Annotated in this window: 39 protein-coding genes, 1 tRNA gene, 1 rRNA gene and 1 pseudogene; 19 read left to right on the top strand and 23 right to left on the bottom strand. The window is 72.0% G+C overall.

What is annotated here, in order from left to right:
- From AB0946_RS40180 to AB0946_RS40170, 3 genes are all read left to right on the top strand, one after another.
- The coding region (locus AB0946_RS40180) for a glycosyl hydrolase family 18 protein (RefSeq protein ID WP_366765681.1) at positions 1–993 on the top strand (993 nt) is incomplete at its 5' end.
- Between the two features lie 246 nt (positions 994–1,239).
- The gene (locus tag AB0946_RS40175) at positions 1,240–1,599 is read left to right on the top strand and encodes a DUF6204 family protein (RefSeq protein ID WP_366765680.1); all 360 of its coding nucleotides are present in this window, start codon (positions 1,240–1,242) and stop codon (positions 1,597–1,599) included.
- Between the two features lie 59 nt (positions 1,600–1,658).
- Positions 1,659–2,102 carry a MarR family transcriptional regulator gene (locus tag AB0946_RS40170; RefSeq protein ID WP_366765679.1) on the top strand — a complete coding sequence of 148 codons (444 nt, stop codon included), beginning with the start codon at positions 1,659–1,661 and terminating at the stop codon, positions 2,100–2,102.
- 13 nt (positions 2,103–2,115) lie between these two features.
- Here AB0946_RS40170 and AB0946_RS40165 read toward each other — a convergent pair whose 3' ends face one another.
- Positions 2,116–2,547 carry a MazG nucleotide pyrophosphohydrolase domain-containing protein gene (locus AB0946_RS40165; protein ID WP_366765678.1) on the bottom strand — a complete coding sequence of 144 codons (432 nt, stop codon included), beginning with the start codon at positions 2,545–2,547 and terminating at the stop codon, positions 2,116–2,118.
- 127 nt (positions 2,548–2,674) lie between these two features.
- Between AB0946_RS40165 and AB0946_RS40160 the strand changes: the two genes are divergently transcribed.
- A complete protein-coding gene (locus AB0946_RS40160; RefSeq protein ID WP_366765677.1) occupies positions 2,675–3,673 on the top strand; it encodes a TAXI family TRAP transporter solute-binding subunit in 999 nt (332 codons plus the stop codon).
- An 85-nt stretch (positions 3,674–3,758) separates the two neighbouring features.
- Here AB0946_RS40160 and AB0946_RS40155 read toward each other — a convergent pair whose 3' ends face one another.
- Positions 3,759–5,189 (bottom strand): HAMP domain-containing sensor histidine kinase, encoded by a 1,431-nt coding sequence (locus AB0946_RS40155; RefSeq protein WP_366765676.1) that lies wholly within the window; start codon positions 5,187–5,189, stop codon positions 3,759–3,761.
- A gap of 9 nt (positions 5,190–5,198) precedes the next feature.
- Positions 5,199–5,885 carry a response regulator transcription factor gene (locus AB0946_RS40150; protein ID WP_366765675.1) on the bottom strand — a complete coding sequence of 229 codons (687 nt, stop codon included), beginning with the start codon at positions 5,883–5,885 and terminating at the stop codon, positions 5,199–5,201.
- Between the two features lie 85 nt (positions 5,886–5,970).
- Here AB0946_RS40150 and AB0946_RS40145 point away from each other — a divergent pair, with 85 nt between their 5' ends.
- From AB0946_RS40145 to AB0946_RS40105, 9 genes are all read left to right on the top strand, one after another.
- Positions 5,971–6,093: a hypothetical protein gene (locus tag AB0946_RS40145; RefSeq protein ID WP_366765674.1), complete on the top strand. Its 123-nt coding sequence runs from the start codon at positions 5,971–5,973 to the stop codon at positions 6,091–6,093.
- Positions 6,094–6,180: 87 nt separating this feature from the next.
- Entirely contained in the window at positions 6,181–6,957 is a 777-nt protein-coding gene (locus tag AB0946_RS40140) for an amino acid ABC transporter ATP-binding protein (protein ID WP_366765673.1), read from the top strand.
- Positions 6,958–7,066: 109 nt separating this feature from the next.
- Complete coding sequence (locus tag AB0946_RS40135) at positions 7,067–7,906, top strand: glutamate ABC transporter substrate-binding protein (RefSeq protein ID WP_366765672.1); 840 nt, start codon at positions 7,067–7,069, stop codon at positions 7,904–7,906.
- 74 nt (positions 7,907–7,980) lie between these two features.
- The gene (locus tag AB0946_RS40130) at positions 7,981–8,646 is read left to right on the top strand and encodes an amino acid ABC transporter permease (protein WP_171152279.1); all 666 of its coding nucleotides are present in this window, start codon (positions 7,981–7,983) and stop codon (positions 8,644–8,646) included.
- The gene (locus tag AB0946_RS40125) at positions 8,643–9,575 is read left to right on the top strand and encodes an amino acid ABC transporter permease (protein ID WP_366765671.1); all 933 of its coding nucleotides are present in this window, start codon (positions 8,643–8,645) and stop codon (positions 9,573–9,575) included. The genes AB0946_RS40130 and AB0946_RS40125 overlap by 4 nt, the downstream gene beginning before the upstream one ends.
- A gap of 177 nt (positions 9,576–9,752) precedes the next feature.
- Positions 9,753–11,417 (top strand): FAD-dependent monooxygenase, encoded by a 1,665-nt coding sequence (locus tag AB0946_RS40120; RefSeq protein ID WP_366765670.1) that lies wholly within the window; start codon positions 9,753–9,755, stop codon positions 11,415–11,417.
- A 166-nt stretch (positions 11,418–11,583) separates the two neighbouring features.
- Positions 11,584–11,670: a putative leader peptide gene (locus tag AB0946_RS40115; protein ID WP_313960178.1), complete on the top strand. Its 87-nt coding sequence runs from the start codon at positions 11,584–11,586 to the stop codon at positions 11,668–11,670.
- Positions 11,671–11,738: 68 nt separating this feature from the next.
- A complete protein-coding gene (locus tag AB0946_RS40110; RefSeq protein ID WP_366765669.1) occupies positions 11,739–12,284 on the top strand; it encodes a cysteine dioxygenase in 546 nt (181 codons plus the stop codon).
- Positions 12,281–12,721, top strand: coding sequence for a rhodanese-like domain-containing protein (locus tag AB0946_RS40105; RefSeq protein WP_366765668.1), 441 nt, complete (start codon positions 12,281–12,283; stop codon positions 12,719–12,721). The genes AB0946_RS40110 and AB0946_RS40105 overlap by 4 nt, the downstream gene beginning before the upstream one ends.
- Positions 12,722–12,963: 242 nt before the next feature.
- On the opposite strand, the gene AB0946_RS40100 is transcribed toward AB0946_RS40105, so the two are convergent.
- The 3 genes from AB0946_RS40100 to recA all read right to left on the bottom strand — a co-directional run bounded on the left by AB0946_RS40100 (position 12,964) and on the right by recA (position 17,807).
- Positions 12,964–15,492, bottom strand: a complete 2,529-nt coding sequence (locus tag AB0946_RS40100) for an ABC transporter permease (protein WP_366765667.1) — start codon at positions 15,490–15,492, stop codon at positions 12,964–12,966.
- A gap of 305 nt (positions 15,493–15,797) precedes the next feature.
- Complete coding sequence (gene recX, locus AB0946_RS40095) at positions 15,798–16,676, bottom strand: recombination regulator RecX (protein ID WP_366765666.1); 879 nt, start codon at positions 16,674–16,676, stop codon at positions 15,798–15,800.
- Between the two features lie 3 nt (positions 16,677–16,679).
- Complete coding sequence (recA, locus tag AB0946_RS40090; RefSeq protein WP_366765665.1) at positions 16,680–17,807, bottom strand: recombinase RecA; 1,128 nt, start codon at positions 17,805–17,807, stop codon at positions 16,680–16,682.
- A 235-nt stretch (positions 17,808–18,042) separates the two neighbouring features.
- Between recA and AB0946_RS40085 the strand changes: the two genes are divergently transcribed.
- Complete coding sequence (locus AB0946_RS40085) at positions 18,043–18,540, top strand: hypothetical protein (RefSeq protein ID WP_366765664.1); 498 nt, start codon at positions 18,043–18,045, stop codon at positions 18,538–18,540.
- Between the two features lie 87 nt (positions 18,541–18,627).
- The gene (locus AB0946_RS40080; protein WP_366765663.1) at positions 18,628–19,374 is read left to right on the top strand and encodes a hypothetical protein; all 747 of its coding nucleotides are present in this window, start codon (positions 18,628–18,630) and stop codon (positions 19,372–19,374) included.
- A 25-nt stretch (positions 19,375–19,399) separates the two neighbouring features.
- Here the strand turns inward: AB0946_RS40080 and AB0946_RS40075 are convergent, their stop codons facing one another.
- Entirely contained in the window at positions 19,400–20,539 is a 1,140-nt protein-coding gene (locus AB0946_RS40075) for an AI-2E family transporter (RefSeq protein ID WP_366765683.1), read from the bottom strand.
- Positions 20,540–20,869: 330 nt separating this feature from the next.
- Positions 20,870–21,064, bottom strand: coding sequence for a DUF3046 domain-containing protein (locus AB0946_RS40070; protein WP_103817556.1), 195 nt, complete (start codon positions 21,062–21,064; stop codon positions 20,870–20,872).
- Positions 21,065–21,144: 80 nt separating this feature from the next.
- Between AB0946_RS40070 and AB0946_RS40065 the strand changes: the two genes are divergently transcribed.
- Positions 21,145–22,089, top strand: coding sequence for a hypothetical protein (locus AB0946_RS40065; protein ID WP_366765662.1), 945 nt, complete (start codon positions 21,145–21,147; stop codon positions 22,087–22,089).
- A 104-nt stretch (positions 22,090–22,193) separates the two neighbouring features.
- Here the strand turns inward: AB0946_RS40065 and AB0946_RS40060 are convergent.
- Positions 22,194–22,373: pseudogene (locus tag AB0946_RS40060) on the bottom strand (AzlD domain-containing protein); the annotation flags it as partial.
- 264 nt (positions 22,374–22,637) lie between these two features.
- Here AB0946_RS40060 and AB0946_RS40055 point away from each other — a divergent pair.
- Positions 22,638–27,683: an ATP-dependent helicase gene (locus AB0946_RS40055; RefSeq protein WP_366765661.1), complete on the top strand. Its 5,046-nt coding sequence runs from the start codon at positions 22,638–22,640 to the stop codon at positions 27,681–27,683.
- 113 nt (positions 27,684–27,796) lie between these two features.
- The gene (locus tag AB0946_RS40050; RefSeq protein ID WP_366765660.1) at positions 27,797–28,642 is read left to right on the top strand and encodes a DNA-formamidopyrimidine glycosylase family protein; all 846 of its coding nucleotides are present in this window, start codon (positions 27,797–27,799) and stop codon (positions 28,640–28,642) included.
- Positions 28,643–28,843: 201 nt separating this feature from the next.
- Here AB0946_RS40050 and AB0946_RS40045 read toward each other — a convergent pair whose 3' ends face one another.
- The 11 genes from AB0946_RS40045 to AB0946_RS39995 all read right to left on the bottom strand — a co-directional run bounded on the left by AB0946_RS40045 (position 28,844) and on the right by AB0946_RS39995 (position 43,997).
- Positions 28,844–29,044: a hypothetical protein gene (locus AB0946_RS40045; RefSeq protein WP_366765659.1), complete on the bottom strand. Its 201-nt coding sequence runs from the start codon at positions 29,042–29,044 to the stop codon at positions 28,844–28,846.
- Complete coding sequence (locus tag AB0946_RS40040; protein ID WP_366765658.1) at positions 29,041–29,319, bottom strand: hypothetical protein; 279 nt, start codon at positions 29,317–29,319, stop codon at positions 29,041–29,043. Before AB0946_RS40040 ends, AB0946_RS40045 begins: the two co-directional genes overlap by 4 nt.
- Before the next feature lie 161 nt (positions 29,320–29,480).
- Positions 29,481–29,951 (bottom strand): DNA starvation/stationary phase protection protein, encoded by a 471-nt coding sequence (locus tag AB0946_RS40035; protein ID WP_366765657.1) that lies wholly within the window; start codon positions 29,949–29,951, stop codon positions 29,481–29,483.
- A 208-nt stretch (positions 29,952–30,159) separates the two neighbouring features.
- Positions 30,160–30,534 (bottom strand): helix-turn-helix transcriptional regulator, encoded by a 375-nt coding sequence (locus AB0946_RS40030; protein WP_014675397.1) that lies wholly within the window; start codon positions 30,532–30,534, stop codon positions 30,160–30,162.
- A gap of 109 nt (positions 30,535–30,643) precedes the next feature.
- Entirely contained in the window at positions 30,644–31,189 is a 546-nt protein-coding gene (locus tag AB0946_RS40025) for a CinA family protein (protein ID WP_366765656.1), read from the bottom strand.
- A complete protein-coding gene (pgsA, locus tag AB0946_RS40020; RefSeq protein WP_366765655.1) occupies positions 31,186–31,956 on the bottom strand; it encodes a CDP-diacylglycerol--glycerol-3-phosphate 3-phosphatidyltransferase in 771 nt (256 codons plus the stop codon). The genes AB0946_RS40025 and pgsA overlap by 4 nt, the downstream gene beginning before the upstream one ends.
- On the bottom strand, positions 31,953–33,425 hold the full coding sequence (gene rimO, locus AB0946_RS40015; protein ID WP_366765654.1) for a 30S ribosomal protein S12 methylthiotransferase RimO: 1,473 nt from the start codon (positions 33,423–33,425) through the stop codon (positions 31,953–31,955). The genes pgsA and rimO overlap by 4 nt, the downstream gene beginning before the upstream one ends.
- A gap of 94 nt (positions 33,426–33,519) precedes the next feature.
- The gene (locus AB0946_RS40010; RefSeq protein WP_366765653.1) at positions 33,520–34,362 is read right to left on the bottom strand and encodes a RodZ domain-containing protein; all 843 of its coding nucleotides are present in this window, start codon (positions 34,360–34,362) and stop codon (positions 33,520–33,522) included.
- A 280-nt stretch (positions 34,363–34,642) separates the two neighbouring features.
- Positions 34,643–37,405, bottom strand: a complete 2,763-nt coding sequence (locus tag AB0946_RS40005) for a DNA translocase FtsK (RefSeq protein ID WP_366765652.1) — start codon at positions 37,403–37,405, stop codon at positions 34,643–34,645.
- Positions 37,406–37,562: 157 nt separating this feature from the next.
- Positions 37,563–38,243 carry a response regulator gene (locus tag AB0946_RS40000; RefSeq protein ID WP_366765651.1) on the bottom strand — a complete coding sequence of 227 codons (681 nt, stop codon included), beginning with the start codon at positions 38,241–38,243 and terminating at the stop codon, positions 37,563–37,565.
- A gap of 294 nt (positions 38,244–38,537) precedes the next feature.
- Entirely contained in the window at positions 38,538–43,997 is a 5,460-nt protein-coding gene (locus AB0946_RS39995) for a HAMP domain-containing protein (RefSeq protein WP_366765650.1), read from the bottom strand.
- Between the two features lie 410 nt (positions 43,998–44,407).
- Between AB0946_RS39995 and AB0946_RS39990 the strand changes: the two genes are divergently transcribed.
- A complete protein-coding gene (locus AB0946_RS39990) occupies positions 44,408–47,167 on the top strand; it encodes a SpoIIE family protein phosphatase (protein WP_366765649.1) in 2,760 nt (919 codons plus the stop codon).
- 47 nt (positions 47,168–47,214) lie between these two features.
- Here AB0946_RS39990 and AB0946_RS39985 read toward each other — a convergent pair.
- The 3 genes from AB0946_RS39985 to rrf form a co-directional block, all read right to left on the bottom strand.
- A tRNA-Thr gene (locus AB0946_RS39985) sits at positions 47,215–47,287 on the bottom strand.
- A gap of 85 nt (positions 47,288–47,372) precedes the next feature.
- Positions 47,373–48,035 carry a DegT/DnrJ/EryC1/StrS family aminotransferase gene (locus AB0946_RS39980; protein WP_366765682.1) on the bottom strand — a complete coding sequence of 221 codons (663 nt, stop codon included), beginning with the start codon at positions 48,033–48,035 and terminating at the stop codon, positions 47,373–47,375.
- A gap of 114 nt (positions 48,036–48,149) precedes the next feature.
- Positions 48,150–48,236: ribosomal RNA gene (gene rrf / locus AB0946_RS39975) — 5S ribosomal RNA — on the bottom strand; the annotation flags it as partial.

Below are 48,236 nucleotides of genomic sequence, written 5' to 3'. Positions count from 1 at the left end.
GACAAGTGCCTGGACGTGACCGACAACAACTCCGCCAACGGCACCCGGACACAGATCTGGAGCTGCACCGGCGCCGCCAACCAGAAGTGGAACGCGCCCGCGGCCGGCGGCGGCACCCCCTCGGCGCCGATGGCGGTGGCCCCGTACCTGTACAACGGCTGGGGCAGCCCGCCCAGCCCGACCACCATCACCCAGGCCACGGGCGTCAAGTGGTTCACGCTCGCCTTCGTGCTGAGCAACGGCTACTGCAACCCCCAGTGGGACGGCAGCCGTCCGCTGACCGGCGGAGTGGACCAGCAGACGGTCAACACCGTGCGGGCGAACGGCGGTGACGTCATCCCGTCCTTCGGCGGTTACAGCGGCAACAAGCTGGAGAGTTCCTGCTCCAGCGCCGGCGAGCTCGCCGCCGCCTACCAGAAGGTCATCAACACCTACGGTCTGAAGGCGATCGACATCGACCTGGAGGCCGACGCCTACAGCAACGGCACCGTGCAGCAGCGCACGGTCGACGCGCTGAAGACCGTGAAGGCCAACAACCCCGGCCTGAAGGTGTACATCACCATCGGAACCGGGCAGAGCGGTCCCGACACCAGCCTCATCAACCGGGCTGCCGCCTCCGGGCTGACCGCCGACGCCTGGGCCATCATGCCGTTCGACTTCGGCGGCGCGGGCCAGAACATGGGCAACCTGACCGTGCAGGCGGCCGAGGGGCTGAAGAACGCCCTGAAGAACGCCTACCACTACAGCGACGACCAGGCCTACCGGGACATGGGCATCTCGTCCATGAACGGCATCACCGACCAGAACGAGACCGTCACCGTGGCCGACTTCCGCACCATCCTCGGCTACGCCCAGCAGCACCACCTGGCCCGGCTGACCTTCTGGTCCGCCAACCGGGACCGTCCCTGCACCGGCGGGCCCGCCGACAGCTGCTCCGGCGTCAGCCAGAACGCCTGGGACTACACGCGGGTCTTCGCCGGCTACACCGGCTGACCGCCCCGGCCCCGGAACCGGCTGCGGGCCCCGGCCCGGGCCGGCCCGGGGCCCGAGCGGTGATCTCGCGGGAGGCGCTCGACGCGTTCGCCGCCTCCCGTTCCCACCTGTCCGGCGCCTGCCGCTCAAGCCGATCCCGTCCCGTCCCCGTCCTCGCCCACGCCGACGGGAACACGGCACCCGAGGCGGCGCCCGGACCGGGAAACCCGGTGGAGGAGTCACCCGCGCTGCGCCTAGGGTCGCGGAATGACCACACGGACCTTCCGCATCACCGTCCGCGGCGCCTTCGACGCCCTCACCGACGACCAGCGCGCCGCCCTGCTCGCCGACGCCGCCGAACACGACGTCCTGCGCGCCGCCTTCACCCCCGAGGGCACCCTCACCTACGACATCGCCGCCCGGCCCGCCTTCGCCTTCCGCTTCTCCGCGACGGGAGAGAAGGAGGAGGACATCCTCAAGGCGACGGAACGGGCCGAGGAGGAGGCGAAGTCCTGGCTGACGGCGCGCGGCTACGGCTTCAAGCACCTGCGGTCGACCGCGGAGGACCTCTCGCAGGCGCCCCTGGGCAAGCGGCAGCGCCGCGCCGCCCGTGCGAACGGTCTCTGACGTGCGCCATAAACTTGAGTACTCAAAGACCAGGCAAGAGACGCGGAGAGGAACGGGCCGTGGGTGAGGGCCTGGACGCGGCGCTGCGCCTGGTACGGGCCCAGTCGGCGCTCGTACGACGCTTCGACGCCCGGCTCGGCGGCCTGCACGGCGTCAGCCTGGCCGACTTCACCCTGCTGCTGCGGCTGGAGCAGGCGCCCGGCGGCCGGATGCGCCGGGTGGACCTCGCCGAGGCCCTGGGCCTGACCGCCTCGGGGGTGACCCGTGGGCTCGCCCCGCTGGAGCGGATCGGGCTGGTCACCCGGGAGACGGACGCCCGGGACGCGCGCGTGGCCTACGCGGCGCTGACCGGGACGGGCCGGCGCCGGCTGGCGGAGATGCGGACCACGGCGGAGGAGACCGCCGCCGAGGTCTTCGCCGGCCCGGCGTGGCCCGCGGCGGACATCGCCCGCCTCGCGGACCTGCTGACCCGTCTCGGCGGCACCGGCCTGACGGGACGCTGAGTTCGCGCCGCCGTCAGGCCGCGCCGCCCGGTATCCAGCCCTGGCGGCGCAGTACGGCGGACACGTCCGGTGCCCGGTAGTGCTCCCCCTTGAGCACCTTGCCGTCGGCCCGGCGGGCGACCGTCCCGTCCGGGCCTCTCTTGCTCATGTTGGCGCGGTGGATCTCGGCGATCACCTCGTCGAGGTCGATGCCGTGCACCAGGGCCGTGCCGTAGGCCACGTACACCACGTCGGCCAGCTCGTGCGCGAGCCGGTCCAGCGGTCCCTCCACCGCGACTTCGGCGACCTCCGCGGCCTCCTCGGCGAGCAGTTCACCGCGGTGGGCGGCCAGCTCGGGGTCCACCTCGGTCGGCGTGCTGCGGGCGTCGAGACCGAAGGCGCGGTGGAACTCACGGACGAGGCGGGCCGGTGACGTGCTCGTACGGTCGGCGGGCGAAGTGGTCATACGGCGACTGTAACGGCGGCCACCGACAACGCCCTTCGCCGTGCGGCCCCGGCGGCATCCGCTCCGTGGGGCGCGGAGTGGGGACCGGCCCTGGCCAGTGGCGCGCGTCACCTGGCAGGATCGCCGCATGTCCCAGGTGTTCCCCCGGCTCGGCAGGCGCCGGGCGTTGCAGGGCGCGGCCGTCGGTGCCGTCGCCCTCGCGCTGCTGCTGTGGTGGCTGCTGCCCTTGGGCGAGAAGCCGCCGAGCGGGACGATCGTGTTCAGCACCGGTACGTCCCGCGGGGTCTACCAGGAGTACGGCGAGCGGCTGCGCACCGAGCTGGGCAGGGACATGCCGGGCCTGAAGGTGAAGCTGCTCACCAGCGCCGGCTCCCAGGAGAACGTCCAGCGGGTGGCGACCGGCAAGGCCGACTTCACCATCGCGGCGGCCGACGCGGTGGCGGCGTACGAGCTGGGGCACGGCAGCGGCGCCGGCCGGCTGCGCGGGGTGGCCCGGCTCTACGACGACTACGTGCACCTCATCGTGCCCCGCGACTCGGACGTCCGGAGCATCGCCGACCTGCGGCACAAGCGGGTGGCGACCGGACTGCCCGATTCCGGTGTGCGGCTGATAGCCGAGCGGGTGCTGCGGGCCGCCGGTATCGACCCGCGCAAGGACGTCACGCCGGTCTCGGACGGCATCGACACCGGGCCCGCGCGGCTGCGGGACGGGAAGATCGACGCCTTCTTCTGGTCCGGCGGCCTGCCCACGAAGGGGCTGCTCGCGCTGGCACGACAGGGCGGGTTCCGGTTCCTGCCGATCGACGACGGCCTCGTCACCCGGCTGCACGGCCAGGGCGAGGGCGCGCGGTACTACCGGACCACGAACATCCCCGAGTCGGCGTACCCCGATGTGCAGCAGGGGGTGCAGGTTCCGACGATCGCCGTGTCCAACCTGCTGATGACCCGCACGGACGTGGACCCCCGGCTGACCGAGTGGGTGACCCGTACGGTGATCAAGAGCCGGGACGGCATCGGCGCCCATGTCCACTCCGCCCAGCTCGTCGATCTGCGCACCGCCATCTACACCGACCCACTGCCCTTGCAGGAGGGCGCCCGGCGGTACTACCGGTCGGTCAAGCCGTGAGGGCCTCCGGCGAAGCAGTGACCAGAGCGAGCCGGCCGCGGAATCCCGGCCCCGGCCCCGGCCCCGGCACCGGCCCCGGCGGAGCCTAGGAGGCGGTGTCCGCCGCGCCTGTCCCGGTCTCCGCGTGCCGGGGCACACGGACCGTCACCCGTAGCCCCCGCGGCTCGTGGTGGGCGTAGTCGATCGAGCCGCCGCCCGCTCCGAGCAGCGCACGGCTGATGGACAGCCCGAGACCCGAGCCCTTCACGTTCTGGTGCCGGCCGCTGCGCCAGAAACGGTCGCCCACGCGCGCGAGTTCCTCGTCGGTGAGCCCGGGGCCGGTGTCCGTGACGACGACGGTGCTGGTGTCGCCGTCGGCGGCGACGGTGACCTCGACCGTGCCCTCCTCGGGGGTGAACTTCACCGCGTTGTCGATCACCGCGTCCAGGGCGCTGGACAGGGCGATCGGGTCGGCCCAGCCGGTGGTGGGCGGACAGTCGCCGGTCAGCCGGACGCCCTTGGTCCGGGCGGCCGGCGCCCAGGCGGCCACCCGTTCCTCGGCCAGGGCGCCGATGTCGGTCAGCACGAGGTCGGCCTCGGCGTGCTCGGCCAGCGCCAGGTCGAGCAGGTCGTCCAGGACCTGCGCAAGGCGCTTGCCCTCGGTGCGGACCGAGGCGATCTCCTCGTTGCCCTCGGGCAGTTCGAGGGCGAGCAGTTCGATGCGCAGCAGCAGCGCCGCGAGCGGGTTGCGCAGCTGGTGCGAGGCGTCGGCGACGAAGGCGCGCTGCTGCTCCAGCACGGCCTCGACGTTGTCCGCCATCTCGTTGAACGAGCGGGCCAGCCGTCTGAGTTCCGGCGGCCCGCCGGCGACCGCGACCCGGGACTTCAGGCGCCCGGTGGCGATGTCGTGGGTGGTGGCGTCCAGGACCCGGACCGGCCTGAGCACCCAGCCGGTCAGCCTGAGCGCGGCGCCGACGGCGAGCAGCATGGCCGCGATCTCGCCGGCCCCGATGAACAGCCAGCCGCGCAGGATCCGCGAACGCAGCTGTCCGGTCGGCGAGTCGGTGACGACGACCGCGACGACGTCCCCGTCCCGGATCACCGGTGAGGCGACGACGAGCCAACCGCGCTGCCAGGGCCACACCTGCCGCGGGTCGTGACTGCGCCGGCTGAGCAGCGCCTCGTCGAACGCCCTGCGGACCTCACCCGTCCGCGGTACGAACCAGTCGCCGGGCGCGTTGGCCATGGCGGAGCCGTTGCGGTAGAAGACACCGGCGCGGATGCCGTAGACGCCGTAGTAGCTCTCCAGTTCGCTGCGCAGGGTCTCCCCGCGCTCGTCCGTGGCGGTGCGGTGGGGTCCGCTGGGCCCGTCGGTGACGAACTGGGCGAGCGCCGCGAAGCGTGCCGTGTCGTCTATCCGGTCGACGACGACCCGCTGCTGCTGCGCGGCGGCCACGCTGCCGGCGAGCGGGATGCCGAGCGCGAGCAGGACGGCCGCCAGCAGGACGATGAGCAGCGGGAGGAGGCGTGTGCGCACCCGTCCCCGCTAGGCGGCCGGGGCGACGAGCCGGTAGCCGACGCCGCGTACGGTCTCGATCAGCGCGGGCATCCGCAGCTTGGAGCGCAGGGAGGCGACGTGCACCTCCAGGGTGCGGCCGGTCCCCTCCCAGCTGGTGCGCCAGACCTCGCTGATGATCTGTTCGCGCCGGAAGACCACGCCGGGCCGCTGGGCGAGCAGGGCGAGCAGGTCGAACTCCTTGCGGGTCAGCTGGACGGCCGAACCGTCCACGCTGACCTGGCGGGTGGGCAGTTCGATCCGGACCGGGCCGAGGAGCAGGGCGCCCTCGCCGTCGGTCCCCGGGTCCTCGTGGACGGTGCGCCGGCTGACCGCGTGGATCCGGGCGAGCAGTTCCCCGGTGTCGTACGGCTTCACGACGTAGTCGTCGGCGCCCAGGTTGAGCCCGTGGATGCGGGAGCGGACGTCGGAGCGCGCGGTGACCATGATCACCGGGGTGCTGGTGCGCTTGCGGATCTTGCCGCAGACCTCGTAGCCGTCCTGGTCGGGCAGGCCGAGGTCGAGCAGGACGACACCGAATCCGTTGCCCTCGGGGACGAGCGCCTGGAGGGCCTCCTCGCCGCTGCGCGCGTGGGTGACCTGGAATCCGTGCTTCGCGAGGACGGCGGACAGCGCCGCGGCGACGTGGTTGTCGTCCTCGACGAGGAGCAGTCTCATCCCGGCCCCCTCCGGTTCAGCGGTCGTACGGTCTCGGTTCGCGTCGAGCGTGTAGATCACGCGCCCCCGCGCGTGCACCATGGCAGTGACGCTGATGGACAAGGACGGCGTCAAGAGGCTTCCGGTTGCCCGTCGCTTCCGTTATCCGGCCGATACGCGCACCGGCGACCAGTGCTACGACATGTGTCCGATTGCTATCGGATCGTGATGCTCAGATCTCCCTCAGATGTGATGACGCAGGTCACAGCCCCTCACTACTGTCCTCGGAAACCGAGGAGGACGGAGCCTGAGAGCGATGACCAATGTATCGGTGGCCAAGGAAGATGTGGTCACGTCCGACGAACTGGTCGTCCTGAGGAGCGTCAACAAGCACTTCGGCGCGTTGCACGTGCTCCAGGACATCGATCTGACGATCGCCCGCGGTGAGGTCGTCGTGGTCATCGGGCCCTCCGGGTCCGGGAAGTCGACCCTGTGCCGCACCATCAACCGCCTGGAGACGATCGACTCGGGCACGATCACGATCGACGGCAAGCCCCTGCCGCACGAGGGCCGCGAGCTGGCGCGGCTGCGGGCGGACGTGGGCATGGTGTTCCAGTCGTTCAACCTCTTCGCGCACAAGACCGTGCTCGAGAACGTGATGCTGGGTCAGGTCAAGGTCCGCAAGGCCGACAAGAAGCAGGCCGAGGAGAAGGCCCGGGGCCTGCTGGACCGGGTCGGTGTGGGCACGCAGGCCGACAAGTACCCCGCCCAGCTCTCCGGCGGCCAGCAGCAGCGGGTCGCGATCGCGCGGGCGCTGGCCATGGACCCGAAGGTCATGCTGTTCGACGAGCCGACGTCCGCCCTCGACCCCGAGATGATCAACGAGGTCCTGGAGGTCATGCAGCAGCTCGCGCGCGAGGGCATGACCATGATCGTGGTCACCCACGAGATGGGCTTCGCGCGATCGGCCGCGAACCGGGTGGTCTTCATGGCGGACGGCCGGATCGTCGAACAGGCCACGCCCGACCAGTTCTTCAGCAACCCGCGCAGCGACCGGGCCAAGGACTTCCTCTCCAAGATCCTGCACCACTGACGGCACCGCCCGGCCGGCGCTCCCGCCGGCCGCACCGCCGCACGGCCGCCCGGGTCCGCGTCACCCTGCCTCAGGGACTCGTTCCTCACCACTCAGAAGGATGTTCACCATGAAGCTCCGCAAGGTCACCGCCGCCTCGGCCGTCCTCCTCGCCCTCTCCGTGACCGCCACCGCCTGCGGCGGCGACGACAAGAAGGACGACAACGGCTCCTCCGGTGGCGGCAAGAAGATCACCGTCGGCATCAAGTTCGACCAGCCGGGCATCGGCCAGAAGACCCCGCAGGGCTACTCGGGCTTCGACGTCGACGTGGCCACCTATGTCGCCAAGAAGCTCGGTTACGGCGCGGACCAGATCGAGTGGAGGGAGTCGAAGAGCGCGGACCGCGAGACGATGCTGCAGCGCGGTGACGTCCAGTTCATCGCCGCCTCCTACTCGATCACGCCGGAGCGTCAGCAGAAGGTCGACTTCGCCGGCCCGTACCTGCTGGCCCACCAGGACGTGCTGCTGCGCGCGGACGAGTCGAAGATCAAGTCGCCGGCGGACCTGAACAACAAGAACCTGTGCTCGGTGGCCGGCTCGACCTCGGCGCAGAACGTCAAGAAGACGCTGGCCCCGAAGGCGAACCTGCAGACCTACCCGACCTACTCGGCGTGTCTGTCCGGTCTGCAGAGCGGTGCCATCGACGCCCTCACCACGGACGACTCGATCCTCGCCGGTTACGCCTCCCAGTCCCAGTTCAAGGGCAAGTTCAAGCTGGGCGGCTTCAAGATGACCAACGAGAACTACGGCATCGGCGTCAAGAAGGGCAGCGACCTCAAGGCCAAGATCAACAAGGCGCTCGAGGAGATGGTCTCCGACGGTTCCTGGGAGGCTGCCGTGAAGAAGAACTTCGGCCCGGCCAACTACAAGAACGAGCCCGCCCCGAAGATCGGCGACATCAAGAGCTGAGGCAATGCCCGCCGGTGCGCCGCCCCTGACGGCGGCGCACCGGGGCATCCCTACACGCGGAAGCGCGGGAGATCGTGTTCGACTTTCTAGGACGTTACGACGTACTGGGCGCCTTCTGGACGACCGTGCAGCTCACCTTGCTGTCCGCCGTCGGCTCCCTGGTCTGGGGCACCCTGCTGGCCGGTATGCGGGTGGGCCCGGTGCCGCTGATGCGCGGCTTCGGCACCGCCTACGTGAACATCGTGCGGAACATCCCGCTGACGGTGATCATCCTCTTCTCCTCACTCGGCCTCAGTCAGACGCTGGGTATCACCCTCGGTGCGCACGACTTCAAGGTCCAGGGCTTCCGGCTGGCCGTGCTCGGTCTGATCCTCTACACCTCGGCCTTCGTCTGTGAGGCGATCCGCTCCGGCATCAACACCGTGCCGGTCGGCCAGGCCGAGGCCGCGCGTGCCATCGGTCTGAGCTTCACCCAGGTGCTGGGCCTGATCGTGCTGCCGCAGGCGTTCCGCGCCGCCATCGGTCCGCTGACCAACGTGCTGATCGCGCTGACGAAGAACACGACGGTGGCCGCGGCGATCGGTGTGGCGGAGGCCGCGTTCCTGATGAAGGAAATGATCGAGAACGAGGCGCAGCTGCTGGTGATCTCGGCAGTCATCGCCTTCGGGTTCGTGTGCCTGACCCTGCCGACCGGGCTGATCCTCGGCTGGGTGGGCAAGAAGATGGCGGTGAAGCGATGACCTCCGTTCTGTACGACGCCCAGGGGCCCCGCGCCAAGCGGCGCAACGTCCTGTACACGGCCGTCTTCCTGGTGGTCCTCGCGGCCGTCGTGTGGTGGGTGTACAAGGCCCTCGACGACAAGGGCCAGCTGGCCTGGGCCCTGTGGAAGCCCTTCTTCAGCGGCACCGAGGCCTACTCGACGTACATCTGGCCCGGCCTCCAGAACACCCTGAAGGCAGCAGCCCTGGCCATGGTCATCGCGCTTCCGCTGGGTGCGGCCCTGGGCATGGCCCGACTCTCGGACCATGTGTGGGTGCGCGTCCCGGCCGCGGTCGTGGTCGAGTTCTTCCGCGCGATCCCGGTGCTGGTCCTGATGATCTTCGGGCTCGCGCTCTTCGCCCAGTACACCGACGTCAGTTCGGACGACCGTCCGTTCTACGCGGTCGTCACCGGCCTGGTGCTGTACAACGCGTCGGTGCTCGCCGAGATCGTCCGCGCGGGCATCCTCGCCCTGCCCAAGGGCCAGTCCGAGGCGGCCATGGCCATCGGCCTGCGCAAGAACCAGGTGATGCGGCTCATCCTGCTGCCGCAGGCGGTCACCACCATGCTCCCGGCGATCGTCAGCCAGCTCGTGGTCATCGTGAAGGACACCGCGCTCGGCGGTGCGGTGCTCACCTTCCCGGAACTGCTGGCCTCGGCCAACACGATGGCCGGCTACTACGGCAACACCATCGCCTCCCTGGCCGTCGTGGGCGTCATCTTCGTGATCATCAACTTCTCGCTGACCTCGTTCGCGAGCTGGCTCGAGGGCCGGCTGCGGCGCGGCAAGAAGTCGACCGGGGCGGTGCTCGGCACCCAGGACGTCGCGGACATCGCGGGCACGGCGGCCGGCGCCGACCCGGCCGGCAGCGCCGCGGGCGTCGGCGACGTCGACGGCGTCAGGAAATGACACCCAGTCAGGTGGTATGACTCCGTTCGGAGGCAGTGGCATGATCGCCACTGCCTCCGTTCGCTTGACGCAAACTCTGCCAATGGGTTGCATACGTTGTGTGATCGTGCACCCCGCTTCACCTTCCTGTTCACTTGTCTCCGTCAAGGCATCGCCGCGAGCAGGGGGCGCCACACCGTGGACCCGGTGATCATCGTCGGAGCGGGACCCGTCGGGCTCACGCTCGCCCTGGCGCTGGCGCGTCAGCAGGTGCCGTCCATCGTGCTGGACGAGGGCGCCGGCAAGGAGGAGCCCCGTCCGGCGCGCACCGTCGTCCTGCACGAGGACACGGCCGCCCTGCTGGAGCGGCTGACCGGGGCGGCGCTCGCGGAGCACGGTGTGCGCTGGGCCGGCTGGCGGTCCGTCAGGCGCAAGCAGGTGATGAAGGAGATCACCTTCGCCGCGAGCGAACCCGCGCCCCTGCACATCGCCCAGCACGTGCTCACGGGCCTGCTGCGCGGGGCCATCGCGGCCGAGCCCCTGGTGAGGACGTCGGTGGACAGCCGCCTGGACGCGATCGAGCAGGAGCGTTCCGGCGTCACCGCGCGCACCCGTGGCCCCCAGGGCACCTGGTGGCGCGGCAGTTACCTGGTCGGCTGCGACGGCGCCCGCTCGACCGTGCGCAAGCTCCAGGACATCCGCTTCCCTGGCCGTACGGCGGTGGAGCGGCACGCGGTGGCCGCGCTGCGCACGGAATTTCCGTGGGAGGGTCACGCGTTGCTCCATCGGATGCCGCCGTGGCGGTCGTCCGGGCCCTCGGCCGGGGAGGTGACCGCCCGCCCCCTCCCGGACGGCGTGTGGCGCCTGGACTGGCTGCTGCCACCGGGCAAGGACCTGGTCACACCCGAGATCCTGCTGGCCCGGATCCATGAGACCCTCACGGGCTGGACGGGCAGCACCGCACCGGTGTACGAGCTGCTCGACACCGGCGTCCACACGGTGCACCACCGCCTCGCCCGCCGGTGGCGCGCCGGCCGGGTCTTCGTCGCCGGGGACGCGGCCCATCTGCTCGGCGCACTCGGCACCCAGGGGCTCGACGAGGGCCTCAGGGACGCCGACAACCTCGCCTGGAAGCTGGCCACGGCCTGGCACCACGGCCCGCACGAGGCCCTGCTGGACAGCTACCAGACCGAGCGGCGCGCCCAGGTCTCCGCCCGGCTGCGCGCCGCCGACCAGGCCCTGCCGGTACTGCGCGGCGGGGGCGGGCTGCGCCACATCGTCCCGGGCTCGGCCCGCAACCACGACGCGCTGCTCACCGACGGCCACCTGGGCCGCGGTCCGCTGGGCGGGTCCGGCACGTACGCCGACTCACCGCTCGCACCCCGGCGCCTGGAAGGGGAGATCCCGGTCGGCACCCCGCCCGGCGCGCCGGTCACCGACGTCCGGGTCACGGCGGAGGACGGGTCCTTCGTCCAGTTGCGCGACCGGCTCGGCCGCGGCGCGCTGCTCGTCGTGCTCATCGCGCCCGGCACGGGTGTCTGGGACCGCAGGCACTGGATGTCCGCCGGGGTGATGCCCCGGCTCGCGGCGGCCGTGACCGCGCTGCCGCACCCCGCCGAACTGCTGGTGGCCGAGACCTATCCGGGAGCGCCGGCGCACAGCGTGCTGCTCGTCCGCCCCGACGGCCACCTGGTGTGCGCCCTGAGCGGGGTCCGCCCGGCCGATCTGTACGCGGCGGCCGAGGCCACGGTGGGGGGCGCGGCGCCGGCGCGGGAGACACAGCGACAGCAGGAAGAGAGGGAGAGGGAGGGGGACGGGCAGAAGGAGAAGAAGGCGGCGGAGGCCGGCTCGGGCGCACGCTGACGCCAGGCCCGCCCGTACACCGGCCGCGGCCGCCGGTGTACGGCTCCCGGGTGGCGACCGTGCTCCGCGGCGGGCTCCCGTACGCGCCCGCCGCACCCCTCGCACCCCCGTCCACAAGGTGACACCCGGTTGACCGCGATGCGGCGGCAGTGCTGTACTCCGGATCGTGACCGACACCTGTGTGCGCCTGTGGCGGAGGGTCCATATGGACCTCGTCCGCTATGCGGGCTGCGTGTGTCGCCCGTCCTGCTGAATTCGCATCCCTCTTTTTCCGGGCGCCGTCGCGCGCCCGTTCCGCGAACGCTCCTCAGGACGGTGCACGTGTCTGTCCCCTCCCCCACCCCTTCCCTGCCCGCGTCCCCCGCCACCGGACCCGCGCCCACCCAGGCGGAACTCCTGGACTTCGTCCGGCGTACGGCGGCCGACACCGAGCTGATCGCCTCGCTGCCGCTCGACCCCGAGGGCCGCACCTGGGTACGGCTCCAGGGCCCCGGCGGCAGTGAGGCCTGGCTCATCGGCTGGCCTCCCGGTACCGGCACCGGCTGGCACGACCACGCCGACTCGGTCGGCGCCTTCCTCACCGCTTCGGGCGAACTGACCGAGAACTCCCTCGCCGCCCGGCTGCCCACCGACGGCTGGAAGACCCTGGAGCTCACCGAGGGGGTGGACCGCGTACGCCGGCTGCCCGCCGGACAGGGCCGCGCCTTCGGCCGCCACCATGTGCACGAGGTGCTCAACGAGTCCCGCGAGCGACACGCGATCTCCGTCCACGCCTACTACCCGCCGCTGCCCCGGATCCGCCGTTACAGTCGCACGGGCCAGGTGCTGCGCCTGGAGCAGGTCGAACGCCCGGAGGACTGGCAGTGAGCGGCACGATCGAGCAGCCGGGGACCGCCGGGGTGGCGTCGGAGCGCCCACTGGGCATCGACGAGTGGCTGGAGCGCGTGCGTGCCGGCTACCGCCGCGTCGAGGCGCGGGAGGCGTACGAGGCGGCGCAGTCCGGCGACGCTCTCCTGGTCGACATCCGGTACGCCGCCCTGCGCGACCGGGACGGGCTCATCCCGGGCGCCGTCGTGGTCGAGCGCAACGAACTGGAGTGGCGACTCGACCCCCAGGGCAGCCACCGCCTCCCGGAGGCCACCGGCCACGACCTGCGGGTCGTGGTGATCTGCAACGAGGGCTACGCCTCCAGCCTCGCCGCCGCCTCCCTCCACCAGCTGGGCCTGCACCGCGCGACGGACCTGGTGGGCGGCTTCCAGGCGTGGCGCGCGGAGGGCCTGCCGGTGAACCCGGCGACAGCCTGACCGGCACGGGGCACCCTGGCCGGCACGGGGCACCGTGACCGGGTCGGGGCGCCCTGCGTGGGGCTGGACGCCCTGACCGGGAGTGGGTGCCGTGGCCGGGGCCGGCGCCCTGGCCTTACCGGCGCCTTGCGGGACCTTGACGCCCCGGTCGGGGCTCGGCGCCCTGCCCGCAACCGGCTTCTGACCGGACCGGGAGCCCCGGCCGGCACCGACCGGAAACCCGCTCGCACCAGGGGCCGGTCCTACTCCTTCGCCGTGGCCACGGTCACCGCCCGCACCCTGAGCGCCGCGCGTCCCGGTACGGCGCTGGCGGCGAGCGCGAGGAGACCGGCGACCGCGACGACGCCGAGGTAGAGCAGCGGGGTGACCGTCGGTGCGGCCCGGCCCGTCATGCCGACGCTGAACGCGGTGAGCACGGCCAGGGCGATACCGCTGCCGACCGATGTGGCGAGGAGCAGGACGGACAGTGCCTCGGTACGCAGCATGCGCAGGACCTGGCGGCGGGTCGCGCCGGCGAGGCGGAGCAGTGCGAACTCCCGGACACGCTCGGCGACCGACATCGCGAGCGTGTTCACGACGGCGATGGCGGTGAAGGCCAGGACGAGACCCATGGCCAGATAGTTGACCTCGGCGTTCGCCTGCTGCCGATCGGCCTGGAGCGCGTCGGCGGCGGCCGGCGAAAGAATCCTCACGCCCGGGAACTCACGGAGCGTAGTCGCGAGTTGTGTCTGTGTACGGGTCGTGCGGACGAGGACGGAGGAGGCGAGCGGATTGTCCACGTGGTGGGCCACGAGGTCGTGGGCGAGGGTCAGGTCGCCGAAGCCGAGACCCCGGGCGTAGACGGCGGCGACGGTCAGCGTGGCGGGCGTGCCGTCGCCGAGCGTGAGTTTCAGCGTGCTTCCCGGCGTCAGATGCTGCTGGCCGGCGGCCAGTTCGCTGACGGCTACGGTGCCGGGGCCGAGCCGGTCCAGGGAGCCGGCGGTCACCTTCGGATCCCAGGTGCGGGTCAGACCCGCCGGGGTGACGCCCTGTGCGGGGTACTTGTCGAGGCCGACGCGGACTGTCGTGCGGACCACCTCGGTGACGGTGTCGTGCCGCGCGCGTAGTCGCTCGGCGGCCTCGCCGGGAACACCGGGCCCCTGGGCGGCGACGACCCAGTCGGCCCGGACGCCCTCGCGGACCTGGGTGCGGGCGGCGTCGCCGAGGGTGGCCTGGACGAACAGGACGGTGCAGGTCATGCCGACGAGCAGGGTGAGGGGGGTGACGACGGAGGCCATGCGGGCGGCGTTGCCGCGCAGGTTGGCGGTGGCGAGTCTGCCACCGTGACCGGTGAGCCGGAGCGGGCCGGCCAGCAGCAGCGCGGCGGCCTTGACCAGGAGGGGACCGAGCAGGGCGACGGAGGCGGACAGGACGACGACGGCGAGGAAGGTCACGGGAGTCGAGGCGGGCTCGGTGCGCAGGGAGGTGAGGACGACGACGAGGACGACTCCGCCGGCGAGGAGCAACACTCCGGCGGCGATGCGGCCCCAGGCCGGCCGGGTGCGCTCGGTCCTGGCTTCGGCCAGAGCCTCGGCCGGGCGGATCCGGGCGATCCTCCGGGAGGCGATCCGGGCCGCCGCCCAGGCTCCGAGGAGGGTGGCGGCGAGAGCGGCGAGCGGCGGGAAGACGCTGACGGTGTGGTCGAGCGTGTCGGGTACGGCGCCGAGGGCGACGAACCTCGCGTGCAACCAGCCGCCGAGCGGCAGCCCGAGCAGGGAGCCGGCCGTGCCCGCCGCCACGCCGACGATCAGCGCCTCCCTGCCGAGCAGCTTGCGGATCTGCCCGGAGGTGGCGGCGATGGCCCGCAGCAGGGCGAGTTCGCGGTGGCGCTGCTGGACGGTGAGCGCGAAGGTGCCGACCACCACGAGCACCGCCACCAGCAGCGAGGTGCCGCCCATGGCCCCGCCCATGCTGACCAGCCGGGTACGGGCCGCAGCCGCGTCGAGGAACTCCACGGGCCCGCGGGCGTTACCGGTGCTGACCTGTGCCGTGGTGCCGTGCAGCGCCCGCGCCACGCTTCCGCGCACCCGCTCGGGGTCCGCCCCCTTGGCCGGCAGTACACCGAACGCGGTGACCTGTCCGGGGTGGGCGGCCAGTCTGCGGGCCTCCCCGGCGGAGAAGAACAGGGACGTCTGGTGGCGTACGGCGGTGGCCGGGGTGGCGATACCGGTGATCCGGTAGGTGCGCGGGGCCTGGGTGGACTGCACGGTGAGCCGGTCGCCGGGTCGGAGCCGGTTCCGTGCGGCGAGGTCGCCGTCGATGACGACGTCACCGGCGGCCTGAGGGGCACCGCCCGCTGTCAGCCGGTACGGGGTCAGCACGGCCGAGTCCCAGGCATGGCCGTAGGCGGTACGGCCACCGGTGCCGGCCGGGGTCAACGGCTGGGCGGGGAAGGTCAGTTCGGGGACGATCCGGGCCACGCCGGGGGTGTGGACGAGGGTGCCGCGCAGGCGTTCGGGCAGCCAGGCGCGCTCGGCGATGGGTTTCGCCTTGTGCTTGACCTTGGTCTTGCCCTTCTTGTGCTTGACGGTGGTCCGGTGCACGTACTGGTCGGCGGAGACCACGACGGGAGCGGCGGAGTAGCGCTCGGTCCGGATGGTGCCGCGCAGGCCGGTGTCCAGCAGGGTGCCGCACGCGGTGATCAGAGCGGCCGCGCACAGCAGGGCGAGGAACGCGCCGAGGAAGCCCGCCTTGCGGGCGCGGACCGACTGCAGGGCGTAACGCAGCATCATGGGACGGGCTCTCTTCTGTTGTACGCATCGGTTGAGTCGTGCGCTGGGCGTGCGTACAGACTCGCCGGTGCGGGGTGGGAGAGCACTGCGGTGGCCCGGCGTCTTGGGACGGGGGCCATCCCTACCGTCCGCGGCGGGGGTCGGCCCCACCCCGGGCGCCCGTCATGCGCCTCCGGTCAGACCGTCGGCCTCCGTCCCGGGCGGCCGTCGCACCCCTCGTCCAGGGAGAGCCCGCGCACCGCCCCGTCTCCGCGAAGCAGCCGGCAGCCGCCGACGAGCGGCCGCAGCCCACGCGCCGAGGCCCGTCAGAGGTCCCCGTCCCCGAGGAACTCCGTGTCCTCGCCCTCTTCCTCCAAGGCCTGGCGGACGACCCTGAGGGCCATGCCCTCCGGGTAGCCCTTGCGGGCCAGCATGCCCGCGAGCCGGCGGAGCCGCTTGTCCCGTTCGAGGCCACGGGTGGCCCGCAGTTTGCGGGCGACGAGTTCGCGGGCGGTCTCCTCCTCCTGCTCGGAGTCGAGCCGGCCGACGGCGTCCTCGATCACTGCCGAGTCGACCCCCTTGGTGCGCAGTTCCCGGGCGAGTGCGCGGCGGGCGAGCCCCCGGCCATGATGCCGGGACTCCACCCAGGCGTCCGCGAAGGCACCGTCGTCGATGAGCCCGACCTCCTCGAACCGCGACAGCACCTGCTCGGCCGCGTCCTCGGGGATCTCCCGCTTGCGCAGGGCGTCCGCGAGCTGCTTGCGGGTGCGCGGGGTCCCGGTGAGCAGGCGCAGGCAGATCGCCCGGGCCCGCTCGACCGGGTCCCCTGAAGACTCCCCCCGCTCGTCCCTCGCCGAGGAAGGGGCGCCTTCGTCCTCACCGGGTCCGGACGCGTCGCCGAACCCGCGCCGCCGGCCACGCCCCCGGCGACCGCTGCGCGCTCCGCCGGACCGCCCAAACCCACGACCGCCGAGCGAACCGCCCCCGTACGGCTCGCCGCCCTCGTCTCCCAGGCCCGCGGCACCCTCACCGTCGTAGCCGCCGGTCCCGGGATATGCGTCAGGTCCGCCGTACGCACCGCCGAACGCGTCGTTCCGGTGTCCGGCGTCGCCCTCCGGGGCGGAGTCCGGGTGGCCACCGGTGCCCCTCCCCCGTGGGGCGCCGGCGGCGTACTCGTACTCGGCCCAGTCGGTTCGTCGTGTCACGGGTCAGCTCTTGGCTGCGGCGGCCTTGGGCTTGGTGGCCTTGGCGGCTGCCGGGGCGGGGACCGACTTGGCGGAGTCGTCGGCCGCTGCGGTGACCGCGGCGTCGGCGCCCGGCTCGGCGGCGGGCTCCTCCGGCCGGACTCCCACGCCCAGCTTCTCCTTGATCTTCTTCTCGATCTCGTTGGCCAGGTCGGGGTTGTCCTTCAGGAAGTTGCGCGCGTTCTCCTTGCCCTGGCCGAGCTGGTCGCCCTCGTACGTGTACCAGGCACCGGCCTTGCGCACGAAGCCGTGCTCCACGCCCATGTCGATCAGACCGCCCTCGCGGCTGATGCCCTGGCCGTAGAGGATGTCGAACTCGGCCTGCTTGAAGGGCGGCGCGACCTTGTTCTTGACGACCTTGCAGCGCGTGCGGTTGCCGACCGCCTCCGTGCCGTCCTTCAGGGTCTCGATGCGGCGGATGTCGATACGCACCGAGGCGTAGAACTTCAGCGCCCGGCCACCGGTCGTGGTCTCCGGCGAGCCGAACATCACGCCGATCTTCTCGCGGAGCTGGTTGATGAAGATCGCGGTGGTCTTGGACTGGTTGAGCGCGCTGGTGATCTTCCGCAGGGCCTGGCTCATCAGGCGGGCCTGCAGACCCACGTGGCTGTCGCCCATCTCGCCCTCGATCTCCGCGCGCGGGACGAGCGCGGCGACGGAGTCGATGACGATGAGGTCCAGGGCACCGGAGCGGACCAGCATGTCCACGATCTCCAGGGCCTGCTCGCCGTTGTCCGGCTGGGACAGGATGAGGTTGTCGATGTCGACGCCGAGCTTGCGCGCGTACTCGGGGTCGAGGGCGTGCTCGGCGTCCACGAAGGCGACCTGGCCGCCGGCCTTCTGTGCGTTCGCCACGGCGTGCAGGGTCAGGGTCGTCTTACCGGAGGACTCCGGTCCGTAGATCTCCACGACACGGCCGCGCGGCAGGCCGCCGACGCCGAGGGCGACGTCGAGGGCGGTCGACCCGGTCGGGATGACCTCGATGGGCTCCTTCGACCGCTCGCCCATGCGCATGACCGCGCCCTTGCCGAATTGTCGTTCAATCTGCGCGAGCGCGGCGTCGAGCGCCTTCTCGCGGTCGGTTCCTGCCATGGGTTCCACCCGGTTTGCTTGAGTCGATCGCTTCACGTCAAAGACGCTAACGCCTGCCACTGACAATGCGCCCCGACGCAGGCCCAGCCTGTGGATAACCGAGGGACATCTACCCCCGGAACGGGACGAAATCCCCAACCGAAAGCCTCGCCTGAGCCTCCATAAGAATGGATGTTCGATTTTCGTGTCAAGCGCGCCACCAGCTCCTGCCGGGACCCCCGTAGGCTGGGCGGGGATGAACGACGACGACGGGACGCGGGCCCTGCTGCACGCCCTGGACCGGCTGCCCGCACCGCGCCACCTGGAACACCCCGACGGCTTCGACCACGCCGGGGCGCGGCTCCGGGCGACGGGGCTGCGGGACCGGCTCTCCCACGACTTCGGCCGGCCCTGCCGGCTCGACGAGGGCGTCCAGGACGCGAGCTTCTCCTTCTGCCTTGACATCCCGGCCGAGGCGACCGGGGCCGGGACGCCCCTCGGCGTGCGGCTGAGCAACTACGGCGATCTGGCGGTGGTCACGACGTCGGCGCCCGACGGCCACGGCGACCTGGACGACGCCGTGCGCGACGGAGCGCTCTCGGAGACGGACCGCGACCGGATCACGGCCGCCCTGGCCGACCTGGGCTACCGGCTCGTCGCCCCTCGGCTGCTCCACCGGCCGTACGACGGTGTGACCTGGCTCGCCGACGAGAACCACGCGACCTGGTGGACCCGGTTCTTCGACCACCTGTGACACGCGCGGGCCTGCTCCCGGCGGCGTACCACGGGTGCCTCCGGCAGGACGACGACCGCGCGGGCCGTGCCCGGAAGCCTTGGTCCCATGAAGAACGCGCGCGCCGCCGTCGACCGCCTCTGTCACACGACGGGGCTGCTCCTCGTCCTGTCCGGTCTCGCCCACCTGCTGGTGTTCGCGGTCGACGGCGGCCCCTGGGACGGTCCCGTCTCCTGGCGCAAGCCCGTCACGTTCGGGCTCTCGTTCGGGGTGACGCTGATCGCGGTCACATGGGTCACGTCATACCTGCGGACCGGTGACCGGCTGCGTTCCGTACTGCTGCTGGTCTTCGCCGCCGACTGCGTGGTGGAGGTGGGCGGGATCACCCTCCAGGCGTGGCGCCGGGTGCCCTCGCACCTGAACAGGGAGACCCCTTTCGACACGGCGGTGTCCCTGACGCTCGCGGTGGGCGGCGGTGTCCTGGTGGTCCTGCTCACCGTCTTCGCCGTCGCGTCCTTCCGGCGCCGGCCGACGGGCCCCGCCGGCATGCCCCTGGCCGTGCGTTCCGGTTTCGCGCTCCTGCTGGTCGCGCTGGCCTCCGGCGCGGCGATGATCGCGCGCGGGGTCGTCCTGACCCGGACCGGCCACCAGGAGGCGGCCTATCGCTCGACGGCCCCGCTCAAGCCGCTGCACGGCGTGAGCCTGCACGCGGTCCTCGTCCTGCCCCTGCTGGCCCGGCTGCTGGCCCGCACGCCGTGGGACGAGCGGACGCGCCGGCGGATCGTGGCCGTGGCGGTGGGCGGCTACACGGCGGTCGTCGCCGTGGCCGCCGGGTGGGCGGTCCTGACGTACTGAGGCGGCGCCGTCGGGCGCGGGCGGGTTACGGCCGCTGTGCCCCGTCGGGGCGCCGGCCGGCCCAGAGCCGACGCGCGCGCGTGAGCATCCCGGGGCCGCCCGCGCCGCTGCCGCGGCGGCCGTGCACCCGGGGGTCGTCGGTGACGGCGTACCGCTTCACGTACGCCCCCAGGAACGCCTGGAGCGTGGCCACCGCCGGGATGGCGATCAGCGCGCCGACCGCGCCCAGCAGCGCGGTGCCCGCGACGACCGAGCCGAAGGCGACGGCCGGGTGGATGTCGACCGTCTTGGCGGTCAGCTTCGGCTGGAGCATGTAGTTCTCGAACTGCTGGTAGATCACGACGAAGATCAGCACCCAGAGCGCGTACCAGGGGTTGACGGTGAACGCGATCAGCATCGGCAGCGCGCCCGCGAGGTACGTTCCGATGGTGGGGATGAACTGCGAGACCAGGCCCACCCAGACGCCGAGCACGGGCGCGTACGGCACGCCGAGGGCCTCCAGCAGGATGTAGTGGGCGATGCCGGAGACGAGTGCCATGAGGCCGCGGGAGTACAGATAGCCGCCCGTCTTGTCGACGGCGATCTCCCAGGCGCGCAGCACCTCGGCCTGGCGTGCGGGCGGCAGGACGGAGCACAGGGCGCGGCGCAGCCGGGGGCCGTCGGCGGCGAAGTAGAAGGAGAACAGCGCGACCGTCAGCAGCTGGAAGAGCCCGCCGAGCACCTGGGCGGAGACGTCCAGGACTCCGGCCGCGCTGTTCTGCACGTACTTGCGCAGCCAGTCGGAGTGGAGGAGGCCCTCCTGGACGTCCACCCGTCTGAGGTCGGTGTGGAAGGTCAGGTTGATCCAGTGGATGAGCGAGTCGAGGTAGCCGGGGAAGCCCTCGATCATCTTGATGATCTGGCCGGCCAGCATGGACCCGAGCAGGGTGACGAACCCGGCGGCGAAGACGGTCAGGCCGAGGAAGACCAGGAAGGTCGCGAGCCCCCTGCGCATGCCCCGGGCCGCCATCCGGCTCACCGCGGGCTCTATCGCGAGGGCCAGGAAGAACGCGATCAATATGTTGATCAGAAGCCCGGTCAGCTGGTGGAAGGCCCAGCTGCCCAGCTGGAACGCGGCGACCAGCGCGAGCGCGAGCACCATGGCGCGCGGCAGCCAGCGCGGCATGCGGCCGCCCGGAGCGACGGTGCTGGAGGCGGGGGGCCGGCCGGGCGGGAGCGTATCGGCCGTCGCCGTCTGCCCGCGGGACTGCTCGCCGTCCTCGGGAGTGGGTGCCAGGGGGTCCTCGTTGGGTGCCACGCGCCCAGTCTCGCCCACGTCACCGACAACCGGCGCCCCGCGGCGATCTTCGTGACAGATCAGTGCCGTACTGTCGACTTCTTCACCGGCAATCCCGGCATTTCGATCGGCACGTCAGCGTCTCTCGCCCGGCACGTCCGGCACGACCGTCCCGCCTCAGCGCTTCTCGCCCGGCACGTCCGGCACGACCGTCCCGCCTCAGCGCTTCTCGCCCGGCACGTCCATCACCGCGCAGACCACGCGCCACACGTCCTTGGCCTCCCAGCCGGCGTCCAGCGCCTGGTTCACCGTCCGTCCGCCCAGTTCCGACATCACGTGATCGCGCGCGAAGGTGTCGGCGTACCCCGGACCGAAGTGTTCCGCCATCCGCTGCCAGAAGACCGTCAACCGCATGACTCCAGTATCCCGCCCCTGGGGGTGGGCCCTGCCCGGGAGCGCCTGCCGAGACCGCTTTCCGTCCTACGGTCTGACGCATGGCCGATACAGGAGCTTCCCCACTCCCCTCCACGCCCCCGGCGCGCTCCCCGCTCTTCCGTGCCGAACAGTTCGTATGGCTCACCGCGCGCGTGCTGGAGCAGCACCTCTTCGCGTACCACTTCCTGCGCGGCAGCCCGGAGGCGGTGGAGGCGGCACTGGACGCCTACCGCAACGAGGACGGGGGCTACGGGCACGCGCTGGAGCCCGATCTGCGCGGACCGGTCAGCCAGCCCCTGCACACGGCGCACGCCCTGGGCGTGCTGGACGCCGTCGGGCGGTGCGGCGGCCAGCGGGTGGAGCGCGTGTGCCGTTACCTGACCTCCGTGTCCACCCCGGACGGCGCCCTGCCGGCGATCCACCCCAGCCAGCGCGGGTACCCGACGGCGCCGTTCGTCCCGGTCGTCGACGATCCGCCCAGCGACCTGCTGGCCACCGGGCCGGTGGTCGGGCTGCTGCACCGCAACGAGGTGTGGCACGCCTGGCTGTTCCGGGCCACCGACTACTGCTGGCAGGCGGTCGAGTCCCTGGAGAAGTCCCACCCCTACGAGGTGCGGGCCGCCGTGACCTTCCTGGACTCCGCCCCCGACCGCACGCGCGCGGAGGCCGCCGCCGACCGGCTGGGCCGCCTGGTGCGGGAGCAGCGGCTCGCGGCCCTGGACCCGGACCGCCTCGACGCGTTCCCGGTCGCGTCCGGCTATGCCCCGGGTGAGCACCACTTCCCGCACGACTTCGCCCCGCGCCCGGACTCGCTCGCGCGCGCGTGGTTCACGGACGCGGAGATGGCGCGCTCGCTGGACCACCTGGCCGCCGGGCAGGAGGAGGACGGCGGCTGGCCGGTACGGTGGCGCCGGTGGGCCCCCGCGCCCGCCCTGGAGGCGCGCTCCCTGGTGACGATCGAAGCCCTGCGCACCCTGCGGGCCTACGGCCGCTTCGTGGGCTGACCCCGTCGACGGCCGGGGCCGTCCGTCACACGATGGGCGGCCCGCTCGGCCACCAGCGGCCGATCACGTGCCGGCCGCCTCCGCTGACCCGCCGACGGCGCGTCTCACCCGCCGACGGCCCGCCCGCCGTCGTCACCGCCCCGGCCCCGCCGCCATGACCAGCAGGACGGCGCCCGCGCCACGAGCGCCCGGGCCGCCGCGCCGAGCCGGGTGAGCAGGGCGTCCGGCACCAGCGCCTGCCCGGCGGTGAACGTCTGCTGGGCCAGGAGCGCGGCGAGCGGGGCGGCGAGTCGCCACCGCGTCCAGGCCCCACGTGCAGGTGTCCAGCCACCCCGGCCCACCCCGGGCCCCGCCCCGCCCGCTCGGCCTGCCCGCTCGGCCCGGCCGCCGTCGGAGCCGCCTCGCCCCGCGGGCCTCCGGGCGCCCACCGCCCCTCCGCGGCCCTGGCACTCGGTCCGCGCCTCCCGGCACTCGACGTCACGCGCCCCGTACCCGTCCCGTTTGCCCAGGTCAGGGCGTTTGTCAGTGGGTGGGTGCAGGATGGACGCATGGTCAGCTCCGCACACCGAGCCCTCGACGGCTTCTCCCCCGCGACCCGCGGCTGGTTCACGGGGGCCTTCTCCGCGCCCACCGCGGCCCAGGCGGGCGCGTGGCAGGCCATCCGGGAGGGCTCGGACGTGCTGGTGGTCGCTCCGACCGGCTCCGGCAAGACGCTCGCCGCGTTCCTCGCCGCCCTCGACCAACTCGCCTCCACCCCGCCCCCGGCCGATCCGAAGAAGCGCTGCCGGGTGCTGTACGTCTCCCCGCTGAAAGCCCTCGCGGTCGACGTCGAACGCAATCTGCGCAGCCCGCTGACCGGTATCCGGCAGGAATCCGTGCGGCTGGGCCTGCCCGAGCCGGAGGTCAGGGTCGGCATCCGCTCCGGCGACACCCCGGCCGCCGAGCGCCGCGCCCTGTCCACGCGCCCGCCGGACATCCTGATCACCACCCCCGAGTCGCTGTTCCTCATGCTGACCTCGGCCACGCGCGACGCGCTCACGGGCGTGGAGACGGTGATCCTGGACGAGGTGCACGCGGTCGCGGGCACCAAACGGGGCGCGCACCTGGCGCTCTCCCTGGAGCGGCTGGACGAGCTGCTGCCCAGGCCCGCCCGCCGGATCGGCCTGTCGGCGACCGTGCGCCCGGTGGACGAGGTGGCCCGGTATCTGTCCCCCCGCCGCAAGGTGGAGATCGTCCAGCCCGAGTCCGGCAAGGAGTTCGACCTCTCCGTGGTCGTCCCCGTCGAGGACATGGGCGAGCTGGCGGGCGCCCCGGCCGCCGACGCCTCCGAGGGCGGGGAGCGGCCGTCGATCTGGCCGCACGTGGAGGAGCGGATCGCCGACCTGGTGCAGGCTCACCGGTCCACGATCGTCTTCGCCAACTCGCGCCGTCTGGCGGAGCGGTTGTGCAACCGGCTCAACGAGATCGCGTACGAGCGCGCCACCGGCGAGCCCCTGGACGAGCACCACTCCCCCGCCCAGCTGATGGGCGGCTCCGGCGCGGCCCAGGGCGCGCCGCCGGTGATCGCCCGCGCGCACCACGGCTCGGTCTCCAAGGAGCAGCGTGCCCTCGTCGAGGAGGACCTCAAGGCGGGGCGGCTGCCGGCGGTGGTGGCCACCTCCAGCCTGGAACTCGGCATCGACATGGGCGCCGTGGACCTGGTGGTGCAGGTCGAGTCCCCGCCGTCGGTCGCCTCCGGTCTCCAGCGGGTGGGCCGTGCGGGACACCAGGTCGGTGCCGTCTCCACGGGTGTGGTCTTCCCGAAGTACCGGGGCGACCTGGTCCAGGCCGCCGTGGTCACCGAGCGGATGCGCACGGGCGCGATCGAGTCGCTGAAGGTGCCCGCCAACCCGCTGGACGTGCTCGCGCAGCAGCTGGTCGCCATGACGGCGCTGGACACCTGGCAGTTCGACGACCTGCTCGCCGTGGTCCGCCGGGCGGCCCCGTTCGCCTCGCTGCCCGAGTCGGCGTTCACGGCGACGCTGGACATGCTGGCGGGCCGCTATCCGTCGGACGCGTTCGCGGAGCTGCGCCCGCGCGTCGTGTGGGACCGCGTCACGGGCGACATCACGGGCCGTCCGGGCGCCCAGCGCCTCGCCGTCACCTCCGGCGGCACGATCCCGGACCGCGGCCTGTTCGGCGTGTTCCTCGCCGGTTCCGATCCCAAGAAGGGCGGCGGCCGGGTCGGTGAGCTGGACGAGGAGATGGTCTACGAGTCCCGGGTGGGGGACGTCTTCACGCTGGGCACGAGTTCCTGGCGGATCGAGGACATCACGCGCGACCGCGTCCTCGTCTCGCCGGCGCCGGGCGTGCCGGGCCGGCTGCCCTTCTGGAAGGGCGACCAGCTGGGCCGCCCGCTGGAGCTGGGCCGCGCGGTGGGCGCGTTCCTGCGCGAGGTCGGCTCGCTGCCCAAGGACGACGCCCGGCTGCGGCTGCTGACGGCGGGCCTGGACGCGTGGGCGGCGGACAACGTGCTGTCGTACCTGGACGAGCAGCGCGAGGCCTGCGGTCACGTCCCGGACGACCGCACGATCGTCGTGGAGCGGTTCCGCGACGAGCTGGGCGACTGGCGGGTCGTCGTCCACTCGCCGTTCGGCGCCCAGGTCCACGCTCCCTGGGCCCTCGCCCTCGGCGCCCGCCTGTCCGAGCGGTACGGCATGGACGCCCAGGTCATGCACGCCGACGACGGCATCGTGCTGCGCCTGCCCGACACCGACCTGATGGGCCTGGACCTGCTCGACCAGGAGCCCGTGAAGACCGGCGCCGAGTACGACAGCGAGCAGGCCCCGGTCGGCGCGGCCGACGTCGCCTTCGACAAGGGCGAGGTCGACCAGATCGTCACCGACCAGGTCGGCGGCTCGGCCCTGTTCGCCTCCCGGTTCCGGGAGTGCGCCGCCCGCGCGCTGCTGCTGCCTCGCCGCAATCCGGGCAAGCGCACCCCGCTGTGGCAGCAGCGCCAGCGGGCGGCGCAGCTGCTCCAGGTGGCGAGCGAGTTCGGCTCGTTCCCGATCGTCCTGGAGGCGATCCGCGAATGCCTCCAGGACGTCTTCGACGTGCCCGGGCTGGTCGAGCTGATGGGCGACATCGAGTCCCGCAAGGTGCGCCTGGTCGAGGTGACCACCCCGGAGCCGTCCCCGTTCGCCCGCTCCCTGCTCTTCGGGTACGTCGCCCAGTTCCTGTACGAGGGCGACTCCCCGCTGGCCGAGCGGCGCGCCGCCGCGCTGTCCCTGGACTCGCGGCTGCTGGCCGAGCTGCTGGGCCAGGCGGAGCTGCGCGAGCTGCTCGACGCCGAGGTGCTGACCGAGCTGGAGCGCGAGCTGCAGTGGCTCACCGAGGACCGCCGGGTCAAGGACGTCGAGGGCGTCGCCGACGTGCTCCGGCTGCTCGGTCCGCTGACCGACGCGGAACTGGTCGCGCGCGGTGCGGACCCGCAGTGGGCGCGGGAGCTGGCCGGTGCCCGCCGGGCGATCAGGGTGCGGATCGCGGGCGCCGAGCACTGGGCGGCCGTGGAGGACGCGGGCCGGCTGCGCGACGCGCTCGGCACGGCGCTGCCGGTCGGTGTCCCCGAGGCGTTCACCGAGCCGGTCAAGGACCCGCTGGGCGACCTCCTCGCGCGGTACGCCCGTACCCATGGCCCGTTCACCTCGGCCACCGTGGCGGCGCGGTTCGGCCTGGGCGTGGCGGTCACCGAGGGCGCGCTGCAGCGGCTGGCCGCGGCCGGCCGGATCGTGCAGGGCGAGTTCCACCCGGCGGGCATCGGCCAGGAGTGGTGTGACGCGGCCGTCCTGCGCCGGTTGCGCCGCCGTTCGCTGGCGGCCCTAAGGCACGAGCTGGAGCCCGTGCCGCCCGCCGCGCTCGCCCAGTTCCTGCCGCAGTGGCAGCACATCGGCAGGGGCCATGGTCTGCGGGGCGTCGACGGGCTGGTGCGGGCGGTCGAGCAGTTGCAGGGCGCCTCCGTGCCGGCCTCCGCGCTGGAGAAACTGGTGCTGCCCTCACGCGTGGCGAACTACACGCCCTCGATGCTGGACGAGCTGACCGCCGCGGGCGAGGTGGTGTGGGCCGGAGCGGGTGCCCTGCCCGGCAAGGACGGCTGGGTCTCCCTGTATCTGGCGGACGCGGCACCGGTGCTGCTGCCGGCACCGCACCCGCTGGAGCTGACCGCGCTGCACCAGTCGGTCCTCGACGCCCTCTCCGGTGGTTACGGCCTGTTCTTCCGGCAGATCGCCGACCAGGTCCGCGCCACCACGCACCCCGACGTCACCGACCCGCACCTGGCCGACGCGCTGTGGGACCTGGCCTGGTCGGGCCGGCTCACCAACGACACCCTGGCGCCGATGCGCTCCCTGCTGGGTTCGGGCCGTACGGCCGGCTCGACCGCGCACCGTGCCAAGCGTGCCGTCCCGCGCGGGCGCTACGGTTCGCTGACGGCCGCCGCGCGCACCGCCTCCCGCACCGGCCCGCCGACCGTCGCAGGCCGCTGGTCACTTCTGCCCGCGGCCGAGCCGGACGCCACCGTGCGCGCGCACGCGCTGGCCCGCACGCTCCTGGACCGGCACGGTGTGGTCACCCGGGGCGCGGTCGCCGCGGAGGGCGTCGAGGGCGGCTTCTCGGCGGTGTACCGGGTGCTGTCGGTGTTCGAGGAGAGCGGTCAGGCCCGGCGCGGCTACGTGGTCGAGGGGCTGGGCGCGGCCCAGTTCGCCATGGACGGCGCGGTGGACCGCCTCCGCGCGGTGGCGAACGCCCGCGAGCGGACGGAGGGACTGCCGGCCCCGGCCCGCCCGCAGGGTTTCGGCGTCCCTGGGGGTGCGAACGGCTTCGGCGCTCCGGATGCCATGAACGGCTTCGCCGGGCCGGACTCCCCGAGCCCGTTCGGCGGTCCCGGCGGCGCCACCGGCACCCCGCACGGCCACACGCCCCCCGGGGCCTTCGACGGAGCCGAGGGCGGCTTCGGCCACCCCGGCCTGGACGGTGACTTCAGCTGGCCGCCGGAGGACCCCTCCGGCGACGGCACCCCGGCGGCGGCCCGCGACCTCGCCGACCCGTTCGCCTCCCCCGGCTACGGCGGCCCCCGCGGCAGCGGCCCCACCTCCTACGGCCCGTCCGCCTACGGCGCGGCCCCGTACCGCGGCCAGGGCAACGGCCGGCCGGGCACCGCCACGCCCGACCCCCGCGCCGTGGTCCTCGCCGCGGCCGATCCCGCGAACGCCTACGGCTCCGCGCTGCCCTGGCCGGAACCGCCGGCCGGCGCCGGGCACAAGCCGGGCCGAAAGGCGGGCTCGCTCGTCGTCCTGGTGGAGGGCGAACTGACGCTGTACATGGAACGCGGCGGCAAGACGCTGCTGGCCTGGCCGACCGCCCCGGACACGGACGCGACGGACGACCCACGCCTGCGCACGGCCGCCGAGGCGCTGGCCGCGGCAGCCCGCGCGGGCTCGCTCGGCACGGTCACGGTCGAGCGGATCAACGGCACCCAGGCCCTGACCTCCCCCATAGGCACCCTCCTGGAGGCGGCGGGATTCGTGGCGACACCGCGCGGCCTGCGCCTGAGAGCATGAGGCCCGGTACGCCAGGCAGCGGGGGCCGACGCGGACACGGGGCCGGCCCTGGTCCCGTCGACCCGCGCCCGCTGCCCCGTCCCCCTCTCACCCCACCGTGGCACCCTTGACCCATGCCCGAAGGTGACACGGTCTGGCAGGCCGCGCGGCGGCTGCACGAGGCCCTCGCGGGCAAGGCGCTGACCCGCAGCGACTTCCGCGTGCCGAAGTACGCGACGGTCGACCTGTCCGGCCGCAGGGTGCTGAACACCATTCCGCGCGGCAAGCACATCCTCACCCGGTTCGAGGGCGGCCTCACCTTGCACACCCACCTGCGCATGGAGGGCGCGTGGAAGGTGTTCGGCACGGGCGAACGCTGGCGGGGCGGACCGGCGTACCAGATCCGGGCGGTTCTCGGCACCGCCGACCGCACGGCCGTCGGTTACCGGCTCCCGGTCCTGGAGCTGATGCGCACGACCGAGGAGGAGCGGGTCGTCGGCCATCTCGGCCCCGACCTGCTCGGCCCGGACTGGGACCCCGAGCGCGCCCTGGCCAACGTCCTGTCGGACCCGGCCCGCGAGCTCGGCGAGGCCCTGCTGGACCAGCGCAATCTGGCCGGCATCGGCAACGTCTACAAGAGCGAGTTGTGCTTCCTCCTCGGCGTCACCCCCTGGCTGCCGGCCGGCGCGCTCCCCGCGGACCTCGCCCGGCGGCTGCCCGGGCTGGCCAAGCGGCTGCTGGAGACCAACCGCGACCGCCCGGTCCGGCAGACCACCGGCCTGCACCGGTACGACCTGTTCGTGTACGGCCGCGCACCCCGCCCGTGCCTGCGCTGCCACACCTCCGTACGGGTGGCCGACCAGGGCGACGGTTCCCAGGAACGCCCCACCTACTGGTGCCCCACCTGCCAGACGGGCCCCGCCCCCGCACCCGGCGCCCCCCAGCGCTGGCGCGACAAGTACCCGCGCCGCACCGGCTGACCGGCCCGTCTCACCGACCGCCCGCCCCCGGCCCCACCCGACTCACCGGCACCGGCGGCTCCGGAGACGAAGGCGGTGCCATCGGGCGGGCTTCCGCCGTACTGCCGGCCGAGGCGGGTGTGACGGTGCACTGTGCCGACCGCGACGCCGACGGCCTGGAGGGCACAGCCACGCCGAGCCGGCCCAGCGGGGTCATCCGGGTCACCGCTGCCCCGTGTGCGTCCGGGCCTCGCGGTCGTGCCGGTCGGTCACGGGAGGGCGCATCCACCCCGGCGCGAGCGCGTCGACGCGGATGCCGTGCGGGCCGGCCCCGGTGGCCGGCGTCCTGGTCAACCGCACCTCGGAACCGGACGACGTCGCGCACGCGGTGCCGTACCGGGTGTCGGACGCGTCGGCCTTCATGACGGGCCGGACACGTCGCCCGAACGAGGGCGTCGCGCTGCCTGGGTGACGTCGCCCGCCCGCCAGGCGGCCACCCAGCGTCCCGGGTGCACGGCGCCGGTCGCGCGCCCCTTGGGCACACAGTGCACGGGCAGCACGCTCAGCCCCCAGCCACCGGCGGCGACGGCCCCTTCGAGCACACCCGAGCCCTCTCCCAGGGCGAGCCGCAGCACGGCCCACCACCACACCGCTCCCAGGCCGAGCGCCAGTCCCCAGCGCACTGTACGTCCCGCCATGCCCGCCATCACCTCCAGCCGGACGCTAGACCGCCGCCGCGACCGCGCGGGAGGCGCACCGAGGGCGCACCGAGGGCTCACCGGTGCAGCGCCGGGAGGCATCCGGCCCGCCCGGCGTTCACGGCGGCCCTCCAACGGGGTGCCGGCCCCGGCCACACCGCTTACGCGTTCTCCGCCTGGAACATCCAGTGATGCTTCTCCAGGTCCGCGGTGATGCCTATGAACATGTCCTGGGAGACCGGGTCGGGCTCCCCGGTCGCCTCCACCCGCTCCCGCATGCGGGTGATCACCGAGCCCAGGGCGTCCACCATCGCCCCGACCGCGTCCGTGTCCTTGATCCATCCGGCCGGGGTGGTCTTGATGCCACTGCCGGAGGCCACCGTGCCGGCACGTCCGTCGGGCGGTACGCCCAGCGCCGAGGCCCGCTCGGCCACCGAGTCCATATGGGCGCGGGCGGAGTCGACCACCTCGTCCAGCTGGAGGTGGACGGAGCGGAAGCGGGGGCCGACGACGTTCCAGTGGATCTGCTTGGCGACCAGGGAGAGGTCCACCAGATCGACGAGGGCGCCCTGGAGCGCCCCGGACACGGTCTTCAGGTCGCCCTCGGCCAACGGGCTCTTCACGACGTACATCCGCTTCCTCCGGTGTTCTGGCGCCGTCACGTCCCTCCCACGATGACCGCACCCCACAGCACCGGCAAACGGGCGCACACCGGGCGAAGACGCGAAAAGCCCCGGCCGGCCTCCCAGGTCTCCCTGGAGAAGCCGGCCGGGGCTCAAGCCGTATCGGACGGTGGTGGACCGTCACTCGTTCCGGATCGTCAGACCGCGCGCACGAACCTCACGCGGCGACGACGTCCACCGCTTCCGCGGGCGCCTTGATGGTCACCCGTTCCGGTGGCACGCCGGTCACCGAGACGGAACCCAGCATCGGCCGGACCGGTGTGGGCACGGGCTCGGTGGCCCGGGCGGACTGGGCCAGTTCGGCGAGCGCCAGTTCGTCGCTCACCTCTCGCATCAGTTCCGACATCCGTACGTCCAGCGCGTCGCAGATGGCGGCGAGCAGTTCGGAGGAAGCCTCCTTCTGCCCCCGCTCCACCTCGGAGAGATAGCCGAGTGAGACTCGGGCGGACGAGGAGACTTCGCGCAGAGTACGGCCCTGGCGTTGGCGCTGCCGACGCAGCACGTCACCCAGCAGGCGACGGAGCAGAATCATCGGTGGCTCCCTCCTCGGACCGCGTAGCCGCATCCTTCTCGCCCCACCGTACCGCCTCGCGCCGCGGCCGTGCGGGGAGCGATGTCGTGTTCACTCAGGGCTGCAAACATCAAAACCCCCCGTTCCGTTCCGTATCCTGTGCCCGCTCATTCCCAGTCTGTTCGCCCGCAAGCTGCTCCAGGAGCACTGCGAGTACGCTCCGTACACTCTCCATACGAATTTCCGCACGGCTGCCGTTCAACCTCAGGCCCTCGACTTTTCCGCCACCGGCAGAACCGGACGGGGCGCCGAGGGGACCGTCGACGGCCACGAAGACCGTCCCGACGGGCTTGCCGTCCTGCGGATCGGGACCGGCGACCCCGGTGGTCGCGATGCCCCAGTCGGCGCCCAGTGCCTTGCGGACTCCGGCCGCCATCTGGCCCGCGACCTGCGGATCCACCGCCCCGCACTCGGCCAGCAGGGTGGCGTCGACACCCAGCAGCTCATGCTTCAGTTCGGTGGCGTATGCGGTGATCGAGCCCCGGAACACCCGGGACGCGCCGGGTACCCCGGTGATCTCCGCCGCTACCAGGCCACCGGTCAGCGACTCCGCGACGGCGAGGGTCTCGCCCCTCACGGTCAGTAGTCGCACCAGTTCGGTGGCCGGGGAACTCACGCTTCCTTCTCCTCCAACGCTGCCGCGCGCTCGGCGATTCCCCGCCGGCGCAGCACAATGGCTTGTCTTACGTAGTCGAGGCCCGTGACGACGGTGAGGACGACCGCCGCGGCCATCACCCAGAAGCGCAGGCTGGCGAGCCACCCGGTGAGGGCCAGGACGTACATTCCGACGGCCACGCCCTGGGTGAGCGTCTTCAGCTTGCCGCCTCTGCTGGCGGGGATCACACCGTAGCGAATGACGAGGAAACGCAGCAGGGTGATGCCGAGTTCCCGGCCGAGGATCACGGCCGTCACCCACCACGGCAGATCGCCGAGGGCGGACAGGCAGACAAGCGCCGCACCCATGATCGCCTTGTCGGCGATGGGGTCGGCGATCTTCCCGAAGTCGGTGACCAGGTTGTAGGTGCGCGCCAGGTGCCCGTCGAACAGGTCGGTGATCATGGCGATGGCGAAGGCCGCCCAGGCCAGGGAGCGCCAGGCCGGGTCGTAACCGCCGTCGGCCAGCATCAGTGCCACGAAGCCCGGCACCAGGACCAGGCGGAGCATCGTCAGCAGATTGGCGACGTTCCAGACGCTCGCCTGGTTGACGGCCGCGGCCGCGATCTTCGCGCCGCGCGGGGACCTGCCGCTCTCGGGAGCCGTGGCCGGGCCCGAAACAGAACCGGAGACCTCGGACGGGGTTCCGCCGTCGGCAGCGGCGGCAGAGCCCCGGGCGCCCTGTGCGCCGGAGGAGCCGCCCGCGGCGGATGCCGGGACTCCGGTCATCTGCCCGCCTCCTCACTACACGCGAGCGAGCCGGTCAGCGGCTCGGCCACCAGGTCGACACCCTCGGTGCCCACCACCTTCGCCTCGACCATACGTCCGACGCTCAGGCCCGCGCCGCTCGTGAGGAGCACCTGGCCGTCGGTCTCCGGCGCCTGGTGCGCGCCGCGGCCGTAGACGCCCTCCGCCTCGTCCACGGACTCCACCAGGACCTGGACGGTCTCGCCGACGCGTTCCTCGGCGCGCTGCGAGACGAGTTCCTCGGCGAGCCGGGAGATGTGGGCCAGGCGCTCGGCGACGACGTCCTCGTCCAGCTTGTTCTCGTACGTCGCCGCTTCCGTGCCCTCCTCGTCCGAGTAGCCGAAGACACCGATGGCGTCCAGCCGGGCGCCGTTCAGGAAGCGCTCCAGTTCGGCGAGGTCGGACTCGGACTCGCCGGGGAAGCCGACGATGAAGTTGGAGCGCACACCGGCCTGGGGCGCCTTGCTCCGGATGGTGTCGAGCAGTTCCAGGAAGCGGTCGGTGTCGCCGAAGCGGCGCATGGCGCGCAGCACGCCGGGCGCGGAGTGCTGGAAGGAGAGGTCGAAGTACGGGGCGACCTTGGGGGTGGAGGTCAGGACGTCGACGAGCCCCGGGCGCATCTCGGCCGGCTGGAGGTAGCTCACGCGCACCCGCTCGATGCCGTCGACCTCCGCCAGCTCCGGCAGCAGGGACTCCAGCAGGCGGATGTCGCCGAGGTCCTTGCCGTAGGAGGTGTTGTTCTCGGAGACCAGCATGATCTCCTTCACGCCCTGCTCGGCCAGCCAGCGGGTCTCGTTCAGGACGTCGCTGGGGCGGCGGGAGATGAAGGAGCCGCGGAAGGAGGGGATGGCGCAGAAGGAGCAGCGCCGGTCGCAGCCCGAGGCGAGCTTGACCGAGGCGACCGGGGAGCCGTCGAGACGGCGGCGCAGCGGCGCACGGGGGCCCGAGGCGGGCGCGACGCCCTCCGGGAGGTCGGCCGGGCCGTGTCCGGGCAGGGCGACGGACGCTGCCGACTCCTGGCGCTGGGCGGGGCTGATCGGCAGCAGCTTGCGCCGGTCACGGGGGGTGTGGGCGGCGTGGACGCCGCCGGAGAGGATGGTCTGCAGGCGGTCCGAGATGTTCGTGTAGTCGTCGAAGCCGAGGACGCCGTCGGCCTCGGGCAGCGCCTCGGCCAGCTCCTTGCCGTACCTCTCGGCCATGCAGCCCACCGCCACGACGGCCTGGGTTCTGCCGTGGCCCTTGAGGTCATTGGCCTCCAGCAGCGCGTCGACGGAGTCCTTCTTGGCGGCCTCGACGAAGCCACAGGTGTTGACCACGGCCACGTCGGCGTCCGCGGCGTCCTCGACGAGCTGCCAGCCGTCCGCCTCCAAACGGCCTGCGAGCTCCTCGGAGTCCACCTCGTTACGAGCGCAGCCGAGAGTGACGAGTGCGACGGTACGGCGTTCAGGCATGGGCTCAAGACTACTTTGTCTCACTGACGGCCCACGTCGACGGGGTTGGCCGATCGTGGCCGACTCCGTCACACGTCCGTCCCGCGGGCCCCCGTCAGCCCGCGACCGGGTCGCCCTTCGTGTAGGTGAGGCGCTCCACCGCGCCCGGCCGGAAGGTGTCCTCGATCTTCTTGCCGTTGACGTACAGCTCGATCGCACCGGCGTCGCCGAGGATCAGGTTGATCTTGGAGCTGTCCTGGAACGTCTTGGACTCGCCCTTCTTCAGCAGCCCGTCGTAGAGCATCCGGCCGTTGTGGTCCTTGGCCGAGATCCAGCTGCGTCCGTTGGGCGCGCTGACCTGGACGGTGACCTTGTCCTGCGGGGCGGCGGCGATGGCGCTGTCGGAGGGCGCTCCGGTCGGCGCGGCCGGCGTCTCCTTCTTCGGCGTCGGTGCGGCGGACTTGCCGGGCGTGGGCGTCCCGCCCTCGGCGACCTGTGACTTCGCGTCACCGGAGGCCCCGCCGCCCTTGAACGCGGTGAACCCGACGAACCCGATCACGACGACGATCGCGGCGACCATCGCGGCGGTCCAGTTCGGGCCGCGCCGCTCGGGCCGGATCCTCTCCGCCTCGAACAGGGGTGCGGCCGGGGTGGGCGCGGGCCGGCCGCCGTGCTCGGCGTCGTACTGCGCGATCAGCGGCTCGGGATCGAGGTGGACGGCCTTGGCCAGCGTGCGGATGTGGCCACGGGCGTACACGTCGCCGCCACAGGGGGCGAAGTCGTCCGCCTCGATGGCGCGCACGATGGCGATACGGACACGAGTGGCACTGCTGACGTCGTCCACGGTGAGCCCGGCCGCGATCCGCGCCTGCTGCAGCGCGCGGCCCACGGAGGGTCGGGCTTCCTGGGACTCGTCTCGGAACGGACGCTCGTCTTCAGGGGAGTTGCCGATGGACACGGGGGCGCCTTTCGAGCGTGTAGCCACCTGTGCTGGAAGCTCAGTCTAGGGGGGGTACGAAAGGGTGGGACAACCGGACGGTAGGACATTTGTGCGCCATCGGGATGGCCGGACAATCCGATGGTTTGACAGGCTGGTACCCCATGATGGGGCGGCTACCTGTCCTTTCGCTCAACTGGACGTACGACAAAGGGAAACGGTTGCCCGCCGGTCGCTAACGGGTGGGTCACGGCGATCCGCCACCCGGCGTAAGCACGTCCGCCGAACGGCCCTTCGCGCCTCACCCCTCCGACTCCCCGCGGAGCACGGCGAGCACGCCGTCCAGCTCGTCGGGCTTCACCAGGACGTCACGTGCCTTGGAGCCCTCGCTCGGCCCCACGATGTTGCGGGACTCCATCAGGTCCATGAGCCGTCCGGCCTTGGCGAAGCCGACGCGCAGCTTGCGCTGGAGCATGGACGTCGAGCCGAACTGGGTGGAGACGACCAGCTCGGCCGCCTGGCACAGCAGGTCGAGGTCGTCGCCGATGTCCTCGTCGATCTCCTTCTTCTGCTTGCTGCCCACGGTGACGTCGTCCCGGAAGACCGGCGCCATCTGCTCCTTGCAGTGCCGGACGACGGCCGCGACCTCCTCCTCGGTCACGAAGGCGCCCTGCATACGCGTGGGCTTGTTCGCACCCATCGGCAGGAACAGGCCGTCACCCTTGCCGATCAGCTTCTCGGCGCCGGGCTGGTCGAGGATGACCCGGGAGTCGGCCAGCGAGGAGGTGGCGAAGGCGAGCCGGGAGGGCACGTTGGCCTTGATCAGACCGGTGACCACGTCGACCGAGGGGCGCTGGGTGGCGAGCACGAGGTGGATGCCGGCCGCGCGCGCGAGCTGCGTGATGCGCACGATCGCGTCCTCCACGTCCCGCGGCGCGACCATCATGAGGTCGGCCAGCTCGTCCACGATCACCAGCAGGTACGGGTACGGCTGCAGCTCGCGCTCGCTGCCCTCGGGCGGCTTGGCCTTGCCCTCGCGCACCGCGCGGTTGAAGTCGTCGATGTGCCGGTAGCCGTAGGCGGCCAGGTCGTCGTACCTGAGATCCATCTCGCGGACCACCCACTGCAGCGCCTCGGCGGCCCGCTTGGGGTTGGTGATGATCGGCGTGATCAGGTGCGGGATGCCCTCGTAGGCGGTCAGCTCCACGCGCTTGGGGTCGACCAGGATCATCCGGACGTCCTCGGGGGTCGCCCGCATCATGACCGAGGTGATCAGGCAGTTGATGCAGGACGACTTGCCGGAGCCGGTGGCGCCGGCGACCAGCATGTGCGGCATCTTCGCCAGCGAGTGCATGACGTACCCGCCCTCGACGTCCTTGCCGAAGGCGACCAGCATCGGGTCGTCGTCCTCCGCCGACTCCGCGAGGCGCAGCACGTCACCGAGGTTGACCATCTCCCGGTCGGTGTTCGGGATCTCGATGCCGACCGCGGACTTGCCGGGGATCGGGCTGATGATCCGCACGTCCGGGCTGGCCACCGCGTACGCGATGTTCTTGGTCAGCGCGGTGATCCGCTCCACCTTCACGGCGGGGCCGAGTTCGACCTCGTAGCGGGTGACCGTCGGGCCGCGGGTGAAGCCGGTGACGCGCGCGTCGACCTTGAACTCGGTGAAGACCTGGGTGAGCGAGGCGACGACGGCGTCGTTGGCCGCGCTGCGGGCCTTGCCGGGGCCGCCGCGCTGGAGCAGGTCCAGGGAGGGCAGCGCGTAGGTGATGTCGCCGGACAGCTGGAGCTGTTCCGCGCGCGCGGGCAGCTCGCGGGGTTCCTCGGGGGCCTTCTTGGTCAGGTCCGGGACGGAGCCGCTCGCCGGCTTCTGCTGCTCGGGGCGGGCCGCCGGGACCGGCCGGGGCGCGGCAGCGGGAGCCGGCTCGGCGGCGGGCGCCGGCGCGGGCGACGGGGTGGGCACCGGGGTGGTGTCCTCGCGCTCGCCCGCGCTCACCCCCTGGGTGAGGTCGGCGACGAGCGGGGACGGCGGCATGCCGTGCTGGACGGCGCCGTCGAGCGCGGCGGCGGCCGCCGCCGCGACGTCCACGGCGTCCATCTGGCGCTGCGGGTCCGGCTGTGGCACCGCGGAGCGCCTGGGGCGCCCGCGGCGCTGCGAGAGGGCCTCTTCCTCGGCGCTGTCGGGGTCGTACGCGTGGGGGGCGGCGGAGCGTCGGCGGGGGCGCGCGGGCGTCGGCTCGCGCCACTCCTCGTCGTAGTACTCCTCCCCGTACCGGTCCTCCTCCGGGTCGCGCAGCACGCCCAGGTGCACGCCGAGCGTCCGCAGCCGCTGCGGGATGGCGTTGACCGGGGTGGCGGTCACCACGAGCAGCCCGAAGACGGTCAGCAGCACCAGCAGCGGTACGGCGAGCACCTCGGTCATGGTGTACGTCAGCGGGGTGGCCGCCGCCCACCCGATGAGGCCGCCGGCGTCCCTTATGCCCTGCATGCCGTCGCTGCGCGCGGGCGAGCCGCAGGCGATGTGGACCTGGCCGAGCACGCCGACGACGAGGGCGGACAGGCCGATCACGATCCGCCCGTTGGCCTCCGGCTGTTCCGGGTGCCGGATGAACCGTACGGCGATCACCGCGAGCAGTATCGGCACCAGCAGGTCGAGCCGGCCGAAGGCCCCGGTGACCAGGATCTCGACCAGGTCGCCGACGGGGCCGCGCAGGTCCGCCCAGGTGCCGGCGGCGACGATCAGGGCGATGCCGAGCAGCAGCAGCGCGATGCCGTCCTTGCGGTGGGCCGGGTCGAGGTTCTTCGCGCCCTGCCCTATGCCGCGGAAGACGGCGCCGACGGCGTGCGCCAGGCCGAGCCAGAGGGCGCGCACGATCCGGTACAGGCCCCCGGTCGCGCTGGGCGCCGGCCTCGCGGGCACGGCCTTCCTCGCCGGGACCTTCCTGGCGGGAGCCTTCTTGGCCGGGGGTTTCCTCGGGGCGGCCTTCCTCGTCGGAGCCTTCGCGGGAGCCGCCGCCTTCTTGGCGGGCTGCTTCTTGGCTGCGGAGGGACGTGAGGCCATGGTGTGAGGTTACCGGGGGAGACGACAGCGGACACCTGTGCCCACAGCTTCACCCGTTCGTGTCGTGCCTGCCGGGGCCCGGAACTGACGCAGGCTCATCCGGGACCCCGGCTGCGGTGTACGTCGGTTCCGCCCGTGCGCCGGATCCGTCTGACCGTCAGTTCTGCGAGGACACCGGGGCACCGGCGCCGCCCGCGCCCGGCTCCAGGGCGTCGAGCGCACGGCGCAACCCGGTGAGCTTGCGCTCCAGATGGGCCGCCGTGGCCACGGCGGCCGCGTCCGCGGAGTCGTCGTCCAGTTGCTTGGACAGCGCCTCCGCCTGCTCCTCGACGGCCGCGAGCCGCGCGGACAGCTCGGCGAGGAGCCCGGCCGGCTCCTTGCCGGCGGCTCCGCCCTTGCCGCCGCCCTCCAACTGGAGCCGCAGCAGCGCCGCCTGCTCCCGAAGCTGGCAGTTCTTCATGTACAGCTCGACGAAGACCGAGACCTTCGCGCGCAGCACCCACGGATCGAACGGCTTGCTGATGTAGTCCACCGCGCCCGCCGCGTAGCCCCGGAAGGTGTGGTGCGGGCCGTGGTTGATCGCCGTGAGGAAGATGATCGGGATGTCCCGGGTGCGCTCACGCCGCTTGATGTGCGCGGCGGTCTCGAACCCGTCCATGCCCGGCATCTGGACGTCCAGCAGAATGACCGCGAAGTCGTCCGTGAGCAGTGCTTTGAGCGCTTCCTCCCCGCTCGATGCCCGCACCAGCGTCTGATCGAGCGCAGAGAGGATGGCCTCCAGCGCCAGCAGATTCTCCGGCCGGTCATCGACCAGGAGGATCTTGGCCTTCTGCACCATGGCCCGCCCTCCTCGCCCCGGCGGTACACCGGGCGCCGCCCCAGGGGACGACTCCCTTTCGCCGCCCGTCCTTGTGCCGGTCATCGTAGCCGCACCCCGCCTGTCGACACACCCTGTCACCGCGATGTCACTGTGCACACAGCGGAAACGCGGCGGCACCCGGCATGGTTCCCGGAATCCGGGACTCCGCCGCGTACCCGCTCTTCATCATGCAGCAACTCCCCGCGTCCGCCGGAGCATCCCCCGGTGTTCACCGCACACCTGTCCGATTCGTTCACCATGGTCACCCGGCGGTCACTCCGCGGTCATCCACTGACGCATCACCGACAGCAGGTGATCAGGATCGACCGGCTTGGTGACATAGTCGGAGGCGCCCGACTCGATCGCCTTCTCCCGGTCGCCCTTCATCGCCTTCGCGGTCAACGCGATGATCGGCAGCCCCGCGAACTGCGGCATCCTGCGGATCGCCGTGGTCGTCGCGTACCCGTCCATCTCCGGCATCATGATGTCCATCAGGACGACCGCCACGTCGTCGTGCTGCTCCAGCACCTCGATGCCCTCGCGGCCGTTCTCCGCGTACAGCACCGACAGGCCGTGCTGCTCCAGGACGCTGGTCAGCGCGAACACGTTGCGGATGTCGTCGTCGACGATCAGCACCTTCTCGCCGCCGAACCGCACCGCGCCGCCCTGCTGCGGCGCGCGCTCCTGCTCCGGCACCGCCGTCCACTGCTCGGGCCGCTGGCCGCCCTCCGGCAGGCTCCGCCGCCGACGCCTGAAGAGCGCGGCGGCCCCGTTCTGCGTCTCCTGGTACGACTTCACCTCGGCCGGCGTCTCGATCTCCACCGCGGACAGCTCCGAGGACAGGTGCGCCTCGGAGGCCACCAGGTCCCCGGCCTCCAGCGCGGGCACGGACTGCTGGTAGCCCTGCGGCGGCAGTTCGCTCGGGTTCAGCGGCAGGTAGAGCGTGAACGTCGAGCCACGGCCCGGCTCGCTCTGCGCGTGGATCTCACCGCCGAGCAGCTGCGCGATCTCCCGCGAGATCGACAGGCCGAGGCCGGTGCCGCCGTACTTGCGGCTCGTGGTGCCGTCCGCCTGCTTGAACGCCTCGAAGATCACCCGCATCTTGCTGGCCGCGATGCCGATACCGGTGTCGGTCACCGAGAACGCGATCAGCTCGCCGCCCGGATCGCGCAGCGAACCGGCCTCCAGCAGCTGCTCCCGGATGGACTGCGGCACGCTCGCGCCGGCGGGCCGGATCACCAGCTCCACCGACCCGGAATCGGTGAACTTCACCGCGTTGGACAGCAGGTTGCGCAGCACCTGCAGCAGCCGCTGCTCGTCGGTGTGCAGGGTCGCCGGAAGCTCCGGGGAGACCCGTACGGACAGGTCCAGGCCCTTCTCCGCGGTCAGCGGCCGGAAGGTGGCCTCCACGTAGTCCACCAGCTGGACGAGCGCGATCCGCGTCGGCGAGACGTCCATCTTGCCCGCCTCGACCTTCGACAGGTCGAGGATGTCGTTGATCAGCTGGAGCAGATCGGAGCCGGCGCCGTGGATGGTCTCGGCGAACTCGACCTGCTTGGGCGAGAGGTTGCCCTCGGCGTTGTCGGCGAGCAGCTTCGCCAGGATCAGCAGCGAGTTGAGCGGGGTGCGCAGCTCGTGGGACATGTTCGCGAGGAACTCGCTCTTGTAGCGCATCGACACCGCGAGCTGCTCGGCACGCTCCTCCAGGACCTGCCGGGCCTCCTCGATCTCGGTGTTCTTCACCTCGATGTCCCGGTTCTGCCGGGCCAGCAGCTCGGCCTTCTCCTCCAGTTCGGCGTTGGACGCCTGGAGCGCCTTCTGCCGGTTCTCCAGCTCGGCCGACCGCTCCCGCAGCTGCTCGGTCAGCTCCTGCGACTGCTTGAGCAGCTGTTCGGTCTTGGTGTTGACCGAGATGGTGTTGACGCTGGTCGCGATCATCTCGGCGATCTGGTTCAGGAAGTCCTTCTGGATCTGCGTGAACGGTGTGAAGGACGCCAGCTCGATCACACCGAGCACCTTGCCCTCGAACAGCACCGGCAACACGATGACCTGCGCGGGCGGCGCCTCGCCGAGCCCCGAAGAGATCTTCAGGTAGCCGCTCGGCGCGTCCGACACCAGGATCGTGCGCTTCTCCTGCGCGGCCGTGCCGACCAGCGCCTCACCGGGCCGGAACGACGTCGGCATGGAGCCCATCGAGTAGCCGTACGAGCCGAGCATCCGCAGCTCGTAGTCGTCCTCGCCGTTGCCGACGCCCTTGCCCTCCATCAGCGGCATCGCCACGAAGAAGGCGCCGTGCTGCGCGGACACCACCGGCGTCAGCTCGCTCATGATCAGCGAGGCGACGTCCTCCAGGTCCCGGCGGCCCTGCATGAGGGCCGAGATCCGGGCCAGGTTGCCCTTGAGCCAGTCCTGCTCCTTGTTGGCGATCGTGGTGTCGCGCAGGTTGGCGATCATCTTGTTGATGTAGTCCTGGAGCTCCTGGATCTCGCCGGACGCGTCCACGTCGATCTTCAGGTTCAGGTCGCCGCGGGTCACCGCGGTCGCCACGCGCGCGATGGCCCGCACCTGCCGGGTCAGGTTCCCGGCCATCTCGTTCACCGACTCGGTGAGGTCCCGCCACGTGCCGTCGACGTCCCGCACGCGGGCCTGACCGCCGAGCTGGCCCTCCGTACCCACCTCGCGGGCCACGCGCGTGACCTCTTCGGCGAAGCTCGACAGCTGGTCGACCATCGTGTTGATCGTCGTCTTCAGCTCGAGGATCTCACCGCGCGCGTCAATGTCGATCTTCTTCGTCAAGTCGCCCTTGGCGATGGCCGTGGTGACCATGGCGATGTTGCGCACCTGACCGGTCAGGTTGGACGCCATCTGGTTCACCGACTCGGTGAGGTCCTTCCAGGTGCCGGCCACGCCCGGAACGTGCGCCTGGCCGCCCAGGATGCCGTCCGTGCCCACCTCACGGGCCACCTTGGTGACCTGGTCGGCGAACGAACTCAGCGTCTTCACCATGGTGTTGATGGTGTCGGCGAGCTGGGCGACCTCACCGCGCGCCTCGATCGTCACCTGCCGCGTCAGGTCACCGTTGGCGACGGCCGCCGCCACCTGGGAGATGTTCCGCACCTGCATGGTCAGGTTGTTGGCCATCAGGTTGACGTTGTTGCTCAGGTCCTTCCAGATGCCCGTGACGCCCGGTACGTGCGCCTGGCCGCCCAGGATGCCCTCGGTGCCCACCTCACGGGCCACCCGGGTCACCTGCTCGGCGAAGCTGGACAGCTGGTCGACCATCGTGTTGACCGTCGTGACGAGCTCGAGGATCTCGCCCTTCGCGTCCACCGTGATCTTCTTGGACAGGTCGCCCTTCGCGACCGCCGTCGTCACCTCGGCGATGTTGCGCACCTGGATCGTCAGGTTGTTCGCCATGAAGTTCACGGACTGCGTGAGGTCCTTCCAGGTGCCGGAGACACCCTGCACCTCGGCCTGACCGCCGAGCATGCCCTCCGTACCCACCTCACGGGCCACACGCGTGACCTCCTGGGCGAACGACGACAGCTGGTCGACCATCGTGTTCAGCGTGTTCTTCAGCTCCAGGATCTCCCCGCGCGCGTCCACGGTGATCTTCTGGGACAGGTCACCGCGCGCCACGGCGGTGGCGACCTGCGCGATGTTGCGCACCTGGGCCGTGAGGTTGCCGGCCATGCCGTTCACGGAATCGGTCAGATCCCGCCACACACCGGCCACACCGGGCACCTGCGCCTGCCCGCCCAGGCGGCCCTCCGTCCCCACGTCCCGCGCCACGCGGGTCACCTGGTCGGCGAAGGCCGACAGCTGGTCGACCATCGTGTTGATCGTGTTCTTCAGCTCGAGGATCTCGCCGCGCGCGTCGACGTCGATCTTCTGCGACAGGTCACCGCGCGCCACGGCCGTCGTCACCTGGGCGATCTGCCGCACCTGGGACGTCAGGTTCCCGGCCATGAAGTTGACGGAGTCCGTCAGCTCCTTCCAGGTGCCGGAGACGCCGTCCACCCGGGCCTGACCGCCCAGCCGGCCCTCCGTACCCACGTCCCGGGCCATCCGCGTGACCTGGTCGGCGAAGCTCGACAGCTGGTCGACCATCGTGTTCACGGTGTTCTTCAGCTGGAGCATCTCACCGGAGACGTCCACGGTGACCTTCTGCGACAGGTCGCCGTTGGCCACCGCCGTGGTCACCTGGGCGATGTTGCGCACCTGCCCGGTGAGGTTGCGGAACGCGGTGTTGACGGAGTCCGTCAGGTCCTTCCAGGTACCGGCCGCCCCCGGCACCTGCGCCTGGCCGCCCAGCTCGCCCTCGACACCGATCTCCCGCGCGACCCGCGTCACCTCGGCACCGAACGCCGACAGCTGGTCCACCATGCCGTTGACGGTGTTCTTCAGCTCCAGCATCTCGCCGGCCACGTCGACGGTGACCTTCTGCGACAGGTCACCGCTGGCCACCGCGGTCGTCACCGCGGCGATGTCCCGCACCTGGGTGGTCAGGTTCCGGAACACCGTGTTGACGGAGTCCGTCAGGTCCTTCCAGGTGCCCGCCGCGCCCGGCACGTTCGCCTGCCCGCCGAGCCGTCCCTCCGCGCCGACCTCGTTGGCCACCCGTGTGACCTCGTCCGCGAAGATCCGCAGCGTCTCGGTCATCTGGTTGATCGTCTCGGCGAGCTGCGCCACCTCGCCGCGCGCCGGAACCGTCACCTTCTGCGACAGATCACCGTTGGCCACCGCGGTGGTCACCTGGGAGATCCCGCGCACCTGCGCGGTCAGGTTGCCCGCCATGGTGTTGACGGAGTCCGTCAGCTCCTTCCACACCCCGGCCACCTCGGGCACCTGCGCCCGGCCGCCCAGGATGCCCTCCGTGCCCACCTCCCGGGCCACCCGCGTCACCTCGGAGGAGAACGCCGAGAGCTGGTCCACCATCGTGTTGACGGTGTTCTTCAGCTCCAGCATCTCGCCGGCGACATGGACGGTGACCTTCCGGGACAGGTCGCCCTTGGCCACCGCCGTGGTCACCAGGGCGATGTCCCGCACCTGGGCGGTCAGCCGGTCCGCCATGGTGTTGACGGACTCGGTCAGGTCCTTCCACGAACCGGACATACCGCGCACCCGGGCCTGGCCGCCGAGCTTGCCCTCGGTGCCGACCTCGCTGGCCACGCGCGTGACCTCGTCCGTGAACGTCGACAACTGGTCGACCAGGTTGTTGACGGTACGGCCGACCTTCAGGAACTCACCCCGCAGCGGATGCCCCGTACCGCCGTCCGGCGCCTGCGTCCGCAGCTCCATCCGCGGCGACAGATCGCCCTCGGCGACCGCCGTGAGCACCCGGCCGACCTCCGAGACCGGCCGGACGAGGTCGTCCACCAGCGCGTTGGAGTTGTCGATGGCCGTCGCCCAGGAGCCCTCGCAGGCCCCCGTCTCCAGCCGCTCCGTGAGTTTTCCCTCACGCCCCACCATGCGCCGCACCCGCGACAGCTCGCCGGTCAGGTGCAGGTTCCGGTCGGCCACCTCGTTGAAGACGGCCGCGATCTCCGACATCACGCCGTCCCCGGAGACCGTGAGCCGCTTGCGGAAGTTCCCGTCGCGCATCGACACGAGAGCCGCCAGCAGCCGGTTCAGGGCAGCGGTGTCCACCGTGGTGGTGCCGCCGCTCCTGCCCAGGGACGATTCGCCTTTCGCGCGCGTCCTCGTGCCTCGCGTCGCCGCGCCAGACTCCACTGTGTCCCTCCCGGAGGGGTAGACCGTTACTGCTGTACTCGGCCGCTTCGGCCCGGCCTGCCGGTCATCGGCCTGCCGGTCACTCACGCGTACCGATCACTGCTGCGTTCTCCTGCCAGACGAGATCCGGCCTCACCCAGGGCTGCTGCCCGCCGTACACCGAACACACGCAGCGCGACCCGACCTCCGTCAGAAGCCTGCCCAGTGTTTCACCCCGGCCCAACCAGGCCATAACAGTTCGGCAGCTTCGCACATCGTCCGCACACCCTGGGGGCGTAAACACCGGCGACCGGCATCCGCGCGGACCGCGAAGGTAAGTAACCTTGCATGCGGCTGTCCAGCCGCACCGGTCCGACCGGTCTGGGCGGTGGCACGAGTACGAGCGGGCATCGGAGGGGCGGCCGGACACCATGACCACCGGACTGATCCCCGGGGCACAGCCCCCGGAGCCACAGCCGACGGGCGAGCTGATGCCGCAGCAGCGGAGCGAGCCGGCCGGCCACGCAGCCCTGCATGTCGACAACCGGCCGAGGAGTTCTGTGATCACCGCGCGCGCGGCTGCCAGTTTCGAGCCCGTCGGACGATCGGTCGCGACCGCCCGGTCCTTCGTCCGCGACACCCTCCAGGGCTGGGGGTTCGCCGACATCGTCGACGACGCGGTCGTCCTCACCAGCGAACTGGTGACCAACGCCGTCGTCCACGCGGGCACCCACGCGGAGGTGCTGTGCCTGCGCACCGAGGACGGCGTGCGCATCGAGGTCTCCGACCGCTACCCGGAGCGCGAGGTCCCCCTCCAGAGCTCCGCCGTCACCATGAGCAGCCCCGACCGCGAGGGCGGCCGCGGCCTCCAGCTCTGCGCGGCCCTGGCCACCCGCTGGGGCGTGGACTACACCCCCACCCACAAGAACGTCTGGTTCCAGCTCGACCTGCCCGAACGTATCGTCGGCACCCGCACCGCCGGCCCGGCCCTGCCCGCCGACCTCCTGCCGCTGGCCGACGGCCGCGTCCGCGTCGCGGTCCTCCAGGTCGACCGCAAGGGCGGCATCAGCGCCTGGAACGAGGACGCCGAGGAACTGTTCGGCTACCCGGCGTCCGACGTCATCGGCAAACCCCTCACCGACCTGGCCGCCTGGCCGCACACCCCCGGCACCGGCACCGGCGTCGCCGAAGCCCTGCAGCTCTCCCGCTGGGAGGGCACCTACGGCATCCGCGGCGCCGACGGCCGTGTGGCCCAGGTCTACGCCTCCCACCTCAGGGTGCGCGACACCGGAGGCGAACCCTCCACCGTCTGCCTCCTCGTCCGCGACCACGAGCGCGCCGTCCTGCAGACCCCCTCCCGCGTCCCGGCCGCCGACCCCGCCCCGTCCGCCGACGGGCAGAGCACCGACCCCTTCGAGGTGTTCATCGGCTCCCCCGCCCCGGACGACCTCGACGGCCTCCTCCAGCGCACGGTGGAACGCGCCCGCGACATGCTCGACGGCGACTCCGCGTTCCTGCTGCTCGCCACCGACGACGAGACGGAACTGGAGGTCCGCGCCTCCACCGGCCTGCCCTCCGCCCGCCAGCGCTTCGCGCGCGTGCCCGTCGAAGCGGGCCCCGGACGCTACGGCTCCGCCCGCATGCCCGCCGTCCACGACGACCTCGTCGCCGTCCCCGGGGCCGTGCCCCTGCTCGCCGGAACCGGCATGCGATCCGTCGTCACCGTCCCGCTCAAGGTGGAGGGCCGCCTCACCGGCTCCCTCGGCGTCGCGGCGGAGGCACCCGGCCGGTACACCAACGAGGAGGCGCTGCGGCTGCAGTTCGCCGCCGACCGCATCGCCCTGGCCGTCGAGTCCGCCCGCCTCGGCGAACTGGAACGGCTGCGCCGCGGCTCCCTGAGCTTCCTCGTCGAGGCCTCCGACCTGCTGGCCGGCACCCTGGACCGCGACCAGACCCTCGCCCTGATGGCCCAGATGACGGTCCCGACGCTCGCCACCTGGTGCGCGGTCTACACGATCGCCGACCAGGCCTCCGAGCCGTACCTGTCGTACGTCCTGCACGAGGACGAGGAACTCATCGACGGCATCAAGTCACTGCTGTCGAAGGTCCCCCCGCCGGACCCGGTGCCGACCCCCGGCGCCCGCGTGTGGACGGCCCCCGGCGAGATCGCCCACCAGGCCGCCCTGCGCACCTCCATGCGCAGCCTGGGCCTGGCCGGCGGCCTCACCCACCAGGTCGCCTCCGGCATCGGTCCGACGCTGGCCACGGCCTCCGCGGTCGGCGGCGAGACGGTCGTCCTGCCGCTCGTCGCCCGCAACCGCGTCATCGGCATGCTGACCCTGGGCAAGCCCGCCGACGAGCACTTCCGCCAGGAGATCCTGGAGCTCGCCGAGGACTTGAGCCGACGGGCCGCCCTCGCCCTCGACAACGCCCGCCTGTACTCCGAGCGCACGGCCATCAGCCAGTCTCTCCAGCGCAGCCTGCTCCCGCCGGGCCTGCCGCAGATCGACGGCGTCGAGGTGGAGGTCATCTACCGCGCGGCCGGCGAGGGCAACGAGGTCGGCGGTGACTTCTACGACCTCTTCCCCATCGGCGACGGCGCGTACGGCTTCGCCATCGGCGACGTCTGCGGTACGGGCCCCAACGCGGCGGCGGTCACCGGCCTGGCCCGGCACGCCCTGCGCCTGCTGGCCCGCGAGGGCCTGTCCGGCCCCGCCGTGCTGGAGCGCCTGAACTCCGCGATCCTCGACGAGGGCGACCGCAGCCGCTTCCTGACCCTCCTCTACGGCGAGATGCGCCCGCAGGAGGACGGCAGCGCCGAGCTGAAGGTGGTCTGCGCCGGCCACCCGCTCCCGCTGCGCCTGCGCCAGGACGGCACCGTGACGGCGGCGGCCGAACCCCAGCCGCTGCTGGGCGTCATCGAGGACCTGGAGCTGTACGAGGAGACGGTCACCCTCGACCCGGGCGACGTGCTGCTCTGCGTCACGGACGGCGTCACCGAGCGCCGGGAGGGCACGCGCATGCTGGGTGACGACGGCCTCGCCGACGTCCTCACGACGTGCACGGGTCTGACGGCGGGCGCGGTCGCGGCGCGCATCATGCGCGCGGTCGAGCGTTTCGCCTCCGACGCCCCGTCCGACGACATGGCGATTCTGGCGATGCGGGTCCCGGGAATCCACAAGGAGGCGTGAGGAAACACGAAAAGGCCCCACCCGGAAGGGTGGGGCCTTTTTGCCGGAGCCCCCAAACGGAATCGAACCGTTGACCTTCTCCTTACCATGGAGACGCTCTGCCGACTGAGCTATAGGGGCCTGTCGTTTTTCGAGGTTTCCCTCGCGGCGACGAAGAAACTGTACCCCGAGCAGGCCCGAGTTCCCAAATTCGTACGCTGCCCGGTCAGAAGGCAGGCTGAAGCAGACCGCCCAGGGCGTTGCAGGCGGACACCACGCGGTGCATCTCCCGCTTGGTGAGCGCGGCGTCCACGGGCAGCGCGAGCGTCACGTCGGCGGCCAGCTCGGTCTGCGGCAACGACACGCACCGGCGGAACTCCGGCAGCCGGTGCACGGGCGTCTTCACCGGCACCCGGCACTCGACGCCCTTGGCCCGCACGGCCCGTGCGAAGGCGTCCCGGTCAGGCCGGCCGTTCCCCGGCACCCGCACGACGTACTGCTGATAGGTGTGCCCGTCCCCACCGTCCGGTGTCCGTACGCCCTTCAACTTGGCGTCGAGGTAAGCCGCCCGCTGCCTGCGCTGCGCTATCTCGTCGTACGGCGCCTCGGACTCCCCCTGCTCCAGCACGAGCAACCCGTGCCGCTGCCCGAGCGCGTGCAACCGCCCGATGTCGGCCCGGCGTCCGAAGCGGTGCACGACAACCACCGCGGCCGTACGGGCGGTTACGGCCGCCTGGACCGCGTCCGGGTCGAGGCAGTAGGTCACGGGATCTATGTCCGCGAAGACCGGGAGCGCGCCCGCCAGGGTCACGGCCTCGGCGACCTCGACGTTCCCGAAGGCCGGTACGACGACCTCGTCACCGACTCCGACGCCGGCGGCCCTGAGCATTGCTGCAGTTCCCATGCCTGGGATGCTGGGCTCGCAACGTGAACGACACGTTAAGCACAACAGAAAAAGGCCGGACCCCTAACCGAAGTTCAGGATCCGACCTTTTCAAGAATTGTTCGGCGGTGTCCTACTCTCCCACAGGGTCCCCCCTGCAGTACCATCGGCGCTGTGAGGCTTAGCTTCCGGGTTCGGAATGTAACC

It is taken from the genome of Streptomyces sp. NPDC046870, from assembly GCF_040704595.1.
Lineage (GTDB): Bacteria > Actinomycetota > Actinomycetes > Streptomycetales > Streptomycetaceae > Streptomyces > Streptomyces argyrophylli.
The sequence above is the reverse complement of the archived record's forward strand: the minus strand, read 5'-3'. Positions and strand labels throughout refer to the sequence as shown.

What these genes read in the sequence shown, in the direction of transcription:
- AB0946_RS40035 (WP_366765657.1), bottom strand. Translation starts at nt 29,951, where the DNA reads ATGTACGTCGTGAAGAGCCCGTTGGCCGAGGGCGACCTGAAGACCGTG.
- AB0946_RS40040 (WP_366765658.1), bottom strand. Translation starts at nt 29,319, where the DNA reads ATGGCGGGACGTACAGTGCGCTGGGGACTGGCGCTCGGCCTGGGAGCG.
- AB0946_RS40150 (WP_366765675.1), bottom strand. Translation starts at nt 5,885, where the DNA reads ATGAGACTGCTCCTCGTCGAGGACGACAACCACGTCGCCGCGGCGCTG.
- AB0946_RS40100 (WP_366765667.1), bottom strand. Translation starts at nt 15,492, where the DNA reads ATGATGCTGCGTTACGCCCTGCAGTCGGTCCGCGCCCGCAAGGCGGGC.
- recA (WP_366765665.1), bottom strand. Translation starts at nt 17,807, where the DNA reads ATGGCAGGAACCGACCGCGAGAAGGCGCTCGACGCCGCGCTCGCGCAG.
- AB0946_RS40055 (WP_366765661.1), top strand. Translation starts at nt 22,638, where the DNA reads ATGGTCAGCTCCGCACACCGAGCCCTCGACGGCTTCTCCCCCGCGACC.
- pgsA (WP_366765655.1), bottom strand. Translation starts at nt 31,956, where the DNA reads ATGACCGGAGTCCCGGCATCCGCCGCGGGCGGCTCCTCCGGCGCACAG.
- AB0946_RS39990 (WP_366765649.1), top strand. Translation starts at nt 44,408, where the DNA reads ATGACCACCGGACTGATCCCCGGGGCACAGCCCCCGGAGCCACAGCCG.
- AB0946_RS40030 (WP_014675397.1), bottom strand. Translation starts at nt 30,534, where the DNA reads ATGATTCTGCTCCGTCGCCTGCTGGGTGACGTGCTGCGTCGGCAGCGC.
- AB0946_RS40135 (WP_366765672.1), top strand. Translation starts at nt 7,067, where the DNA reads ATGAAGCTCCGCAAGGTCACCGCCGCCTCGGCCGTCCTCCTCGCCCTC.
- AB0946_RS40050 (WP_366765660.1), top strand. Translation starts at nt 27,797, where the DNA reads ATGCCCGAAGGTGACACGGTCTGGCAGGCCGCGCGGCGGCTGCACGAG.
- AB0946_RS40005 (WP_366765652.1), bottom strand. Translation starts at nt 37,405, where the DNA reads ATGGCCTCACGTCCCTCCGCAGCCAAGAAGCAGCCCGCCAAGAAGGCG.
- AB0946_RS40075 (WP_366765683.1), bottom strand. Translation starts at nt 20,539, where the DNA reads ATGCCGCGCTGGCTGCCGCGCGCCATGGTGCTCGCGCTCGCGCTGGTC.
- AB0946_RS39980 (WP_366765682.1), bottom strand. Translation starts at nt 48,035, where the DNA reads ATGCTCAGGGCCGCCGGCGTCGGAGTCGGTGACGAGGTCGTCGTACCG.
- AB0946_RS40165 (WP_366765678.1), bottom strand. Translation starts at nt 2,547, where the DNA reads ATGACCACTTCGCCCGCCGACCGTACGAGCACGTCACCGGCCCGCCTC.
- AB0946_RS40160 (WP_366765677.1), top strand. Translation starts at nt 2,675, where the DNA reads ATGTCCCAGGTGTTCCCCCGGCTCGGCAGGCGCCGGGCGTTGCAGGGC.
- AB0946_RS40175 (WP_366765680.1), top strand. Translation starts at nt 1,240, where the DNA reads ATGACCACACGGACCTTCCGCATCACCGTCCGCGGCGCCTTCGACGCC.
- AB0946_RS40125 (WP_366765671.1), top strand. Translation starts at nt 8,643, where the DNA reads ATGACCTCCGTTCTGTACGACGCCCAGGGGCCCCGCGCCAAGCGGCGC.
- AB0946_RS40140 (WP_366765673.1), top strand. Translation starts at nt 6,181, where the DNA reads ATGACCAATGTATCGGTGGCCAAGGAAGATGTGGTCACGTCCGACGAA.
- AB0946_RS40085 (WP_366765664.1), top strand. Translation starts at nt 18,043, where the DNA reads ATGAACGACGACGACGGGACGCGGGCCCTGCTGCACGCCCTGGACCGG.
- AB0946_RS40065 (WP_366765662.1), top strand. Translation starts at nt 21,145, where the DNA reads ATGGCCGATACAGGAGCTTCCCCACTCCCCTCCACGCCCCCGGCGCGC.
- AB0946_RS40000 (WP_366765651.1), bottom strand. Translation starts at nt 38,243, where the DNA reads ATGGTGCAGAAGGCCAAGATCCTCCTGGTCGATGACCGGCCGGAGAAT.
- AB0946_RS40070 (WP_103817556.1), bottom strand. Translation starts at nt 21,064, where the DNA reads ATGCGGTTGACGGTCTTCTGGCAGCGGATGGCGGAACACTTCGGTCCG.
- rimO (WP_366765654.1), bottom strand. Translation starts at nt 33,425, where the DNA reads ATGCCTGAACGCCGTACCGTCGCACTCGTCACTCTCGGCTGCGCTCGT.
- AB0946_RS40080 (WP_366765663.1), top strand. Translation starts at nt 18,628, where the DNA reads ATGAAGAACGCGCGCGCCGCCGTCGACCGCCTCTGTCACACGACGGGG.
- AB0946_RS40045 (WP_366765659.1), bottom strand. Translation starts at nt 29,044, where the DNA reads ATGAAGGCCGACGCGTCCGACACCCGGTACGGCACCGCGTGCGCGACG.